This window comes from Maridesulfovibrio sp., from assembly GCF_963676065.1.
Lineage (GTDB): Bacteria > Desulfobacterota > Desulfovibrionia > Desulfovibrionales > Desulfovibrionaceae > Maridesulfovibrio.
Map to the genome: position 1 here is coordinate 1,290,001 of NZ_OY780933.1, position 57,671 is coordinate 1,347,671.

49 protein-coding genes, 1 tRNA gene and 2 rRNA genes (2 of these 52 only partly in view) are annotated in these 57,671 nt (G+C 47.9%); 17 read left to right on the forward strand and 35 right to left on the reverse strand.

The genetic code is table 11. The features are described 5' to 3' along the window. From ACKU35_RS05755 to ACKU35_RS05770, 4 genes are all read left to right on the forward strand, one after another. Window positions 1-1,752, forward strand: a 23S ribosomal RNA gene (locus ACKU35_RS05755) (it extends 1,184 nt beyond the left edge of the window). Between the two features lie 84 nt (window positions 1,753-1,836). Next, window positions 1,837-1,951 (forward strand): 5S ribosomal RNA (gene rrf, locus ACKU35_RS05760). 264 nt (window positions 1,952-2,215) lie between these two features. Then, window positions 2,216-2,794: a pentapeptide repeat-containing protein gene (locus ACKU35_RS05765; protein WP_319764004.1), complete on the forward strand. Its 579-nt coding sequence runs from the start codon at window positions 2,216-2,218 to the stop codon at window positions 2,792-2,794. A 61-nt stretch (window positions 2,795-2,855) separates the two neighbouring features. Continuing rightward, window positions 2,856-3,818, forward strand: coding sequence for an AEC family transporter (locus ACKU35_RS05770; RefSeq protein ID WP_319764006.1), 963 nt, complete (start codon window positions 2,856-2,858; stop codon window positions 3,816-3,818). Window positions 3,819-3,845: 27 nt separating this feature from the next. Here the strand turns inward: ACKU35_RS05770 and ACKU35_RS05775 are convergent, their stop codons facing one another. Next, a complete protein-coding gene (locus ACKU35_RS05775; RefSeq protein ID WP_319764008.1) occupies window positions 3,846-4,913 on the reverse strand; it encodes an HD domain-containing phosphohydrolase in 1,068 nt (355 codons plus the stop codon). Window positions 4,914-5,119: 206 nt separating this feature from the next. Here ACKU35_RS05775 and ACKU35_RS05780 point away from each other — a divergent pair, with 206 nt between their 5' ends. Beyond that, entirely contained in the window at window positions 5,120-5,305 is a 186-nt protein-coding gene (locus ACKU35_RS05780) for a hypothetical protein (RefSeq protein ID WP_319764010.1), read from the forward strand. A 47-nt stretch (window positions 5,306-5,352) separates the two neighbouring features. Here ACKU35_RS05780 and ACKU35_RS05785 read toward each other — a convergent pair whose 3' ends face one another. Both ACKU35_RS05785 and ACKU35_RS05790 read right to left on the reverse strand, forming a co-directional pair. Further along, entirely contained in the window at window positions 5,353-7,101 is a 1,749-nt protein-coding gene (locus tag ACKU35_RS05785; protein WP_319764012.1) for a chloride channel protein, read from the reverse strand. Window positions 7,102-7,122: 21 nt separating this feature from the next. Beyond that, a complete protein-coding gene (locus ACKU35_RS05790) occupies window positions 7,123-8,364 on the reverse strand; it encodes a nucleoside transporter C-terminal domain-containing protein (RefSeq protein ID WP_319764014.1) in 1,242 nt (413 codons plus the stop codon). A gap of 227 nt (window positions 8,365-8,591) precedes the next feature. Here ACKU35_RS05790 and ACKU35_RS05795 point away from each other — a divergent pair, with 227 nt between their 5' ends. Together ACKU35_RS05795 and ACKU35_RS05800 are read left to right on the forward strand one after the other, a co-directional pair. Continuing rightward, window positions 8,592-9,050 carry a chemotaxis protein CheX gene (locus ACKU35_RS05795; RefSeq protein ID WP_319764016.1) on the forward strand — a complete coding sequence of 153 codons (459 nt, stop codon included), beginning with the start codon at window positions 8,592-8,594 and terminating at the stop codon, window positions 9,048-9,050. Window positions 9,051-9,079: 29 nt separating this feature from the next. Then, complete coding sequence (locus tag ACKU35_RS05800) at window positions 9,080-10,669, forward strand: HEAT repeat domain-containing protein (RefSeq protein WP_319764018.1); 1,590 nt, start codon at window positions 9,080-9,082, stop codon at window positions 10,667-10,669. Window positions 10,670-10,723: 54 nt separating this feature from the next. On the opposite strand, the gene ACKU35_RS05805 is transcribed toward ACKU35_RS05800, so the two are convergent. Further along, window positions 10,724-11,542 (reverse strand): alpha/beta fold hydrolase, encoded by an 819-nt coding sequence (locus ACKU35_RS05805; RefSeq protein WP_319764020.1) that lies wholly within the window; start codon window positions 11,540-11,542, stop codon window positions 10,724-10,726. A 141-nt stretch (window positions 11,543-11,683) separates the two neighbouring features. Between ACKU35_RS05805 and ACKU35_RS05810 the strand changes: the two genes are divergently transcribed. Beyond that, window positions 11,684-12,721, forward strand: coding sequence for a DUF1786 domain-containing protein (locus ACKU35_RS05810; RefSeq protein ID WP_319764022.1), 1,038 nt, complete (start codon window positions 11,684-11,686; stop codon window positions 12,719-12,721). 121 nt (window positions 12,722-12,842) lie between these two features. After that, a complete protein-coding gene (locus ACKU35_RS05815; RefSeq protein ID WP_319764024.1) occupies window positions 12,843-15,002 on the forward strand; it encodes a PAS domain S-box protein in 2,160 nt (719 codons plus the stop codon). Between the two features lie 52 nt (window positions 15,003-15,054). On the opposite strand, the gene ACKU35_RS05820 is transcribed toward ACKU35_RS05815, so the two are convergent. From ACKU35_RS05820 to ACKU35_RS05855, 8 genes are all read right to left on the reverse strand, one after another. Then, window positions 15,055-15,474 carry a hypothetical protein gene (locus ACKU35_RS05820; RefSeq protein WP_319764026.1) on the reverse strand — a complete coding sequence of 140 codons (420 nt, stop codon included), beginning with the start codon at window positions 15,472-15,474 and terminating at the stop codon, window positions 15,055-15,057. Window positions 15,475-15,656: 182 nt separating this feature from the next. Beyond that, entirely contained in the window at window positions 15,657-16,175 is a 519-nt protein-coding gene (locus ACKU35_RS05825) for a DUF2269 family protein (RefSeq protein ID WP_319764028.1), read from the reverse strand. Next, the gene (locus ACKU35_RS05830) at window positions 16,172-20,302 is read right to left on the reverse strand and encodes a two-component regulator propeller domain-containing protein (protein WP_319764030.1); all 4,131 of its coding nucleotides are present in this window, start codon (window positions 20,300-20,302) and stop codon (window positions 16,172-16,174) included. The genes ACKU35_RS05825 and ACKU35_RS05830 overlap by 4 nt, the downstream gene beginning before the upstream one ends. 33 nt (window positions 20,303-20,335) lie before the next feature. Beyond that, window positions 20,336-21,535: an ornithine--oxo-acid transaminase gene (rocD, locus tag ACKU35_RS05835; RefSeq protein WP_319764031.1), complete on the reverse strand. Its 1,200-nt coding sequence runs from the start codon at window positions 21,533-21,535 to the stop codon at window positions 20,336-20,338. A gap of 191 nt (window positions 21,536-21,726) precedes the next feature. Beyond that, a complete protein-coding gene (locus ACKU35_RS05840; RefSeq protein ID WP_319764034.1) occupies window positions 21,727-22,326 on the reverse strand; it encodes a TIGR00730 family Rossman fold protein in 600 nt (199 codons plus the stop codon). A 33-nt stretch (window positions 22,327-22,359) separates the two neighbouring features. Beyond that, the gene (locus ACKU35_RS05845; protein ID WP_319764036.1) at window positions 22,360-23,214 is read right to left on the reverse strand and encodes a hypothetical protein; all 855 of its coding nucleotides are present in this window, start codon (window positions 23,212-23,214) and stop codon (window positions 22,360-22,362) included. After that, on the reverse strand, window positions 23,211-25,430 hold the full coding sequence (locus ACKU35_RS05850; RefSeq protein WP_319764038.1) for a SpoIIE family protein phosphatase: 2,220 nt from the start codon (window positions 25,428-25,430) through the stop codon (window positions 23,211-23,213). Before ACKU35_RS05850 ends, ACKU35_RS05845 begins: the two co-directional genes overlap by 4 nt. A gap of 54 nt (window positions 25,431-25,484) precedes the next feature. Then, window positions 25,485-26,168 (reverse strand): DUF554 domain-containing protein, encoded by a 684-nt coding sequence (locus tag ACKU35_RS05855; RefSeq protein WP_319764040.1) that lies wholly within the window; start codon window positions 26,166-26,168, stop codon window positions 25,485-25,487. A 191-nt stretch (window positions 26,169-26,359) separates the two neighbouring features. On the opposite strand from ACKU35_RS05855, the gene ACKU35_RS05860 reads away from it, so the two are divergent. The 3 genes from ACKU35_RS05860 (at window position 26,360) to ACKU35_RS05870 (ending at window position 28,497) form a co-directional block, all read left to right on the forward strand. After that, window positions 26,360-26,446, forward strand: a tRNA-Leu gene (locus ACKU35_RS05860). Window positions 26,447-26,808: 362 nt separating this feature from the next. After that, on the forward strand, window positions 26,809-27,426 hold the full coding sequence (locus tag ACKU35_RS05865) for a DUF4433 domain-containing protein (RefSeq protein WP_319764042.1): 618 nt from the start codon (window positions 26,809-26,811) through the stop codon (window positions 27,424-27,426). 12 nt (window positions 27,427-27,438) lie between these two features. Further along, window positions 27,439-28,497 (forward strand): macro domain-containing protein, encoded by a 1,059-nt coding sequence (locus ACKU35_RS05870; RefSeq protein ID WP_319764044.1) that lies wholly within the window; start codon window positions 27,439-27,441, stop codon window positions 28,495-28,497. A 121-nt stretch (window positions 28,498-28,618) separates the two neighbouring features. Here ACKU35_RS05870 and ACKU35_RS05875 read toward each other — a convergent pair whose 3' ends face one another. Further along, complete coding sequence (locus tag ACKU35_RS05875; protein WP_319764047.1) at window positions 28,619-29,251, reverse strand: hypothetical protein; 633 nt, start codon at window positions 29,249-29,251, stop codon at window positions 28,619-28,621. Between the two features lie 471 nt (window positions 29,252-29,722). Here ACKU35_RS05875 and ACKU35_RS05880 point away from each other — a divergent pair, with 471 nt between their 5' ends. The 5 genes from ACKU35_RS05880 to ACKU35_RS05900 all read left to right on the forward strand — a co-directional run bounded on the left by ACKU35_RS05880 (window position 29,723) and on the right by ACKU35_RS05900 (window position 33,971). Beyond that, window positions 29,723-30,550, forward strand: coding sequence for a Rha family transcriptional regulator (locus ACKU35_RS05880; RefSeq protein ID WP_319764049.1), 828 nt, complete (start codon window positions 29,723-29,725; stop codon window positions 30,548-30,550). Continuing rightward, on the forward strand, window positions 30,525-30,842 hold the full coding sequence (locus ACKU35_RS05885) for a plasmid mobilization protein (protein WP_319764051.1): 318 nt from the start codon (window positions 30,525-30,527) through the stop codon (window positions 30,840-30,842). The genes ACKU35_RS05880 and ACKU35_RS05885 overlap by 26 nt, the downstream gene beginning before the upstream one ends. Further along, window positions 30,839-32,455: a TraI/MobA(P) family conjugative relaxase gene (traI, locus tag ACKU35_RS05890; protein ID WP_319764052.1), complete on the forward strand. Its 1,617-nt coding sequence runs from the start codon at window positions 30,839-30,841 to the stop codon at window positions 32,453-32,455. Before ACKU35_RS05885 ends, traI begins: the two co-directional genes overlap by 4 nt. Before the next feature lie 36 nt (window positions 32,456-32,491). Beyond that, window positions 32,492-33,307, forward strand: coding sequence for a hypothetical protein (locus tag ACKU35_RS05895; protein ID WP_319764054.1), 816 nt, complete (start codon window positions 32,492-32,494; stop codon window positions 33,305-33,307). 388 nt (window positions 33,308-33,695) lie between these two features. Further along, a complete protein-coding gene (locus tag ACKU35_RS05900; RefSeq protein WP_319764056.1) occupies window positions 33,696-33,971 on the forward strand; it encodes a hypothetical protein in 276 nt (91 codons plus the stop codon). Between the two features lie 245 nt (window positions 33,972-34,216). On the opposite strand, the gene ACKU35_RS05905 is transcribed toward ACKU35_RS05900, so the two are convergent. The 22 genes from ACKU35_RS05905 to ACKU35_RS06010 all read right to left on the reverse strand — a co-directional run. Beyond that, window positions 34,217-34,420: a hypothetical protein gene (locus ACKU35_RS05905; protein ID WP_319764058.1), complete on the reverse strand. Its 204-nt coding sequence runs from the start codon at window positions 34,418-34,420 to the stop codon at window positions 34,217-34,219. 668 nt (window positions 34,421-35,088) lie between these two features. Further along, window positions 35,089-37,389 (reverse strand): zincin-like metallopeptidase domain-containing protein, encoded by a 2,301-nt coding sequence (locus ACKU35_RS05910; protein ID WP_319764060.1) that lies wholly within the window; start codon window positions 37,387-37,389, stop codon window positions 35,089-35,091. Between the two features lie 4 nt (window positions 37,390-37,393). Further along, a complete protein-coding gene (locus ACKU35_RS05915; protein WP_319764062.1) occupies window positions 37,394-37,606 on the reverse strand; it encodes a hypothetical protein in 213 nt (70 codons plus the stop codon). A 22-nt stretch (window positions 37,607-37,628) separates the two neighbouring features. Next, entirely contained in the window at window positions 37,629-39,791 is a 2,163-nt protein-coding gene (locus ACKU35_RS05920; protein ID WP_319764064.1) for a DNA topoisomerase, read from the reverse strand. 2 nt (window positions 39,792-39,793) lie between these two features. Next, window positions 39,794-40,471: a conjugative transfer signal peptidase TraF gene (gene traF, locus ACKU35_RS05925; protein ID WP_319764066.1), complete on the reverse strand. Its 678-nt coding sequence runs from the start codon at window positions 40,469-40,471 to the stop codon at window positions 39,794-39,796. Next, on the reverse strand, window positions 40,468-42,093 hold the full coding sequence (locus tag ACKU35_RS05930; RefSeq protein WP_319764068.1) for a hypothetical protein: 1,626 nt from the start codon (window positions 42,091-42,093) through the stop codon (window positions 40,468-40,470). The genes traF and ACKU35_RS05930 overlap by 4 nt, the downstream gene beginning before the upstream one ends. Window positions 42,094-42,235: 142 nt before the next feature. Then, window positions 42,236-42,661 (reverse strand): hypothetical protein, encoded by a 426-nt coding sequence (locus ACKU35_RS05935; protein ID WP_319764070.1) that lies wholly within the window; start codon window positions 42,659-42,661, stop codon window positions 42,236-42,238. Then, window positions 42,642-44,585, reverse strand: coding sequence for a type IV secretory system conjugative DNA transfer family protein (locus ACKU35_RS05940; RefSeq protein WP_319764071.1), 1,944 nt, complete (start codon window positions 44,583-44,585; stop codon window positions 42,642-42,644). The genes ACKU35_RS05935 and ACKU35_RS05940 overlap by 20 nt, the downstream gene beginning before the upstream one ends. Window positions 44,586-44,587: 2 nt before the next feature. Further along, complete coding sequence (locus ACKU35_RS05945) at window positions 44,588-45,811, reverse strand: TrbI/VirB10 family protein (RefSeq protein ID WP_319764073.1); 1,224 nt, start codon at window positions 45,809-45,811, stop codon at window positions 44,588-44,590. Window positions 45,812-45,820: 9 nt separating this feature from the next. Then, window positions 45,821-46,480: a tail fiber protein gene (locus ACKU35_RS05950; protein WP_319764075.1), complete on the reverse strand. Its 660-nt coding sequence runs from the start codon at window positions 46,478-46,480 to the stop codon at window positions 45,821-45,823. 11 nt (window positions 46,481-46,491) lie between these two features. Next, window positions 46,492-47,631: a shufflon system plasmid conjugative transfer pilus tip adhesin PilV gene (gene pilV / locus ACKU35_RS05955; protein WP_319764077.1), complete on the reverse strand. Its 1,140-nt coding sequence runs from the start codon at window positions 47,629-47,631 to the stop codon at window positions 46,492-46,494. A gap of 8 nt (window positions 47,632-47,639) precedes the next feature. Continuing rightward, on the reverse strand, window positions 47,640-48,077 hold the full coding sequence (gene pilM, locus ACKU35_RS05960) for a type IV pilus biogenesis protein PilM (protein ID WP_319764079.1): 438 nt from the start codon (window positions 48,075-48,077) through the stop codon (window positions 47,640-47,642). Next, window positions 48,074-49,054 carry an ATPase, T2SS/T4P/T4SS family gene (locus ACKU35_RS05965; protein ID WP_319764081.1) on the reverse strand — a complete coding sequence of 327 codons (981 nt, stop codon included), beginning with the start codon at window positions 49,052-49,054 and terminating at the stop codon, window positions 48,074-48,076. The genes pilM and ACKU35_RS05965 overlap by 4 nt, the downstream gene beginning before the upstream one ends. A gap of 12 nt (window positions 49,055-49,066) precedes the next feature. Beyond that, on the reverse strand, window positions 49,067-49,540 hold the full coding sequence (locus tag ACKU35_RS05970; protein ID WP_319764082.1) for a type 4 pilus major pilin: 474 nt from the start codon (window positions 49,538-49,540) through the stop codon (window positions 49,067-49,069). Window positions 49,541-49,550: 10 nt separating this feature from the next. Further along, complete coding sequence (locus ACKU35_RS05975; RefSeq protein ID WP_319764083.1) at window positions 49,551-50,621, reverse strand: type II secretion system F family protein; 1,071 nt, start codon at window positions 50,619-50,621, stop codon at window positions 49,551-49,553. Beyond that, window positions 50,608-52,218, reverse strand: a complete 1,611-nt coding sequence (locus ACKU35_RS05980; protein ID WP_319764084.1) for an ATPase, T2SS/T4P/T4SS family — start codon at window positions 52,216-52,218, stop codon at window positions 50,608-50,610. The genes ACKU35_RS05975 and ACKU35_RS05980 overlap by 14 nt, the downstream gene beginning before the upstream one ends. 3 nt (window positions 52,219-52,221) lie before the next feature. Continuing rightward, window positions 52,222-52,971 carry a type IV pilus biogenesis protein PilP gene (pilP, locus tag ACKU35_RS05985; protein WP_319764085.1) on the reverse strand — a complete coding sequence of 250 codons (750 nt, stop codon included), beginning with the start codon at window positions 52,969-52,971 and terminating at the stop codon, window positions 52,222-52,224. Then, the gene (pilO2, locus tag ACKU35_RS05990; RefSeq protein WP_319764086.1) at window positions 52,958-54,211 is read right to left on the reverse strand and encodes a type 4b pilus protein PilO2; all 1,254 of its coding nucleotides are present in this window, start codon (window positions 54,209-54,211) and stop codon (window positions 52,958-52,960) included. Before pilO2 ends, pilP begins: the two co-directional genes overlap by 14 nt. A gap of 2 nt (window positions 54,212-54,213) precedes the next feature. After that, on the reverse strand, window positions 54,214-55,713 hold the full coding sequence (locus ACKU35_RS05995) for a type II secretory pathway component PulD-like protein (protein WP_319764087.1): 1,500 nt from the start codon (window positions 55,711-55,713) through the stop codon (window positions 54,214-54,216). A gap of 2 nt (window positions 55,714-55,715) precedes the next feature. Next, window positions 55,716-56,444 (reverse strand): toxin co-regulated pilus biosynthesis Q family protein, encoded by a 729-nt coding sequence (locus tag ACKU35_RS06000; protein WP_319764088.1) that lies wholly within the window; start codon window positions 56,442-56,444, stop codon window positions 55,716-55,718. Beyond that, window positions 56,441-57,436 (reverse strand): P-type conjugative transfer protein TrbG, encoded by a 996-nt coding sequence (trbG, locus tag ACKU35_RS06005; protein ID WP_319764089.1) that lies wholly within the window; start codon window positions 57,434-57,436, stop codon window positions 56,441-56,443. Before trbG ends, ACKU35_RS06000 begins: the two co-directional genes overlap by 4 nt. A gap of 8 nt (window positions 57,437-57,444) precedes the next feature. Further along, on the reverse strand, window positions 57,445-57,671 hold the 3' portion of the coding sequence (locus ACKU35_RS06010) for a type IV secretion system protein (protein WP_319764090.1). 433 nt of this gene lie beyond the right edge of the window; only the last 227 of its 660 coding nucleotides appear in the window; its start codon lies off the right edge, out of view — the gene reads right to left on this strand; the stop codon is at window positions 57,445-57,447.

Genomic DNA, 57,671 nt, shown 5'->3' on the forward strand with positions numbered 1-57,671 from the left:
TGGTACCGAAGCTACGGGATGCGACTAGTTCGCATCGGTAGGAGAGCGTTCTCAGATGGGATGAAGGTGAATCGGAAGGTTTGCTGGACTAATGAGAAGTGATTATGCTGGCATGAGTAACGATAAAACAAGTGAGAAACTTGTTCGCCGTAAGACTAAGGTTTCCTGGGTAAAGCTAATCTTCCCAGGGTTAGTCGGTCCCTAAGGCGAGGCCGAAAGGCGTAGTCGATGGAAAACGGGTTAATATTCCCGTACCAGCAAATGTGTGCGATGGAGGGACGCAGTAGGATAGCTCAGCCGGCTGTTGGATATGCCGGTGTAAGCACGTAGGCTTGAGTCATAGGCAAATCCGTGACTCTTTAAGGCCGAGATGCGATGCCGTAACTTTACGTTTGAAGTGAGTGATTCCAGACTGCCTAGAAAATCTTCTAAGTTTAGCATTTGTTGACCGTACCGCAAACCAACACAGGTAGTCGGGTCGAGTAGACCAAGGCGCTTGAGAGAACTCTGGTTAAGGAACTCGGCAAAATGATCCCGTAAGTTAGCGAGAAGGGATGCTCCAGACGGTGAAGTTATTTACTCTCCGAGCTGTTTGGAGCCGCAGAGAATCGGGGGGGGCGACTGTTTACTAAAAACATAGGTCTCTGCTAAGTCGTAAGACGATGTATAGGGACTGACGCCTGCCCGGTGCTGGAAGGTTAAAAGGAGGTGTTAGACTTCGGTCGAAGCTCCGAATTGAAGCCCCAGTAAACGGCGGCCGTAACTATAACGGTCCTAAGGTAGCGAAATTCCTTGTCGGGTAAGTTCCGACCTGCACGAATGGCGTAACGATCTCCCCACTGTCTCAACCAGAGACTCAGTGAAATTGAATTACCGGTGAAAATGCCGGTTACCCGCGGTAAGACGGAAAGACCCTGTGCACCTTTACTATAGCTTGACATTGGGTTTAGGACTATCATGTGTAGGATAGGTGGGAGGCTTTGAAGCCGGCACGCTAGTGTCGGTGGAGCCAACCTTGAAATACCACCCTTGATAGTTTTGAATTCTAATCCAACGCCGTTATCCGGCTTGGAGACAGTGTCTGGTGGGTAGTTTGACTGGGGCGGTCGCCTCCCAAAAAGTAACGGAGGCTTGCAAAGGTTCCCTCAGGCTGATTGGAAACCAGCCGTTGAGTGCAAAGGCATAAGGGAGCTTGACTGTAAGAGAGACATCTCGAGCAGGAACGAAAGTTGGTCTTAGTGATCCGGTGGTCCCGCATGGAAGGGCCATCGCTCATAGGATAAAAGGTACGCCGGGGATAACAGGCTGATCGCGCCCAAGAGTTCACATCGACGGCGCGGTTTGGCACCTCGATGTCGGCTCATCACATCCTGGGGCTGAAGCAGGTCCCAAGGGTTCGGCTGTTCGCCGATTAAAGTGGTACGCGAGCTGGGTTTAAAACGTCGTGAGACAGTTTGGTCCCTATCTACCGTGGGCGTAGGATAATTGAAGAGGGTCTGTCCCTAGTACGAGAGGACCGGGGTGGACGAACCTATGGTGTTCCTGTTGTCACGCCAGTGGCATTGCAGGGTAGCTAAGTTCGGAAGGGATAACCGCTGAAAGCATCTAAGCGGGAAGCCTGCCTCAAGATAAGTTATCCCTATGCTTTAGCATCTAAAGATTCCAGGTAGACCACCTGGTTGATAGGCCGGAGGTGTAAGTGTGGCAACACATTCAGCTGACCGGTACTAATAAATCGTGCGACTTATTTTTCTTCTCTTCCCTTAACTTTAACTAAGTTAAGGTAATTCTTCTCTATTAAAACCATATATTTTGCTCATCGAAGCAAGCAAATTTGCTTGCGACCACTGAGGAGAGGTCACACCCGACCCCATTCCGAACTCGGAAGTTAAGCTCTCCATCGCCGATGATACTGCTAGGTAGCTAGTGGGAAAGTAGGTCGTCGCAAGCTTTTTTTTCAAAGCCCCCTTGTTAACTCAAGGGGGCTTTCTTGCGTCTAATGATTAAAGGGAAAAGATACAAATCCTACCGCCGCATAGTTGATCTGTCGCTTGTGGGATTTATCCTTTGAAATAGACTCGGGTGACTACATCATCTGAGCTGCGGACGAAAATATTCTGCTGAGATCAATGAAGAGCTCATGTTGCTTAGGGATTGATGTTGAAGGTGTTGAGGAGTATTGAAGAACCGAAGAATGCATATGCAGGAGTTTCCGATGAATATTGATGACTGCGAGTCGTATGAAAATGAATTCTTCGAGAATATTGATCTGAACGAGCAGGTTTTACAGGAAGTTACTTTTTATAGATGTACATTTAAGGCCGCGTCTTTGCAGTATGCAGAATTTATTGATTGCGAATTTCAGGACTGCAGATTCATTGGTTGCAATATGGCTCTTGCTGTATTCAATAATTCAAAGATCATTGATACTGAATTCAGGGATTCAAAATTGTTGGGAATAAACTGGGGCAATCTAGGGCCGGTTATTGTTGCGCAGTTTTCGAACTGTCTTATGGATAGGTGTTCCTTCAGTTCCCAGAATTTGCTCAAAGTAAAATTCAATTCCTGTTCTTTGCGTGAGGCAACAATTTCAGATTCTAAATTGGCTCGCGTAAAATTTGATGATTGCGATTTATCCGCATGCCAGTTTCATCAAAACGACCTTACTAATGCAGACTTCACAACATCCAGAAATTATTTCATGAATGCGGAAACGAATAAACTTAAAAAGGCTAAATTTTCACTGCCTGAAGCTGTTGCTTTACTTGCCAATCTGGAAATTAAGCTGATCTAGCTGCCTTTCGGCCAGATGTTTTTTTACCATTCCCTCAACATCTTAAAATGTAGATACAAAAATGCTGATATTAGTTCTTAGTGCTCTTATTCCCTTATTTCTTATGGTCATCGCCGGTGCAGCTGCTTACCGCTGGGAAATTTTACCTGAGAATACTGCGACTGTTCTGAATGGTTTTGTCTATTACTTTACCCTGCCTGCATTGCTGTTCGGATCATTGGCCACCACTCCCTTTGATGAGATTGCACAGGGGCGATTTATAGCTGGATATGTCAGTGCCATGGTTGGCACTTATTGGCTGATGTTTTTTATTTCAAAATATGTATTCAAGGGACATTTTACAGAAGACGCGATGCGGGCCGGAGCTGCATGTTTTCCAAATTCCGCATATTTAGGACTGCCGATTATGCTGTATCTTTTCGATGGTAGTCGGCAGGCATTTATCGCCACCACACTGGCAATTCTTCTACCCATATTAATCATAATTATGATGGTCGCCACTTGTGAGCTGCACCGTGCGGATAAATCTAAATCTAATTTGAAGGTCGTCGGTCAGATAGCGTTTTCTATGCTCAAGACCCCATTGATAGGTTCATTTTTCGCGGGAGGTCTTTTTTCTTTTTTCCGAATAGGGTTGCCCGATTTTTTGGCTACGGGGTTGCATCAATTCGGCATGGCCTCGGTCCCTTGCGCTTTGTTTGCCATCGGAATTTTGATTGTTCGTCAGAAGATGGAATTGAAGTTGCTCAATATAGGACTGGTAAATTTTTTCAAATTGATTCTGCATCCGTTGATGGCAGCCGGTTGTCTTCTTGCCTTCGGTGTTCAGGATCAGATGTTGTTGATGGGAATTCTGTTATCGGGCATGCCGGTGGCGGCTTTGTGTTGCGTATTGGCAGAGACTTATAACACCTGCGAAGCTGAGACTTCAGCTACAGTTCTGGCCTCAATGATATTCTACGTTCCGGCCATGTTTTTTACTCTTGTTGTTGCCGAATATTACGGTTTGCCCTTAATGAGATAGCGTAGGTTGCCCGGGCTGTGGCTAGGGCTATTGTGCTGCTTTTTGCAAAGCAATGGTCCTGAGCTGTTTCATTTTTGCTTTATCCTGCAGCAGAGCTTTCATCTCGGGATTATTGGCGATTATGAAGGAAATTAAGGAACTGGTGAGCGCGGGGTCATATTTAGTTTTACTTTCAGTCAGAATAATTGCCGCAAGTATGGGATTGAGCCCCGGCCTGTGGTAGCGGTCAGAGATCATGCCACAAAAAGCATCAGATATTGCACATACACGCGCTTCAAGTTTAACAGTATCTCCGCGACGTCCCTTGGGATAACCACTGCCGTCAATGCGTTCATGATGGTCAAAAACGCAAGTTTTAACTATTTCATCCCTGATTTCAAGTCGGTTAAGCATTTTTTCAGCAATATCTACATGCTCCTGCATGCGCATTCTTTCTTTATAGAGTAACTTTGATTTTTTGGTTACTACCGCCGGAGGAATCTGAGTCATGCCAAGATCGTGCAAAACCAGTCCCATAGCCAGCGGATTGAGATCCATTTTCTCGCCGGGCTTATACAATATTTTTAGATAAATGGATGTGCCGACAAAGAGTGTATTCACAGAATGGCAGCAAATATCGTTTTCTCTTTTGAGTGTATTAAAAAAATATGTCCACCTGTTGGGATCAACCCAGACATATTCACAGAAAATAGCCAGTACTGTTTTTAATTCTGCAAGAGTTTCTCCTATGGGGTTGGAGTAAAATGATCTTACTTTTTCCAACACTCCGTTGTAGAAAATTTCAGCTGCAGCGGTTTCATCGAGAAAATGTTCGGTCAGTAATGCTCCTAGATTTTGACTGATGTGTCCGGCAAGAGATGTGTAATCTTCTTTTGAAATGAAAAGATTACCTTCAGTGCAGTAGTCATTGACCTGTTCACGTTTTTTTTGGGAGAGTCTGGTATCTTTAGCAAAAAGAGGAATTACCCGTTGAAATTCGTCATCATGAATACACAATGAAACAGGTAGCTTACTTCCGAATGTGTTCAAGATATTGAAACTTATTTGCAGGAATTCTTCTGTTCCGGCATTCTTGGTAGCAGCGTCTCCGTTCATAACGATATTTCCTTTGCAGACAGGGTGGCCCTTTTCAAGGGGAATCTAAATTTAAACATTATTACAGGTTAGCTAAAATGTAAATATACATGTTGATTTTAGATGATAACTCCATTGTTTTAAATATACAGGTGCGTTTGGTAGGTGTATTATTTTATGTAGCATGAAGTTTGTTTTCTATTAAATATAGCGTCGGGATGGTTATTATGGCTGATAAATTGCCTCATAATTTTATGAGTGTTTCTAAAAAAGTGTTTGAAAAAGAACCGGATCTGAAACAGAAGCTTGAGAAAGTGATGGGCCGGGTGGCTGATTCGATTGTTAAAGATAAGTATGTTGATGATGAGGTTCCGGTAAACGGGAAGGATAAAAAAGAAAACGGGCAGAATTGATCTCTGCTGCGCGAGCGGATCATTTTGAAGCGGATCATGCGGAATTTTTAGAACAGGTTGTCGCGCTTTGAATATGATTTCATTTCTCCTCTGTATGCCGCGAGGATGTCTTCTTTGCTGATGAAGCCGGTAAAAGAATTGTCTTTCATGACCGGCAGGGTTCTCTTCCCGCTGCGGTTCATTATTTCCAGAATTTCGGCCGCTCCCATGTTATTGTCGATTATTGGGGCATTTCTGTCGATTGCTACTTCGCTGATATTACTTTGCTGCTGTTTCGGGTCCAGAATGGCGGAACGGGCAGATATGACATCCACCATACCCTTGAATTCCTTCGTTTCACTGTCGATTATGGGAATATGCGTCTGGCTGGTGCTGCTTAATATTTTAAGAAACTCGGTTACCGTCATCTGAGGTGATGCATGAGCCAGGTCTTGATTCACCAGTTGTTCAATATCGATATCAGCCAGAATCTTTTCATCGGTTTTGGGACGCAGCAGCAAGCCTTTTTCCACCAGATCCTTAAAGTAAAAGGAAGACGGTTCAAAGGCGTGGGTCAACATTGAGGACAGGAAAGTCACAGTCATTATGTGCATTACATCCTGATAACCGTGTGTGATTTCGAGAACCAGAAATACGCTGGTAAGAGGGGCCTGCATCACGCCGCTGACCAGTCCGGCCATGCCCAGCAGGGCGTATGAACCTTCCCCTGTGAGGATGCTTTGAGGGATGAATTGAGAAATTATCCTGTAATAAAGTGCCCCGAAGAGAGAACCTATGACCAGACAGGGGGCGAAGATGCCGCCCAGTCCGCCGCTGCCGAGCGTGAAAGATGTTGTGGCGATACGTAGTATGACCATGAGCGCGATGACGCCTATTCCAGCCGGCAGGGTCTCGTGGATTGCCATTTTGATGGAAGTATAACCTTCGCCCAATGCCAGCGGATGGAAAATCCCGATTAGACCCACCGCCAATCCTCCGGCAGCGGCTTTAATCCATGGCTTGCTGGTGAATGAGGAGCAGGCTGATCCCACGTGCCGGATAGATCGTACAAAGAAAACTGAGAGGATTGCCGCCAGCAGTGCCAGCACGATGGATGTTCCAAGATCGGTTACGCCCATAGGCGGGAACTTATCAATGAAAGGGATGACGTTACCTTCAAGGAGCCGGGAAGTCTGGGTGGCTACCACTGAAGAAATGGCAATGGGAATAAGATGGTAGGGAGTCCATTCTCCGAGTATGATTTCAACGGCAAAGATCATCCCGGTTACCGGGGCATTAAAAATTGCTGATATGGATCCAGCCGCGCCGCACCCGATCAGGGTCATGCGTGACTGGCCGCTCATCCGGCACAGCCGGGAAAGATTGGAACCCATGGCGGAACCGCTCACAACAACCGGGGCTTCCGGGCCAGCGGAACCGCCGCTGGCAATGGTCAACAGACTCGTCAGCAGGGCGCTGATTATGGATATGGGACGCAGGATTCCTTGCTTCAGTCCAACCTTGGCAATTACTTCTCCAACACCGTGCCCGCCGGATTCCTTGAAAACATTCCGGCTTAGTATAACAGCAGTAGCGGCGCCGACAGCAGGAAGCAGAAACATCCACCATTGATGGGCATTGGTTTTGCGGAGCATGGTCAGGAATTCAAGAGCCTTGTGCAGTCCCACAGAGGCCAGTGCCGAGCCTGCACCGATGACAATTGCCGCAAGGATGAGCATCGCATTGCGTGAGGGGGCCCTCTTGTGCAGGAAATGTTTCAGTTCTGCCGGGCTTATTCCATTAACCGATTTGAACATGCAATATGCTTCCTTGTTTATTTAATAAAGCAATCCTACCACAGTGCCGGTCATGCAGGTAGCTAAAGTCCCGCCTATGATTGATTTAGTTCCCAGTTCTACGATTTCATTTTTGCGTGCAGGTGCGATGCTGACAAGGCCACCGATGAGGATACCGAGGCTGCCCAGGTTGGCAAAGCCGCACATGGCATAGGTCATGATAATTGTAGAGCGGGGAGAAAGCGCTCCCTCGGGAAGTCCAGCCAGCTGTATATAAGCCATAAATTCATTAAGAATTGTCTTGGTTCCCATTAGTGATGACGCAGTGTAAGCCTCTCCGGCCGGTATACCCATGAGCCAGACCACAGGCCACATTATGAAACCAAGAATTCGTTGCAGGGTAATCGGTTCGCCTCCTGCTTCGGGCATAAAGGAAAGAATCTGGTTGGTAAGGGAGACAAGGGCAACCAGCACCAGAAGCATGGCCACGACAGAGATCAGCAGGTTTATCCCGTCCGTTGTACCTTTGACCACGGCATCCATGGAGCTGCTGGCAGTACTTTTTATGGCCAGTCCGTCTTCCCCATGATGCCCTTTTTCTTCCGGGATCATGATTCGTGAGATGAGAATCGCCGCCGGTGCGCTGATAATGGATGCGGTAAGAATGTGGCCGATGGCACCGGGAAGAATAGGATTGAGTATGGATGCGTAAAGAACCAGCACCGTGCCGGAGATTGTAGCCATGCCGCTGATCATCAGGGTCATCATTTCACTGCGGCTTAAATTGTTTATATACGGCGCAATGATTATCGGAGCCTCGACCATGCCCACGAAAATGTTGGCGGCAACTCCCAGTCCCAGCGCTCCTCCGATATCCATGGTTTTTTGCAGGACTATTGAAAAGCCGCGTACAATGACCGGGATGATTTTCCAATAAAAGAGAAGGGCCGAAAGCGCACTGACCACAAGAATAAGCGGTAGCGCCCTGAATGCGAGGGTCCAGCTTGCGCCCGGAGAATTTTCAACAAAAGGGAGCGGGCCACCGCCAAGATATCCGAATACAAAGCTTGTTCCGGCCTGAGTGGCCTTCTGGAGGGCATCAACCGCATGGTTCAGGTACAGAATAAGGTCACTGAAAAATGGTATTTTGAGCATTATCACAGCAACAGCAAATTGCAGCACCAGCCCTGTTACGATGTTCTTCAGGCTGATTTTTTTCTTATTTTCGCTGAAAAGCCATGTGATGAATATAAGGCCGAGCAGTCCACTAAAGCTCTGAATCATGTTTATCTTCCTAAATTAATATAAAATATCAGTAATAATGATATTGAGTACATGATCCTACCCAACCCTGCAACTTGGCTGGTTTTTCCAGATGATTTTAATTAAGGCTCTTGAACCTTTCTACTTTTACAGTTAGTATGTTTCAAATTGTGATCTAAGTGGGAATAGAGCATAAAATTATGGTGCTCCTGCTGCTGGAAAAAACTTCTGATGTAGGGAAAATTTATATGAATGTTGAACTTGCCAAACCGTTTATCAAGGCTGCTGTTGATGTCCTGTCAATGATGGCGATGATCACCCCTAAGCCGGGGAAGCCTTATGTGAAGAAAACTAAAACCGCTGTTGGTGATGTTACAGGGCTGGTGGGTATTACAGGTGATATGAATGGTACTATTTCTATCACTTTCACAAAAAACTGCGCAGTCACCATAGTTAAAAATATGCTGGGTGATGACATTCAGGATATTCTGCAGGATGTGCAGGATGCAGTAGGTGAGATCACCAACATGGTTTCCGGTCAGGCCCGTGCAGGTCTGGCTGAACAGGGACTTCAGTTTTCCGGCGCGACACCCTCCGTAATCATGGGGGATAACCATAGCATCACCCACATCGCCACTACGCCTATTATGGCAATCCCCTTCAGTTCCGAAGCCGGGGATTTCACCATTGAATTCTGCTTTGAATAAGATTTATTGAAAAAAAGAGAGATTAAAATATGTCTATGTTAACTGGTTTCAGGGAAAAATCTTTCTTGGACAAGATCAGTATTCTAAATGAAGTCGCCATAGCCAAAAATACGGCAGAACAGGAAGAACTGATTGAACTTTTCCAGAATCCCCTTGGAGACACATCCGTAGATTACATGGTTGTCACCGCCTTGAACGGTGTTCTCTCAGTCGATGAGCAGAAAACGGTTGATCTGCTGGACAACAATGATGGAAAGCTACGCACCCTGTGCATCAGAGTCTGCGGTGAATTCCAGTTTAAAACAGCGGTTCCCGTACTGTTACGTATGGCCGAAGATAATCCCGATGCCGACCTTATGTTTGAAATACTGAGTTCCCTGTCCAAGATAGGGGGCCCGGAAGCCCTGAATCTTTTCCGGGCCAACATCAACAACGAAGATGACCTTATTGTGGTCATGTCGATTGAAATGCTGGCCGAACTTAAGGATGAGCACTCCATCCCGGCTCTCAAAGAATTTGTGAAACGCAATGATGAAGATGACCGGTATGAAGTCTGCGATCTGACCACCTGGAAGGCTGTTGAATCCCTTGCAGTTATAGGCAGTGATGAAGCTTTGGATTTCATCGTTGCCAACCTTCATCACCGTAATCCCACTGTGCGTCGTGTGGTTACCGATTCCCTTACCTGTCTGGGCAGTACGGCTGTTCCGTATGTGACTAAAGTGATCAACCCTGATTCCGAAAAGGACGATTTAATCCTTGCGGCCAATGTGCTCGGTTTTATCGGTGATAAAAAAGGTCTCGATCCGCTCATGGATGCCATTGAAAAGCAGTACTCTACTGATTCAAGCGTCAAATACGCAATCTATGAAGCCATAGGCCGGATTGGAACTTTGAAGGCCGTGGTCAGTCTTCTCGACGGGCTGGACGATGATGACGAACTTATTTCCGTTGCGGTTATGACCGGACTTGACGAGCTCGTTAATCCGGGTGTGATCAAAAAACTGGTGGAACTTATCGGTGTGGGCGGAAGCAAGGCAGGAAAAATTTTACGGGCCATTGTTACAGCTAAGGCCGTGAATGTTTTTCAGGGGCTCTACGGTGAAGGTAAGATTGGCCGTTTCCTCATGAATGCGGTTGCCGCTTCCAAGGATTCTGAAGTCCATGAAGCCTTTAGAAGTAAGCTCCTTGAAATCGGAGGGGCGCAGGCCGAGGAAGATATAGCGCGGTTGCCAGAGACTGCGACTTTCGGAGAAAAAAGGGCTCTGGCTGTTGATGATTCCAAGTCCATGCTTGCCCTGTACCGCAGTATCCTGACCAGCGCCGGCTACGAACCGTCCATTGCTGAAAACGGGCTGGAGGCCTACTCCCATATCGAGTTGAATGAAGGCTTTGATGTGATCATTACTGATATGAATATGCCGGTCATGGATGGAATGGAATTCGTATCGAAGCTCCGTCAGACTGAAGGATATGCGGATATCCCGGTGATCATGGTCACCACTGAATCAGAGTATTCACAGCAGGACCTCGCGCGTAAAACCGGGGTGGACGATTTTATCACCAAGCCTTTTACCGCAGACCAGTTGAAGTCTAAAATAGCTGAATATGTTTCTTAAGGTTTTAATTTAGGATCAATCAAAAAGAGAAGGCTGAAACGGTCTTCTCTTTTTTTATGTTTTTTGGATGGTTCTGATTGTTTGTGTGACAATTTCGCAGACCTTACCGCTATACAGCATGGCTACATGACCAAGAGCCGGGCAGCGTATTACGGACCAGTCATCCGGGCGGGGGATAAGGTTTTTCCACGGCAGCACCAATTCATCCGTGGGTGAGACAATAGCTGTCTTGCTAATTACTTTTGGGTAACCGATTTTGTCTTCGCCTTTGAAAAGGCTGCTGTCAGGGTGCAGACTGCGGCCCAGTCTGCCGATGGCTATGGATGCCAGAATGCTTCCGCCGTAGGGTGTTCCCATGCTGATGATTCCGGCACACATTTTTTCTATTTCCGGGTCTTGCGTCGCACCGCAAGCAAGCAGACCGCCGAGGCTGTGTCCGGTGAGGATTATTTTTTTTCCTGATTTCCGGTGCAATTCTGAAATTATATCCCGTAGTTCCAGCACCAGCTCAGGATAAGATGTAGTAAAGCTGTTGTATTGCCATGTGTGCAGACCGGTAAATCCTGCCAGATTCAAACGGTAACGCATAAGTACCCACGCGGATTTGTTGTGGTAGAGTCCGTGAACCATCAGGATCGGGGTGTTATCACCGTTTTTTTTGATCAGCGGCAGGTCGCTCAGGAAGGTTAATGGTCGGGTACATATTGCCGTGAGCAGACTGAATCCCGCTGAGAGTTCGGCCTGCGTCAGTTCCATGAGGGCCTTTTTAAAACCCCGCTCGCGGATTTCTTTTTGATTGCAGAATGCAGCAAAGATGAAAAGCGGCAAAGGCAGCAGAAGTAAAATCAGAATGGCAAGAATGATGATTTTCATGGGTGGTTCCGGTTTTAGTTTCTCTGTTGGCATTTTCCAAGGGTCTGCATAAATTGCCAGCAGTTTGTTTTCAATTGACGCATATTGTTTCCACCTGCAACATAATTCTCAATCTTTATCGTTACAAATGGGAGAGCTGAAATGAAAAATACAATTTTAAGTCTGGATATCGGCAGCGGTACTCAGGATGTCTTATATTACATGAAAGGTGTTGAGATCGAAAATTGTTTCAAATTTGTTCTGCCTTCACCTGCTCGGGTAATAGGGGATAAGATTAAGAAACTTACGGAAACAGGGCGCGATATCTACCTTTCGGGCAGGAATATGGGTGGTGGTTTCGGGCGCTCCGTCTATCCGCATATGGAGGCTGGGTACAAAGTTTATGCCCATCCGCGCGCGGCTCTGGCTCTCGGGGACGATCTTACCCGGCTGGAAAAGAACGGGATTCTTCTCTCTGAGGAAAAACCTGCGGATTGCATTGAGGTTCCCCTTGCCGATTTCGACTCTGAGTGGTGGAAAGGTTTTTTTGCCGCGGCAGGACTTGAATACCCTGACTACATTACGGCTTCGGTACAGGACCATGGTTATCATCCGGGAAAAAGTAATCGTATCGGTCGGTTCAATCTCTGGAAGCATCTATTGCTGGAAAACGACGGTCGTCCGGAAAGTCTGGTCTTTGAGAACGTTCCGCAGGAATTTACGCGTATGGCCGAGTTGCAGGATAGTATAGGAGGGGGGGCTGTAAGCGATACCGGCGCAGCCGCGGTGCTGGGTGCTCTTTTTATGGATGAGATTATGGAGCACAGCCACCGTGAGGGAGTCTGCCTGATCAACGTAGGTAATAGTCATACCGTGTCGTTCCTGCTTTATAAGGGGGCGGTTTTCGGAGTTTATGAGCACCATACCGGAAATATGACTCCAGAAAAACTCTGGAATGATTCGTTACGATTTAGACAGGGCAAACTTACCTTTCAGGATGTTTTTGATGACTGGGGGCACGGCTGCCTGACTCTGAATCTTCCCGAAGAAGCGCAGGGGTTTACTCCTACTTACGTAATGGGTCCCCGTCGCTCCATGATGGACGGACTTCCTGTTGAATATCCGGCTCCCGGAGGAGATATGATGCTTGCAGGCTGTTTCGGGCTTATCAAAGGAATGGAGTTGAGTGGAGTGTTGTAATGAATATTATTGATCAATAACTTGCTCTCATGGATTAATGACGTTAATGGTGAAACGATCAGTTTATTACTTATGATGCTATAGTTCCCTTAACCTCATAGATGGAAACAATAGATTTAAGATGAAGCTGCGTATCATACTGTTTGCATGCTTGTTTGTTCTGCCCGGTTGTACGGATATCTTTGCCGAAGGTTGGCTCTCGGCTACTCTTACGGAGTTGGGAGCCGGTAATCTGGATAGAATTCTGGTCATCGGAGCGGGGATTATTATTACTGTTCTGCTGGCTTTCATTGGATTTCTTTATCTGAACATAGATAAAAGAAAGAAGGTGGAGGTAGAGTTACAGCGAGAGCGTGATCTCATGGGCAGCATCATGGAAACCAGTCCTATGGGAATTCTGGTGATGGATAAGGGCGGTAAGATTATTTTTGCCAATGATCAGGCTGCCCGTGTTCATGGTGTGGCCCGTGAGGAAATCATCGGCAAGCAGCATGATGATCCTGTCTGGCGAATTTCCGCTCATGACGGGGCTCCTTTTCCTGATGAGCGTCTGGCTTTTAACCGGGTAATGAAAATCCGCAATGCTGTGCTCGATATCCGCCATGCCATCCATTGGCAGGATGGTCGTCGGGTACTGCTTTCCATCAATGCTTCCCCCATTTTTTCCGCTGACGCTTCAATCACAAAAGTTGTGGCTACTGTTGAGGATATCACCACCCGCAAAAAGGTTGAGGAGGCCCTCAAGGAAAGTGCCTATCGTTTCCGCTCACTGGTTAAAACGGCAGAAAGCGTAATTATTCTGCTGTCTCCGGATAAAAAGATTCTTGAATTCAATCGCATGGCTGAGCATCTGTTCGGCAGAACCCGGCATGAAGTGCTGGGCCGTGACTATTATGAACTGTTTGTGCCGGAGCGGCTTTGGGCGGACCATAACCGTCAGTTTGCAACCGTGCTTTCCGGAAATTCCCTGCGCTTGCTTGAAAATTACGTGATAGCTAAGGACGGGGAAGAGCGCATTATGCAGTGGTCCCTTTCCCGTTTGCTTGATGCCAAGGGTGGAGCTTTGGGTGTCCTTGCCGTGGGGCAGGATATTACGGAACGCAAACGCAGCGAGGCTGAGCTTTGCGAAGCCCGTGATGCCGCGGAGGAAGCGAGCCGGGCCAAAAGTGAATTTCTCGCCAACATGAGTCACGAAATTCGCACTCCGATCAGTGCGATAATCGGTATGAGCGAAATGACCCTGAATACAAATCTGAGCATAGAACAGAAGGGGTATCTGGTAACGGTCAAAAAGGCTGCGGAATCACTGCTGCATATCATCAACGACATACTCGATATTTCCAAGATCGAAGCCCGTAAGATGGAGCTGCGGTCTGATGATTTCAATCTCTTTGATATGCTGGAAAAACAGCTTGCTGTGCTTAAAGTGCAGGCCGAGGAAAAAGGCATAGAATTGCGGGCCAACGTCAATGACAATGTCTCCCGTTGCTACTACGGTGATGAGTACCGGTTGGGACAGGTCATCATCAATCTCGTTGGAAACGCTATTAAATTTACTGAGAAGGGTTATGTTGAAGTTTCAGTGAACCATGTGGGTAGTTTTGCCGAGGGCGCAGTCCTTGAATTTATTGTCAAAGACACCGGGATAGGTATTTCTGATGATAAGGCGGAGAAGCTTTTTGAAAGTTTCGTGCAGCTCAATGCCGGATATTCCAAGCGTCATCCCGGAAGCGGGCTGGGGCTGGCTATCTCCCGGCAACTGGTTGAGATGATGGGTGGTCAGATTACCTTCAGCAGCAAGAAAGACTGGGGTACTGAGTTCAAATTTACCGTCAGGCTCAAGTCCAGCGTGGGTGACTGCGAAGAAAGTCCTGTTATCAAATTCGAGAGATCAGACTCAGGAGAAACCGTTCCGGCGCGTATTCTTCTGGCTGAAGACAACGCCACCAATCAGCTTTACATTGCCCATTTTCTGACCGAACAGGGATTTGAGGTGGAAACAGCGGAAAACGGTATCGAGGCGTTGAATCTTCTTGAACAGAGTGGAACCTTTGATGTGATCCTTATGGATGTGCAAATGCCTGAAATGGATGGTCTGGAAGCAACAAAAAGGATCAGGGAGCAGGGAAATGATATTCCTATCATAGCTTTGACTGCCTACGCTATGGAAGGTGACCGCGAAAAGTTTCTCAATAGCGGTATGGACGCTTACTCATCAAAACCGGTTAAAATCGACGAGCTGGTCAAAGTCATCGCCAAGCTTGTTCCCCACAAGGCATAAGGAAAAGCGGATTACCGGTAACCAGATGGTTCCACGGCAATCCGGCTGTAATTTATTGTTCGGTTCCTTTTTCTTCAATATTGCCGACGAGGTCCTTGTGCAGGATTCCGGCGATCTGTTCCTTGAAGTCCATGAGTTCTTTGTTATTGATCCCGGCAATTATGTCTTTAGCTGAGTCCACTTCATCGAAGCCTTTGTTGATGGCGCATATGAGGTGGATTCCTATTTTTTTGCCTTCAAGATCAACAGTTCCGAGTATGTTTGATTTTTTGATCTTTTTTCTTACTGCCTGCGGAAGCTGGGGGATGGCAAGCAGCATGTCGCGGGGATAGAACAAGTAGCCGAAGGAAAAATTTTCAGCGGTAAAAGCGTCATTCTGGAATCCGCTGTTGAGATCCAGGTCGCTGCCTTTTGCTGATTCCAGCATCTGCATGATGTCGGAGGCGATAGTTTCCGCGTAACCTTTGTCCATAGTTTTTTCTCCCTGATATATTCTGCAGCCGTCAGGCTGTTTGTTTGTGATGAAAATAGCCCTGCTCCAGTGGCGGGACAAAAAGAGAATCAAGCATTTGCGGCATGGTAATGTCAAGCTGATAAGGTTGTCTTACCTGCTGAAAGTATACCTGTGCTCATTTTGTGTTTTGCTTTCGTTTCTTAGCTGTCGTGCGGGGTATGATTGAATGTAAGTTTTCCCCACGGCTTGAATACGGAAACCCAGACCAGAAAGATCAGGCAGCCGAGAACCGCGAAGGCGGAGATCTCATTGAGCGATTGGCTGCGCAGGTATTCCGGGGTCTGAAGGACCAGATCCCCCGTGTTTGCGGAAAGATCGCTCATGTGCTCCAGCCACGGCATATAGAAGGCGAATCCGAAAATGATGAAGCCGAGGTTGATGATCCATTTGATGACGATCCATTTAAACTTGAAGAATCCCCATCCGTTTTTCCATGCGAACAGGAATCCGGTAAGCAGGCAACCGAGCGCTCCGGAGGTGACTACATACTGATCCACCAGCTTAAGGCAGATATCGCGCCCGAACAGGGCTTCCCCCGAGACCGGAGTAAAAAGGCAGTGCAGCAGGACCATGGAAAGTGCTCCTCCGCCCCATAGGCAGGCACTGATCATGTGCAGGACGCGTAGCCATTTTGTTTGTTTGGAGGTCAGTCTGTTCATTTTTTTAGTTTGTTATAAATTTCCAGGGATGCTTTCAGCAGGTCTTCCCTTTTTATGGGTTTGGGCATGAATTTATCGGCACCGGCGCTGATGCATTTACTTCTATAGTCTGAAGATACATGGGCCGTAAGCGCAATAATTCCAGTCCGTTTCCGGTGAGTTTCCTTTTCATGTTTTCTGAATTTTTCCAGAAAGCTGTATCCATCCATAATTGGCATTTCCATGTCAAGCAGGATTATATTAAAACTATAATTAACTGCCATTTTTAATGCCTGTTTACCGTCTGCCGCTACTGTAAGGGTCGCTCCCGTGTCTTTTAAAAAAAGCCTGATCAGTTCCTGATTGGAAAAGTTATCCTCCGCCAGCAGGATCTTCATGGCCGGAAGATGCAGTCGGTTTTCAGCCTGTACGGTGTCATCAGTATATGATGTTATGCCCAGTAATTCTATCGTATTGTGGAGTAGCAGCCGTCTTGAAACAGGCATGGGCTGGCCTCTTCCTTTGATGCTCTGGTCCAGCATGCTGCGCTCAAAAGCGGCCCCCTGCTGCAGCATCAGTACCGGAGGGAGGTCTACTCCTTCATCCTGAAGCGAGTGCAGTAGTTTCAGGCCCTGCGCATTTTCAAGTGAAAGGTCGTAAACTAGCAGTTTAAACCTGTTCTTTTGCGTGGGCGAAAGCAGCATGCGCAGGCTCTGGGCAGTGGAGCAGGGTGTTGTCGCTCCGTTGAAATATTTCAGGGTTTCGCAAAGCGAATCCAATGCAACGGGGTTGCGGGCCGCCACCAGTATTTCGGAATATTCCAGATCCGGGCGGACCGTTTCCGGCTGCTGAGAGGCGCGTGGCATGGGCAGACTAATTGTGAAGGTACTGCCTTTGCCGGGGCAACTGGAGGCTGTGAGGGTCCCACCCATGAGTTCGACCAGTTTGCGACTGATGGAGAGTCCCAGACCGGAGCCTCCGAACCTGCGGGTGGTCGAGGAATCAGCTTGTGAAAACGGTTCAAATATGGTTTCCAGCTTTTCCGGTTCAATACCTATTCCGGTATCTGAAATAGTGAAAGTTATGTTGCCGGATAAATGATCTTCACTGGAGCGGGAAACGACCATTGTCACTTCTCCTCGGCTGGTGAATTTTATCGCGTTGGAGAGGATATTGAGCAGGATCTGGCGTAAGCGGGTGGGGTCTCCCATAACAAATTCTGGAACTTCGGGCTTGAAGCGCAGAACCAGTTCTACCATGCGCGATGAAGCCGCTGTGGTTTGCAGGGATATGAGTGATTCCGTTTCATGAAGCAGGTCCATCGGAATGGATTCCAGCTTGACTCTGTTGGCTTCAATTTTTGAAAAATCGAGAATGTCGTTGATTATGGTAAGCAGGACTTCACCGGATGATTCAAAGATGTTGACGTATTCGGCCTGTTCTTCGGTTATTCCTGAATTCTTAAGTAGATCGGCAACTCCGAGTATGGAGTTGAGCGGAGTGCGTATCTCGTGGCTCATGCTGGCGAGGAATATACTCTTAGCCTCGTTTGCTTCTTCTGTTTTCAGGATAGCATTTTCAAGCTGTTTTTCGGTATCTTTGTGTTCTTCGATTTCCCGGTTGAGCTCAACGGTCCTCGCCTCTACTTCCCGGGTAAGTTGTGCCTTCTGCCTTTCAACTCTACGGGTTCGCAGGTGGATTATTAAGAACAGCAGCATAATTAAGGCTGTGAACAGCCCGAGATTGAACCACCATGTTTTCCAGAACGGTGGAATAATGCTTATTTTCAAGCTGGTTCCTATCTTATTCCACACCCCGTCGCTGTTTGATCCCCGAACCTTCAATATGTACTCACCATGATCGAAATTGGTGAATGTCGCAGTGGCTTCCGGGGCATCAATCCAATCGTCATTGAAACCTTCCAGCATGTACTGATACTTATTCATGGCGGGGTTCTGGTAATCAAGAGCGGAAAAGTTGAAGCTGAACATGGTGTCTTTCCATGAGAGGGTGACACTGTCCGATTCGGTGATGTTGCGTTCAAGCCTGGCTGGCGAATTCATGATATTCATTCCGGTAATGACCACCTGCGGTGGTATAATGTTTACCTTGATGTCGTCGGGGTTGAACATATTCAATCCCTTAAGTCCGCCGAAATACATTTTCCCGCTTTGACCTTTGTCATAGGAATTGATCCAGAATTCGATGCCTTGCAGTCCATCGGAAGGACCGAAATTCCATACTTTGCCGCTGATCGGGTCAAGGCGGGATATTCCTTTAAATGTAGAAACCCAGATATGTCCTTTGCTGTCGAGGCATAGACCCTGTATCCCGTCATTTGCGAGTCCGTTTTGTTCTGTGTAGCGGGTAAAAATGCCGCTTACGGGATCAAAACGGTTCAGCCCGGAATCTGTTCCCACCCACAGAGAACCATCCGCGGCTTCCGCAATGGGAGTAACCCGGTCATTTGAAAGTGAGTGCGGGTCTCCGTCAATATGACTGAAATGCTTGAAAGTGCCTTTCTCCCGGTCCATTAGGTCAAGCCCGGCATTGGTGCAGACCCATAAGTTGTGATTGCTGTCCTCGAAAATATTGCGGACCCTTTTATGTCCGAGGCTGGTCGGATCAGAATCAGAGTGCTTATAGTGCTTTATTTCACCGGTTTCACGGTCCAGACGGTTCAGCCCTCTTTTGCTGGTCCCGATCCAGATGTACCCCATGCTGCCTTCGTATATCCACCAGATATTGTTCTGACTAAGTGAATCGGGGTTGTGCTTGTCCCGTTTATATCTGGCGACGATTCCCTTTTTCTTGTTGATTACGAAGACGCCTTTTTTGCGCGTCCCTACCCATATAAGCCCGGAATTATCTTGAAATATACAATTTATCCGGTCACCTGATAAGTTCCACGGGGCAGGCGATTTTTTGCTGTAGCTCTGTATTTTACCGTTGCGGGGATCATAGATGTTGAGGCCGTTTTTGTATGTTCCGACCCAAAGCAATCCTTCTTTATCTTCAAGAACTGCGCTTACTTCCAGCCCGGAAAGAGTATTTTTTTTCCACGGCTTGCGGGTCAGGATTCCGAAGGCCTGCATTTTGGGGGTAAGCTTGCTTAATCCATTGGTATAAGTGGCAACCCAGATTACCCCGGAATTGTCTTCAAGGATTTTGGTGACTTTGTTACTGCCCAGACTCTGTTGGTCGAGCTGATTGTTACGGAAAAATGTGAATTTCATTTTTTCCGGAATGAGGCCGGAGGTCTGCGGGTCCCTTTTGGCTAAGCCTTCGAGTGTGGCCAGCCAGAGATTGCCGGAGCTGTCATTATATATTTCATTGATTTCCAGTGACTGGAACAAATTTTTTATTTTTCCCTTAGAGGGGGTCAGAATGGATAGCCCGCGCTTGGTTCCCACCCACAATTCATCTTTATTCTGCTGGTAAAAACAGAGCACGGTGTTGTCGCAGATGCTATTTTCGTCATCCGGATCGTGCATGAAGCTTTTGAATGTTCTATTTTTATTGTCAAAAAGGTTCAGCCCTCCGGCTGTTCCCACCCAGATGCGTCCCTGCAGGTCTTCATATATGGACCGGATTTCATTGTTGCTGATGCTGCCCGGCAGGGATGTGTGTCTGAAGAGCTTGAAATAATTTGACTTACGGTTAAAAATGTTCAGGCCATTCTGAGTCCCCACCCAGAGCTGCCCTTGGGAATCCTCAAACAAAGCGCTTACCGCTTTATTTGATATGGAATGGGCATCATCAGGATCAGGTTGAAAGCTGGTGAAGGTGTCGGTGCTGCGGTTGTAGCGGTTTAGTCCACCGCTTTTGGTCCCGACCCAAAGTGTGCCTGATCGGTCTTCGTAAAGGGTGCGTATGTTGCTGTCGGAAAGGCTGCCCTTTTCTTTTGTGTTTTTGTAGATTTTTATGTGTCTGCCGTCATAGCGGTTCAGTCCGTCATATGTTCCGAACCACAGGAAGCCTTGTGAATCCTGCACCATGCACAGAATGGAAGACTGTGACAAACCATCGCTCAAAGACAAACGATCAAACCTGAGGTTGTTTTGAAACGCCTGTGCCGGTATTATAGAAATAATGAATATTATCAGAATACCTGTGATGATGGCCGCAGATTTAGTTTTTAGAAGCATCAGTCGATCCATTTCAGAGTGTGGATGTACCCGTTAAGCGGAAAGGATGGGCTTAATCCGTTCCAAGGCCCAATCAACCTGTTCCTCGCTTATAACCAGCGGAGGAGCGAAGCGGATGATGTTGTCGTGGGTTTCTTTGCAAAGCAGCCCGGAGTCCTTAAGCTTTTCGCAGTACTGGCGCGCACCTCCGGCATTGAGTTTAAATTCTACTGCCAGCAGCAGGCCGCGGCCCCTTATCTCCCGGATTTTATCGTTCTTGATGGATTTTAAGCCGCTAAGAAATTTATCGCCCATCTTTTCAGCGTTCTGGCAAAGTTCTTCCTCAGCCAGAACCTTGAGGGCTTCCCGGGCTACTGCGCAGGCAAGAGGGTTGCCTCCAAAAGTGGAACCGTGTTCACCCGGCTTTAGCACATTGAGAATCTCGGAATTCGAAAGTACAGCGGAGACCGGATAAAATCCGCCTGAAAGAGCTTTTCCTATGAGGGTTATGTCCGCTTCTATTCCTTCGTGTTCCTCGGCAAGTATTTTACCGGTGCGTCCCAGTCCGGTCTGTATTTCATCCAGTATGAGGGTAACGTTGTTGGCGGTGCAGATCTCTCTTACTTTTTTCAGGTAACCGTCCGGAGGTATGATGACCCCGGCTTCACCCTGTATAGGCTCCACGAGAAAACCCACTGTTTCGGGAGTAATCGCTTTTTCAAGGGCTTCGTGGTCGCCGAAGGGGATAACTTTGAATCCGGATGGAAAAGGACCGAATCCACGGCGGGCGACCGGGTCGGTGGAGAATCCTACTATCGAGATTGTCCGGCCATGGAAATTATCGGCGCAGACAATTATTTCAGCACGGTTCTCAGCAACTCCCTTGATCATATACCCCCATTTTCGAACAGCTTTGATAGCGGTTTCGACTGCTTCGGCGCCGCTGTTCATGGGAAGCACTTTGTGGGAATTCGTCAGGGTGCAGAGTTCTTTGTAGAAATGGCCCAATTGATCGTTGCGGAAAGCCCTTGAAGTCAGGGTGAGCTTTTCCATTTGATCCTGCATGGCTTTTTTTATGCGTGGATGGCAGTGTCCTTGATTTACAGCGGAATATGCGGAGAGGCAATCCATGTATCTGTTGCCGTCAACATCCCAGACCCAGACTCCTTCTCCTTTCTCGATAACAACATCAAGAGGCTTGTAGTTATGCGCGCCGAATCTGTTTTCAAGTTCAATATATTCTGATTGTTTCATGGCAGGACTCTCCACTTCATAAATGGTTTGCTTTACGTATTTACAAAAATATCCTCATTTTATCCAGCTTTCTTCTATTATATTATGTAATATATTAAGTTATGTCTGGTTGGATTTGGGTGGAAAGAAAAAAAACGCCGCACGATTTTGATCATGCGGCGTCTATTTCTGTTGCTGTAGTTAAAATATATTTATTGTCTTTTCCGCTGGGTTATCTCAACTTTTTCCACCCATTTTGACCCGGAGGGCGGTTCGTAAGTTGAGAAAGACTCGATAAGCAGATCCGGTGTTTCCGCGGTGAGTAGTTTTTCCAGATGAATATCCTTCAGGAACCCTTCGTGGACCACACCATCAAGAAATGAGAGCAGTTTGTCGTAGTAGCCGTCGACGTTGAGCAGTCCGCAGGGCTTGGTGTGGAAGCCGAGCTGCGCCCATGTGAAGATCTCAAATATTTCATCCATAGTTCCTATGCCGCCGGGCATGGCGACAAAGCCGTCGGAAAGTTCGGTCATGAGCGCCTTGCGTTCATGCATGGAATCCGCGACATGAAGTTCAGTCAGCCCTGTGTGGGCAATTTCAATCTTGTAGAGACTTTCCGGGATTACCCCGATGACCTTGCCTCCGGCATCCAGAGCACTCTGGGCGAGAATCCCCATCAGCCCTGTACGTGAACCTCCGTAAACAGTGGTCAGACCACGCCCTGCAAGTTCCTGCCCCATTTTACGGGCTGCCTGTGCGTATTTGGGATCGTTGCCGGGATTGGCGCCGAGGAAAACGCATATGCTTTTCATTATAAATATCTCCTTTGATCCGGATGACGGAAATTATGATTTCGGTTCGGTCCGGCAAAATGAATTATAGGCTAAGGTCAAAATGATTGCGAAGCCTGCCGAGGCAACTCCAAGTCCGGCATTGTAAAAGGGCGGAGCCGCGAGCGCAAGCCTGATTAAAAGAGTGACCAGAGCGAATCCTGAGTTTCTGAAAACCGCATGGAATGACGGGAGAAATCTTTGGGAAATGAGTACCAGCAGGATGTCGCTGAAAATAAGTATGGTGTAGAAGGTACTGAAAAAATCAAATCTATGCAGCCCCTTGGCAGAGCAGTATGCGAGGTATGCGCTGAGGCCGATGAAGAATCCGAGTAATATCAGGGATACCAGTTTTTTGGAGGCTATATAGCGGAATTTGAAGGAAGGTTTCAGCTTGGGCAGCGGTTTTTGTATACGGTAGTATATTCCCAGCAGCACAAATACCACAAAGGCGCCGAGTCCGTCCGAAAGAATCTGGTAGAGAGGGATCATATTATCTGTGAAAGTTATCGGCTCTGGAAAATTGATAAGTTCCTTGAAGGAGTTTCGGATAAGGATCAGGCAAAGGATTTCCAGCTGCTTGCCTACTGATTTGGAAAGCGAGCAGGGCAGTACGAAAATAAAGCTGATAACTTCCAGTACGAGGACCAGAGTGAATGCAATTCCCACAGCCGCATAGTGGCTGCTGGGTGTTTTGGCGGCTATGCTGGCCGGAAGCAGCCCCTGCCTGCCCAGTTCTATACCCAGCAGGGCAGCTAAAAAGCATGCGATGAGCACCCCCGCAACAGTCCGTTGCGTTTTTTCATTTTCCCAGAATGCATGCAGGGGATCAAAGGCATAAGTTGCCATTTCATAAATAGAGTATCTCATATAAATTTAACCACTATGACCGTACAGTCGTCTTCCAGCGGGAAACCTTTACGATAAGCAGCCACCTCAATGAGGATCATATCCGCTATATCCTGAGCCTTTTTATGGCTGTTTTCGCTGATCAGTTGTTGCAAGCGTTCCTTGCCGAATTGTTTGCCCGAAGGATCGTGCGCTTCCCAGATACCGTCGGTGTAAATTGTAAGTATCTGTCCCTGTTTCATGGGCGTTTCATATTCCCGGAACATATAATTTTCATCAACGCCTAAAGCCAGCCCTTCACCCATCAGTTGGTCAAAGGTATCGGTTTCCGGGGAATACACTAATCCGGGATCATGTCCGGCTCTTATCCAGTTCAGGGTTCGTGCTTCGGAATTGCAGATTCCGGCGAACATGGTCATGAAGTGTCCGGTCTGGGCACAGTCATTAGTGATCATCCGGTTTACTTCCATGGTAGTTTCCACCAGCGATTTCCCCCGGCCGGAAAAGGCGCGCATATATGCCCGTGCGCTGGTCATGAGCAGGGCTGCGCTGACTCCGTGTCCCGAGACATCGCCCACTGCCATGGCAAAAGTTCTCGGTCCGCAGGTGGAACATCCCAGAAAATCATAGTAATCACCGCCGGTTTTTTCGGAGAAGGTGCAGCGCGCTCCTATGTCAACGCCTTCAACTTCCGGAGTGGATTGCGGGAAAAGTGATTGCTGGGCCTCATCTGCCAGTGAAAGTGCTTGTCTTATGCGGGAATGCTCACGCAGTTGCGGAACCATATGGTTGAAGTTCTCCGCAAGATCACCGAGTTCATCTTTTGACTGGAAGTCCGCACGGGCATCCCAATCACCTTTACCAACTTTGATCATCGCCTCAGACAGCCTGCGTATGGGGGTAGACAGGCTTTGGGAGACAAAATAAGCCACAACAATAATGGCTAGGATTACCGCCAGCGCAATTATAGATGTTCCTTCATACTGGTTGGCTATGCTTTCCCGGACGTATTGCTCTGCTTCATCCGCCTCGGCGGTGAATTCGCGAACCGGGGTGACTATAAGTATTGAGATGTCCTTGTTTACCGGACTGTACGTCCACAGGGAGGGCGTCCCCCGGTAGTTCATCTGCAATACACCTGATTTTTTATTTTCGACATCCTGAATCAGGGTTTTGAATTCAGGATTATCAGAAGTCAGCCATTCCTGTTTTGAGGGAGCCTGCCAAAACCTGCCGTGCATGGAAGGAATAACTGATTTTATAGCTTCTTCACCTGTTTTACCAACTACGAGCAAAGCGTTTTGATGCGCTTCATCCCGGTGAAGAGTCGATATAATCATGGCTTTGGCTATTCCTGCATCGGCAGAAAACAGCGCTTTATTCAGGCTTTCCCCAATGGGAATTACAAGCGACACAGCACCTATGAATTGGCCCTTGTCTCCGTAAAGGGGAGCTGTAAGCCTGTTGCAGAGAGTCTTGGTCGCCGCATCCGAGAATGGCAGGGTCCAGAACGGCGAGTCCTTTTTTTTGGCTTCCTCATACCAGATATGCGTACGGGGATCGTATCTGCTGGGAAAAGAGTCGTGGGCCGGATAAGTGACAACCAGACCGTTTTCCAGAATGATCTCCTGCCATAAGGCCAGGCTTTTCAGGGCCGCGGCACAGGTCTTGAAATCATCCAGCAAAGGCGCAAGGCGAATAATTCCGTCCATGGCATCCTGCCGGGATAATCCTTCCGGAAGCCAGAAGGATAAGTGGTCCGGTGAAATAGGCAGGTCGATAAGATCACCGCGCTTTATATCGCCCAGAGGATGATGGCGAGCCATTTTACTGCCCATGCCCCCACGCATCAAAGCTACTTTCTTATAACCGGGGGCGGTTATAAGTTTCGGTATGTTACGGCTGCCCTGCGGACTGGTTATAAACGGTTTTTCTTTAAGGGCTGGGACATCGTCATAGTTCAGGCGTAACTCCGCTTCACCTTGTATGCTCTTCAGTGTGGTATGGAAGAGCCTGTTCTCAAGGTTGATCATAATCGCAGCACTTCTTGCCTGCTCTGCAAGGTTCAGTGTCGCCCGTTCAAGCAGTGTTATTCTGGTCTGGCTCTGCAGATCAGACCCCAGCTCCTTAAGGGATTTCATCCCGTGGGTTTTGAGCACGAACAGCGGAACGAGGGAAAAGATTAATAATACGATCAGTATTTTCCAGCGGAGTTTCATGGATACATTAAAACCCATCCCCGGCGTTTATTCAATCACGAATTGTATCTGGCAGCAGCTTTTTGCATGAGACTAATTGAATGCAGCCGTGAGTGCTATAACTACCCCCAGTGAGGGCAGTAGGTTTGCGAGGTTGATTCGCTTAATATCAAGTATGGTCAGGCAGATGCCTATGATGAGCAGTCCCCCGCAGGCGGTAAGCTGGTTGATGATCAGCGGGGAAAACCAGTCCTGAAAAGAACCTGCGAAAAGGGTTAACGCGCCTTGGTAAATGATAACGGGAATGAAGGAAAAGAGCACGCCTATTCCGTAAGAAGAAGCAAGGGCGATGGAAGCGAATCCGTCGAGCATGGCCTTGGTGAACAGAATAGTTGTATCACCTTTGACTCCTTCTTCAAATGATCCGATAATGGCCATGGCGCCGATGCAGAAAATAAGAGAAGAGGTGATCATGCCGTCAATGAATCTAGTGTCTTTGGAACCGACTCTCTTCTTCAGCCACCCGGCCCCGCGCTCAAAAAGAGTATCCAGTCTCAGCAGTTCTCCAAGGATTCCGCCTATGAGCAGACTGAAGATGACAACCAGAATGTCCTCAACCTTCAAGGCCATCTGGATACCAATGAGAAGAATCCCCAGCCCAAGCGCCTGAAAAATAATTTCCCGGATACGTTCAGGAAATCTACTGTGCAGAAGAATGCCGATAATGGAACCGCCGATGATGGCCGCGCCGTTAACAAGTGAACCGATGGGAATCATAAGGATCTCTTTTTTGAATTGGTGAAAGATAATCCAACTAGCACCAGTCCCTGACGTTTACAATAGACGAAAGTCTGGTTTGCACCGGTTTGAGGTTAAATGGTCCTCTAAAATCCGGTAAAAAGAGCCTCGTTTGACAATTTCATCTTGACAGTGTGAAAGTCATCTAATATTAACAATCCCTCACGCATGCCGGGATGGCGGAATTGGTAGACGCAGCGGACTCAAAATCCGCCGGGTTCACGCCCTTGCGAGTTCGAGTCTCGCTCCCGGTACCAGATATTACAAGGACTTACAGCTTTATGGTTGTAAGTCCTTTTTTGTGGGGTGGTTTTCTATCCCACTTTTATCCCACTTTTGAGGTGGTAAATCGCATTTTTTCTTTGCTGGTGGACGGCTGTTTTGTACTCTAGCCCCCTCCCATTTATTCCAAATACCTTCAAGAAGTTCGGTTGTGAGTCTTTTAAAATGGGATATACAAATGCTGATCTCGATGATAATAGAGGGAATGTTTGGTCTATTTTGTCTTTTACTTGACTGAGTTGCAGAATTGAAAAGCGTCTGAAGAACTTATGTTAGTCCAGAGACACAGGCTTTCTCCAGTTGACCTTAATCAAGGCGCATATATAATGAGGCTAGAATGACTTGGATATTTCACTTTACGCACTATAAGAACCTAGAATCGATATTGAATACAGGTGGTTTGAAGTGCGATTCAGAAATGGTTAATAAAGATCATGCCATCGTAGGGAACAGGGATATCAAAACTCGTCGCTTTTTTAAAAATGTGACGGTCCCTCCGAACGGTGTCGTCGCCGACTATGTCCCTTTTTATTTTGCACCTCGGTCTCCCATGCTCTATTCAATTCATAGAGGAAATGTTCCTCAGTGCGATTACGGTCAAAATGAAGTTGTTTATTTGTGCACTAAAGTTGAAGATGTTGTTTCTAAAGCTGAGTGCTGTTTCACTGATAGGAATGCGGCATTGACTTTCGCTTCTTTTTATAAAGACACAAATCAGCTTCAAGATGTGGTCGATATGCCATTGATGCGTGAAAGGATGTGGAACAACACTCCTGATGACCTAGACCGCATGGAGCGTCGGATGGCTGAGTTTTTAGTCCATCGTTTTTTTCTGTGGGAATTAGTTCAGTTTATTGGAGTGGCTAGTGTGGAAGTGAAAAATTACGTTGATGGACTGCTTCAAAATAGTGGTCAAAACGTTACCACGGAAGTCAAAGCCAATTGGTATTATTAGAAGAGGTATGCGATGATTATTTTGACAGAAGGCAATTTGCTGAAGTCTGATGCTGAAGCCTTAGTGAACACAGTAAACACTGTGGGAGTTATGGGTAAAGGAATCGCGTTGCAATTCAAAAAAGCATTCCCCGAAAACTATGAACTGTATGCGAAAGCATGTAAAAAAGACAAAGTTGTTCCGGGAACAATGTTTGTAACTAAAAGCACTGATTTAATTGATCCTAAGTACATAATCAATTTTCCAACCAAGAAGCATTGGAGAGGGAAGAGTAAGATTGAGTATGTAGAGGAAGGTTTAAACGATCTTATTAAGGTTGTGCAAGACAAGCATATAAAATCAATTGCCATACCCCCGTTGGGGTGTGGGCTTGGGGGGTTATCTTGGGAGACCGTTCGCTTATTAATTGAAGGGGCTTTTGCTTCTTTACCTGATGTAGATGTTTTTCTTTATCCCCCTAAGGGGACTCCTTGCGCGAAGTCCATGCCAAACAGAACAGCTAAACCCAAAATGACCCCTGGAAGACGGTCATTGCTTGGTGTTCTTTCTCACTACGCTTCAATGCGATTCGATCCTGAGTTTACACTGATTGAAACCCAAAAGCTTTGTTACTTCTTACAACTTGCGGGCCAGCCTCTCAGGTTGAATTTCGTCAAATGGTTCTATGGTCCATATGCAACGAACTTAAAGCATGTGATAAACTCACTTGACGGGCATTATTTAACTGGATGGGGTGCAGGGGATGAAAGACCTCTCGTTAAGCTCCAACTCGTAAATTCAATGCAGAGTAAAATAAATGATGGTTTAAAAAAGGATCAAGAACTTTCGGATCGGATTGAAAGAGTCCTTGATTTAGTGGAAGGTTTTGATTCTCCTTATGGCCTAGAATTGTTGGGAACCGTTCATTGGGTAATTACTCAGGAGCTTGAATGTAAAGTTGATCCTGAAAAGATTTTTGGATCGATTAGCAATTGGACTGATAGAAAAAGCAGGATGTTTCAACGTTCTCATATTGACCTTGCAATTGAACGTCTAGAATCCAAAGGCTGGCTTCAGGATTGTCCGATTTGATTGTTTCGATTTTAGAGCCAAATGTTAGTTTTCGGTAGCTTTTTTACCATATCAATCTCAAGTTGTTTGTTTTGAGCACTTGGTCTTGATTGTTCCTGTATAATTGCTTGGATCTGAAATATTAGAACCCTGCGTCCAGCTCTACCTCCTTGAGCTTGATCCCTTTGCCTTCATGCTCATCATTATAATCGTCCATAAATACTTCAAGCAGGCTATTTAGCAGTTGGACCATACTTTCCCCGCCTTCGGAATGAAGTTCAGCATATAAGTATAGCTCAGCTCCTTCCACAGATGGGCAAGAGTCCGACATAAGCTTGCACTGAGATATGACCTCAGAGCAGTGCCGTTGTATTACTTCAGATGTTGCGAGAACAAGCGCGGCCCCAACATGCTGCCCTTTATACACATCAGCAACATATATTTTGTCCAGAAGGCAGCCCACCCTGATTGATTTATCAAATTCGAAATACTGAATGAGTATGGAAAACTGAGTGAACCCTATTGGGATTTTGTTGCCCAAGGATTGAGCCGCATAAAGTATGTATGGATGGTTTGCTAGAATTATGCTGCCGGCTTCTTCGTAATGACTTGCGCCTGAAGATATTTTTTTAGTTTCATCAAACTGGGCTAACGGTGTCTCGCTATGTAGCTTATCTAAATTTTGACCTGAAAAATAGTCTGCCCCGCTGTAAACATTGATATGCGGTTTGTTTAGAAATTCATCTTCCCTTTCCGAATCCAGCCAAGAACACATTTCGTCATGACATGCTTCGTATATTAAATTGTCCGAATTATCGCTGGATAGGGATGGAAAATTCAGTGTCGGAAATGGTGAAACGTATTTAGAATTCATTCTGAAAGTTTAAGGTTTAATATCGTAATAATCAACGGCTGTTTTATCCTTCCATTTCTTCCATTCTGAATTTTGAGACCGGTTTTTAGGTTATCATAGGTTACTTTTGGTTATTATCGGTTACTATCTGTTATTATAGGATATTTTTCAAAATGGGTTCCGATATAACGGAAAATCTCATATAATCTCCCGGAGTCCGAAGGCAGGACAGGTAAGGTAGGCCCACTTTTTCAAAGTGGTCGACCTTACGTCCTGCTCAGCCATGGGGCTGAGGTTGGCTTATTCGCCTTCGGCTCAACGCATGTTGCTGTAAAATTCGGACGTCCTGAATTTTGCGCTGACATAAACTGCAAATTATATGGAGTATGTGAGATGAGTAAAAAAGATAGTGAAAACAAGGAAATGCAAGTTGTTGTGGAGTTGGTAATGGAAAACAACCAGCCGATGGTTTCATCAGTGATGGTAGCTGAGCGTTTTGAAAAACAGCACAAGGATGTTTTAAAAGCTATCCGTAATCTTGAAATTCCAGATGAATTTAGCGAGCGCAATTTTGCGCCCACATCAATTGACGTTGCCCAGCCTAATGGCGGAACACGAAAAGAACGATCCTTCAACATGACCCGTGACGGCTTCTCCCTCCTCGCCATGGGGTTTACCGGCAAGAAGGCTATGGAGTGGAAAATCAAGTTTCTTGAAGCCTTCAATGCGATGGAGGCCAAGCTGACTATTCCGCCGGTAGAGGGAAAGATTCAGTACAAAAAATCAACGCCGGAAGCCGTAAAGTCATTTGAGGGTGTCGCGCGCTACTGGTGCTTTTTGGAAGGGATCAGCTGGGAGCAGGGCAAAAGGCAGATTGAAGGGGCAATCCGGGTTCCTGATATTTATGAAATGGATGCGTTGGCCATGAGCAGTGCATGGACATATCTCAGGATGTGCATGCGCATTGTCCCGCCTAAAATGCGTGGTAAGGATATATGTTCGAAAGACGAATTGTCTCCGGTCAACGGGTTGCTTGATTACTGGGCTTATTGCGGCCAGTCCACTCGTGACGAGCTGCTTGCAAATTTGTGTGGAGACATGTGCATTGAATCACTGGAGTGTCTGCCTAAATCCTATGTGCCTCATGCAGTAAGTCTTATCTGGGAAGGCATTAACCATGAATCCGGTAAGACAAATGCCCTCAAAGAAGCAAGTCATTAAAGCCTACGTTTCCGATGAGGAATATGGGCAGATCAGCGCGACCGCACAGCAGTGCAGTTTGTCGCTGTCTGCTTTTGCGAAAGCCGTTTGTCTGGGACATGAAATCAAAAGTCGTATTGATCAGCAGGCCCGTCTGGAGCTTCTGAAGCTCAACGCAGATCAGGGCCGTCTGGGCGGCTTGCTCAAGATGTGGATTCTTGATGATGATAAGCACCGCACGGATGTAGAAGCTTTGCTGGAAGATCTCCGTCGGCTTCAGAAAGAAATAGTTCAGAAGGTTCGGACAATATGATTAGCCGCAGGATTTCTTGCAAGCCCCAGAACGACAATTATCGGCGGTTGGCCGATTACATTGCCGATGCCAAGCACAAGGGTGAAAAGACCTTGATGTCCTGGTGCGCCGGCTGCTGGGCGGGTGAGGATTACGAGCTGGCGATTCAGGAAGTCCTCGATACTCAGGATCTGAATCAGCGTACTCGCAAGGAAAAGACCTATCATTTGATAGTTTCCTTCAGGCCGGAGGATGAATCCGTCCTCACGGAGAAGGATTTCAAAGAGATCGAGCAAGAGTTCTCCAAGGCCTTGGGCTTTGAAGAGCACCAGCGGCATTGTGGCGTTCACAAGAATACCAACAACATTCATATGCACATCGCATATAATATGATCCATCCGGAGAAGTTGACCCGCTACGAGCCTTACCGTGATTTTTATAAGCGCGATCGGTTGCACCGTGAGCTAGAGCAGAAGTTCGCTCTGAAGTTCGATAACGGCAGGAAGAAGTATCAGGAGCCGAAGCGCAGCAATGACCGGGCAGCCACTTATGAAGCTCATTCCGGCCAGCAGTCCTTTGATTCGTATGTGAAGGAACGCAAGGATTTTATCTTAAAGTCTCTGGATAAAGCGCAGGACTGGCATGAATTCCATATGTCTCTTGCTGAGATCGGGATTGAAGTCCGGCTGCGCGGGAATGGTTGCAGCATCAAGGACCGCCATTCCAAGACGGCCATCAAGGCCAGTCGGCTTGATCGGAATTTTACCAAGTCCAAACTTGAGGCCCAGCTTGGCCTCTATCAGTTACCCAAGGGGATTGTGGTCAGCGAGAAGGATAGGTACGTCGCCCGACCGCTGCATAAGCATCAGGGTGATCTTTATGCTGAATACCGTGCCGCTGTTACCGGCAGGAAAAAGGCTTACGAGGTTCTGCGTGAAGAGCAGGATGGTCGTTGGAAGCAGACCAGCTCTTATTGGGATGGCAAGATTAAGGCTCTTAAGAAAGATAAAAAACTCAGGATCAAAGACCGCAGCCGCTTGATTGCTCTCGCTGCCGACAGAAAGACAGAAGCTATCGAAGCTCTCAAAAAGGAAATGTCCGGAAAGCGCGCGGAGCTGCGTCAGCAGACCCCGTTTAACCGATGGAATGATTTTTTGAAATGGAAGGCCGAGAGTGGTGATGAAATAGCCCTGAAGGTCTTGCGGTCGAAGAAGGAGCCGATCCACAGCAATCCTCCACCTGTGTTTGATACCCCAGAATCAAAAGTATCCGACCTGAAGCTCAAACAGAGTCGGTTCAGAACTGATTCCAGTTTGTCCTGGAAGGATAAGCGCAGGCTTTTATCCATTTCCAAGATGCTACAGTTGCAGGCCGAAGAGGCCAAACGCATGGATGATCCGAGAAAGCGTAATCTGGATCAAATGACCTGGCGCGTTGATTCCTCCGGAAACGTGCTCTACACTTTGAAGAATGGTTCCATGGTCAAAGATAATGGTGATAAGATTTTCTTCAGTGTGAATGACCCTGGAGCGGTGCAGGTCGCGCAGGGATTTGCGCGGATGATGTTTGGGCGGAATGTGAAGGTTTCTAGGAATGAGATTGGACGCAATAAACAGAAAATCAGTCGAGCCTAGCAACGGGTTTATTTAATTCAATATTGGAGGACTACTATGAGCAACGCTTTTGTAGATGATAGAGAATATTTTTTTTTAGGCCCATACTTTCGGGAAGATGTGCATGCTATAACGAATTTAGACAGTCAGGCTAGGCATTTTGTCTCCAGTCATGCATATGTTTCAGGGGCGACTATGATTTGTCTAGATGGGAAGGACGTGCCAGTCGTTGGTGATTTAGATGAGATTAAGACAGATAAATATGCTGTATATTCTATAGATACTGCTTTGTTTAGGATGCTTGATTATGTAAAAACATGCTCGGATAAATACTATTCTAGTAATATAAAAAAACAATTAACAAAATCATTTGGTTATCGTGATGGATTTATAAATAGTATTCTTCTTGAAAATTCAGGGCAAAGTTCTCTTATCCCACTTGATCCAACAGATATGTTGTGGTTACTTTGTGAGCATTATGATGATAGTGTTAGGGATGAATTGAAAACACTATATTCATCTGATAAGAAAGCCTACTTTGACTCCGCCTATTGGCAGATTTTGCGTATCCATATCGCATATAGTTATAATTGCCATTATGAAGGTTGTAATAATTCTGCCAATACAATGCACCACTTAACATACGACATTGTTGGTGAGGAGCACTTACATATTGGCGAGAAACTAGTTCCTTTGTGCCGGACATGTCATTTTGAAAAAATTCATAATGGAACAAAAAATAAAGATTATCGCGCTGAGGCAAATAAAGAAGAAGTGAATAATTATCTAGCTAGGAACAAAGTTTTGGGGCCTAGATTTATCAGGTATTCAGAGCTTATTGCTAGGCAATATTACGAAGCTAGAGGTCTCTAGTTGTAAGAGTTATAGTTCTGTTCAATGCTTCGCAGGAATCCCCCCTCAGAGTTTCCTGCTACATCGCAATTCCCTTGCCCTTTGCATTCCCAATGCCGAGGGCTTTTTTCTGTAATTTCATGTATGCCTCATTGGCGACTTTGAGATTGGTCTTGCGCTGGCGGAGGATGTTTTATTCTTCGTGGGAGCCGTCAGTCTTGAGGCGGTTGGTTCAGTTAGTGACAAGATAAGGTGATATTTATTATCTTAGCCAAGTATAAGTATCCACTCCTATTGACCTCACGTATCTATAGTCCTACGATATCAAACGTCTGAATATTAATCCTTGTTAAGGATGTGGTATGTCTTGTTTTTTGGTGATGTAGCCTTACTGTCAAAAGGAGTTAATGTGGCTTACGTAGAATGTAAAGAATGTGGTCATAAAGAAGAGGCTAATAAGCAATTCTTTTTAAAAGTAATAGGTGGGACTTTCGTTGGTGGTGGATTTTGGGCTTGGGTTTCCTATTTTTTTGCAGGGACAGGGTTTGCCTTATATATTTGTATTGCAATAGTAACGGGCGGTGTCGCTTTAATGATGTTTGCTGATGCGATCACAAAATGGTTAGCGGAGAGATATGATTGCCCTAGTTGTGGCAAACGATCTTGGCGTTTGATAAAGGATTAGTCTTGTAAATTGTTCTATAAATATAATTGTTTACATTTGTGAAGGATTCCTTTCAGTGAATTTTTTCTTATATATTCTTTTTTCGTCTGGTGTTTTATAAGTCTTTGGAAAAGCGCATAGTCAAAAGTGATTGTTTTCTTAAAAATATCTTTGTTATCGCACGTTACAAATAACTGCATCTTTTTTTTGAAGTTATTATCTATTTCATGATAACTTTGTGTGTGCAAAATAATGAGCCTGTTGTATTAATCAGTTAATCTACCAAGTATATTTAAATACTTTTCTAAATCTGTTGTCCATGCAACTGCTAAATGATTTTTACGTATAGATCCATTATCCTCCATTGCTGTACGAAGGTGTGCAACTTTAACCTTCTTTTGTTTATTCTTGTAGTTGCTTAAGTACACTTTTCCGGGTCTAATTGTTTTGCCTCTTTCTGTAATAATCATTATGCCTTCGAAGTAACATCCTCCGGTATCTTGCTTAATCGTAACAGTTTTAGTTTTTCCTCTAATTGTCGCACTTATTTTACTTTTCTTTTTTCCTGCTCTTGAGACTACAACACCACAATTAAAAGTTTTTTTAACGTTTTTTTTCTTCTTCTGAGGTGCTTTTTTTCAAGACTAGCTATCTCACACTTGACACTTGCTCTTTCGTCCTGATCACCCCTCAAAGACTGTTGAATCGAGCTTCTAGTTAACTCGTGTAAGTCACCTTTAAGATCTCTTTTATGTATATTTATCCTACGCCCCAGTTCATTATCACGGCGTCTTAGAAATTTTATCCTTGCCTCTTTTGACTGCATCCTACACCCCTGAGTATCAATATCATATGTGCATTGACCATAAAAATTATCTATCTCTAGGTCAACATGACAAAATGAAATAACCGCTTCCTCCAACCTAGATTACATGCCCAGCCAAAGGATAATAATTGTTTCTCCACCATCCCTAATACGGGAGAAACGAAATGGTCATTTTCTGTATTTAACCAGTTCCTGAAATACTCTTTAAAATAGGTAAGAATAACGAATCAAAGAATAAGTATGTCGAAATAAGTAAACAAGCTAAAATGATGAACCTAACTTAAGCGGCCCCCCTCAGACCCGCTTGTTAATTTACATTGCCATAGCCAGCGGCAGTGCTCCTGCCTTCATGGATTTTGCCATTTTGATGGTTTGGGAGAGCTGTTTCTGCACTTCGCCGATTCCGCGCGATTTGTGCAGATCATTGAAGTCGGAGAGGCCTTGCTCTTTTTCGGCTTCATTGAACTTGGGCGTTGCCATCAGACCGCCTACAGCCTTGGCTGCTGCTGCGGCTTTTTCAACCCCGACATTTTTTTCAAGGTGATGATCGTTGTCACTGACCAGCACTATGGAACTTTTTGGGTATTTGGCCTTTAGAGCCTTGGCGACCGGCTCAAGATTGGAAGCATCAAAAGCCACGACTGTGGGCATGTTGCTTGCCATATGTGCGCTGGCCGCTGTGGCGTAACCCTCGGCAACGAGGATTGGCCCGCCTTTGGCTATGTTTTCGCCGGGATCAATGGTGTGGAACATTCCTGCCTTCAGGCCGCCTTTTTCAAAGAGCTTGCCTTCCGGGGTGATGGTTTGCAGGGTGTGGATATGACCGTTCACATCGCGACCGGGCACAAGCAGATCTCCGCGCTCGTTGACCTTGACCCCGTAGCTTGGAACACCTTTTTTCGCGAGATATGCCTGCTGCTGGGTGGCCCATTTGGCGTTGGTCCACTTGGCAAAGGAGCGTTTTGAGGCCTTTTCGCGCTGCTCGGCGAGGGCCTTCTCACGCTCAATCCTTTTCTGGGCAGCCTGTGCTTTGAGCTGGGCCTTTTCTTCGGCGGTGAGTTCAAGGCCGTCAGCTTTCCAATTCATTTTCAGGCCGGTCTTGTGATTCTGTATAAATCCAGCCGGGCGGGCATCAAGAAATCCTTTGTATGCTCCGTCTCTTGCATTGGGCTTGCCGTCGATGACCGGCACGCGCTGGAGCGTTCCGTCCATGATCGGTTGCTGGCCCTGAAGATCAAGTCCGGCATCATGCAGGGCTTTGGCGAATTCTTGCATCGCATTTGTCTGCGGAGCATTGACCTTTTCCTTGGGCAGCCATCTGGCAAGGGGGGTAAGGTCTGTCCCGGTGGGAGCAAACCATAGCTTTTCGGATTTATCCCAGCATGCGCCGAGTTTTTTGGCCTGCCATTTTTCCCGGTAGGGGACATTGAGATAGGTTTTCTCTGTGGCAAGCTGGGGCTCTTGCGGTTTTCCTTTTTGTTGTGCTGCGGCTTTGTTTTCCGGTAGCCATGCAGCGAATTTTTGCAGGTCGGCTCCTTCAGGGGCGAACCACATCTTTTGCTTTTTATCCCACTTGGCTCCGAGTTGCTTGGCTTCGTCTTTTTCAGAGAAAGGAACTTTAAGCCATGTTTTTCCGTTCTCCGGAACTCCGTATTTTGCTTCGCGCTGCTCCAGTTTTTCCTTGTCCGGACTGGAAACCGTCATGCCTTGCTCCTTGGTTGTTTCCATGCTGAGTTCCTTTTCAAAACCGAGGGTGTAGTCCTTTATTTTTTCCGCACTCTGGCAGGCGCGGACGATCTCAAAAGGATCTTCCTTCAGAACTTTGACCCAGCTTTTCACGTAACTGGCATGTTGTTCCGGATTATGACTGATGCCTAGTTCCGCGCTAGTCATCCAGCTTGCGATTTCGGCGCGCAGTTCTTCCTTGGCGTAAATCTCCGAGCCGAAAGGACCGAATTCTCGGTCCAGCCGTGATTCATGCCCGGTCCAGTGTCCCAGCTCGTGCAGGGCAGTGCTGTAATATTTGTCGGGACTGTCAAAGGCCGCGTGCGGAGGAAGGTGGATTTCATCAGACGAAGGTCTGTAGAATGCCCGGTCGCGCTGATCGTGGGATATGCTTGCACCGGAATTTTCCAGAATGGCTTCAGCTCGATCATCCGGATTCCAAGATATCTCCCGGCCATCCCATTCAGGAATCCCGTCAATCTGGCTGGCGTGGAAGACATTGAAGAAGCGTTTAACCGGCTTATCTCGTTCAACTCGTACAGTTTTTACGTTTCCATCCTCATCGCGTTCTGGTTTGCCATCCTTATCCTTAACAACGTTTATTGCTGACCATTGCCAAAAAACAAGCGTCTGAGACTTCGCTCCTTTGCGAACCTGCCAGCCTTTTGATTCAGCCTGTTTGTAGGTCATGAATCTAGGATCATTTAGTTCATCAGAACTAAGCATGACTTGGTTGAATCCCCGGTAGGCATTTCCTGTTACCGGGTTGAAAGCCGGCTGGAATTCACCAGCTTTCCATGGTCTTTGCCAGGGCGCGGTTCCTTTTTCCAGTTTATCGATGATTTTATCAGCAAAACGTTGATAGTAATGCGTTTTATCCTTAGCCATGTGCTCATTCCTCCGGTTCTGTGTCTTCAGGATCAAAGGGATCGAATGATGCGTCCTCTGCCTCTTCCGCTGTTAGCGCATCTTCCTCAAAAGCCCCCATGTGGTCGGCGAGTTCCGGGTCGACTTCCATGGCCGCACCGGGATTTTCTTCCAGTTCTTTGGTGAGCTGGTCGGCCTGCTCATTCAGGTGTGCTTTGATTTCATCGTTCTCGGGCATGTTTTCTCCTTTTGTTTCTTGGTTAGTTTTCAAGTTTCGGTTTTCCTCTCTCATCAAAGCAGCGGAATTTACACTCTGGAAATCCGCTGCAACTCCACCAGAACAACCCTTTGCGTTTGGCAGGCCTGCGGATCAGACCTTTGCCGCAATCCGGGCATTTGTGTTCTTTGGATGCTTCCAGTTTTTTGGCTGGTTTGGTCTTGAGATCCGGCTTGCCGGCTTTGTTGGGAAAGGTTGCGTTGCAATCGGGATAGTTGGAGCAGCCCCAGAATTTACCCTTTGGTCCTTTGCGGGGCTTCAGGAATCCGGTTTTGCATTTGGGGCATTGAACGGCGTTGCTCTTGATATTTATGCCTTCGCGTTTGACGCGGGCGATCTCTAGAGCAACGGAATCGTCCACCTCCTCGATGAGCTGGAGATAATTTAATTCGCCGGCTTCGATCTGTTTTTGCTTCTCGTGCCAGAGGGCGGTCATGTCCGGTTTGACTGCGAATTCCGGCAGGGCGTCATGGAATTCCCGGCCCAGCTCGGTGCTGATTACTTTCTTGCTTTTCTCCGCCACAAAGCCACGCCTGAAGAGCGTTTCAATGTGCGAGTCGCGTGTGGCCGGGGTGCCGATTCCGCCGGACTCGTCCTGCTTGTCGCTATCCTTATCCATGAACAGCTTTTTGATTTCAGGGTCAGTCACATACTTTGCGACCGAAGTGAGATCCTTAAGCAGACTTTTCATTGTGTAGCGTGCCGGGGGCTTGGTGAATGACTTCACTGATTCGGCGGATTCTACGGTGCCGGAATCATTCTGCTGGAGCTTGTGCAGTTCAGGCTGCTTCTCGGATTTTTCGTAATCTTTGAGATATTGCTCATCCAGCAGCCGCCAGCCCGGTGAGTTGTTCAGCCTGCCTTCAGCCTTGAATTTGTGGCCGGCTATTTCCAGTTCCATTTTTGTGGCCATAAATTCTGCCGGGGGATAAAACTGAGCAATATAGAGCTTCACGATCAGCTCATAAATGCGCCGTTCGTCCTGCGTGAGTTTGTCCAGCTGTGGCACATTCATGGTCGGGATGATGGCATGATGCGCCGTGACTTTCTTGGAGTTGAAAGCCTTGGACTTGAGGTTTGGAGCGGCGTATTCGGCCATGTCTCCAAAAGCCGGAGTCAGGGCCTGTAACAGCTCCGGTGCTTCAGCGTGCCGCTCATCATTGAGGTGACGGCAATCACTGCGGTTATAAGTGATCGCCTTATGTTGGTCGCGCAGCCGCTGGGTGATCTCCAGCACCTTTTTCGGCTTGTAGTTCCAGAGTCCGGCTGCATCGGCCTGCAAGGCCAGCAGGTTGTAGGGCAGGGGAGGATCATTTTTGCGCTCGGAAGTTTGCACGTAAAGAACCGTGGCCAATTTGCCCTGAACTTCGTTGGCAATCTTTTTGCCAAAGACCGCATCAGCGATCCGGCCTTTCTCATCCACCGGAGCATCATCGGCGGGAATGTATTCGGCCTCCACCAACTGGTTCGGTATATCAATCTGTGCTTTGACAGTATGATAAGCCTGTTTTTCGTGTCCTTCATGGGCGCGGTCACGGGCAACCACAAGACCGAGGATAGGAGTCTGGACTCGGCCAACTGAAAGCACGCCCTGATAGCCTTTTTTCTGGGCCAGCGTAGAATAGCAGCGAGTCAGATTGTAACCATACCGCTGATCACAAACCGCACGGGCCAGCGCGGACATGGACAGCCCATGGTACTTGCTGTTGTTATCCATGTGCTCAAGAGCTTTAAGAATTGCGGAACCGTTGTTGTCGTTGATCAGCAACCTTTTGGTCGGTTTTTCCAGTAGACCTGCAAACTCGATAACTTCATCGACCAGTCGCTGACCTTCCGGGTCCGGGTCGCCGGCATTGACCAGCTCGTCGGCCTGATGAGCCAGCTCGATAATTTTTTTGAGATGGTCGACATGCTTGCTTTCCGGGGCATAGGTAACCGGCCATTTCATGGGCAGAGTATTTAGATCCCAGAGCTTGTAACGCTCGTCGTGCTCTTCCGGATCAGTCAACCGCAGCACATGACCCCAGAGCCAGGTGATTCGGTCGCCGTTTACGTGAAAGGCTGCTCCGGTCGGCCTATCAGGTCCGCCCAGAGCTTGCGATATGGCTAAGGCCACATCTCGTTTTTCCGCGATGAATAGACGCATGGTTATTTCTTTGCCTCCGCTACGTTTGGTAATTCGTTCGGTGCATGAGTCCAGTAGTGGCAATTAGGGTAGCTACTGCATATCCACCGAGAGTTGTGTTCTATTGTAGGTAATAAATGGATTAAATTGCTTCCACACTTGGGACAGGAGTATTTCGTGATGGTTTTATCCTCCGAGTTAAAGGTTAAAACAGGTACTACCCTCCGCACCTGATCCATGTTCACCAACCCGAAATAACGGCCATCAAAGCTGTTTTCGTTGTAGGTGGACAGGGCCAGACCTTTGGCAGAGGGGATAACAGTGGAATTCAGGAAAATTGGAAGCCTGCGGCCGTGCTTATCTCTGGATCTCGCTTGTGTGTTCGGGAGCAGGTCGGAATTAATGCATACTCCTTCTGCGGAGATTTCAATGGAATCTCCGGGAAGGCCGGCTAATGTCTTGAGCAGCGGTCTGTTACCGTTTAGGCCCAGATAGTGACGCTCAAGGGAAATTTGGAAATAGGGATTGTCTTTAGCGAGACTGAAGGTGATCAGATCTCCCCGATCAGGTTTGCCGGGTACGATCTGGTAAAGTCCATGGGGCATGGAATCGGTAAAATTGACCCGAAAGCCCAACCCATGCAGCAGGTAGACGACTCCCAGCGCATGGAGAAAGAAAAGAGTCAGCAGCATTTTTTTCATGCTGCACCCTTGTAGATGTTTTTGGTCCAGTAGGATTTACGCCAAGCACGTTTTGTTGTTTCAGTGCTGAGGCGTTGAGAACAGCGCGCATCAATTTCTTCGAGTTCTTCAGAGGTCTTTCCGGCAAGCCATGATTCAAATTTTTCATCATTAGCAGCCTGTTCAGCTTCCTTGGATTTCTTTTTGTCCAACTCCTGCAATTCACGAATGACAGCTTTTTCTTTCTTGGCATTGGCAAGGGCCTGTTCATTTGGAGTCAGAAAACCTACGGGCCTGCGCCATGTACCTTTGCTTTTCAGCGTTGCAAAGAGGTAGTTGCAGGGGCCTTTGCGCGCTTCTGGGAAAGTGTCGTGTCCCAGTTCCCATTCAGCGGCATGCAGGGAATTTTCGATATCGAGGATTGTTTCATCGAATGAAAGCCGGTGCTGAATAATCTGGCGGATCTGATCCGGACCAAATCGTTCATCATGGAGTCGGGGCCAAAGGATTTGAAATTCGTCTGTGCTGATTGAAAGCAGCCTGTGCGCCCAACGTTCTTCTTCATTCTCTTCAGAACCAGATAGATTTTTTATCTGTCTATCTAATAGTACCGGGTTTTGATATCGATCAGCATTGGTATCAGGCTGCGGAACTGAATTGCTTTTAGCCCTTGATTGGCGAGGGGTAAGCCCCTGTTTGTCAGCTAAAATAGCATTGGTAACAGGATACCGATCATGTTTGGTATCAGGATCGGTATCATTGCGGTCATGATACCGGTCATGTTCGGTAACACCGGGCTGATACCGATCAGCATTGGTAACAGCCTGAGCGGGTAAAGCTTGAACCAGCTCCTTCATACGTTTCATGGGACCGCTGTTCAGCTTGAGGATGATACCGAAACGCGGGCCGCGCTGGTGCGTTCTTTTGGTGTAAATGCCAGCTTCATGTCCGTGCTTGATGACCCGCCGTGCTGTTACTTCGCTGCAAGCTGCATCTCTGGCAATAGATTGAATTACAAGGGATATCTCGTCTTGTTCAGTCTGCTCGGCAATTGATGCGATGATACCGAACACGCGCTTGCCCTGATCGGATAAGCGGGAAAAGAGCGCATCAGTCTGGTCGGATAAATTTAATGAATGGCAGGTTGTTTTAATAGTTTGGTCATGCCTGTTACCAAAGTTGATTTGATAGCGGTCAGCATTGGTAACACCCTGCTTCTGATACCGATCATGATTGGTATCAAGCAGCAATCCGTATTCCTGCTTGTAAAGGCTCAGGAAGAACTCGCAGCGTTCTTTATATAAGGTAATGATGCTGCCATGCCTGCGTCCTGCCTGATGATCAGTGCGCTTGAAAAGTCCGGTCTTTTCTCCTTTAGGAAGACTGCGCAGGACACTCAATTTACTGCATTTAACACTGTGTTGCAGACTTGAAACCACAAAAGGAAACGGCTCATTCATAGTCGGCGCAGACTGGATGAGGGCGGCAAGAATCCTTTTGCCGGTCACGGAAAGACGGTTATAGAATCCGGCAATATCACGGCGCATAAGCTTCTTCAGATGATCGGTATCAGCAGGGACCTGATACTGATCATCGCAGTTACCAGAGTCGTATTTATCGTATTTGTGTGCCGTTGCAGTCATAAAACAAGTCCTTAAAAATAAGGTGCTGTTGAAAATTTTAGCTTTAAGAGTCCGAAAATCAGGGAGTTCTTCCTAAATAAAATTATTGTCTTGAGAGCGGACATGAAAAAGCTTGCTCATGTCCGAGTTGATTTGAATCCCGTTACAACATTGCTTTGAGCGGGTAGGGCGCATATCTTCTCCTTTCAGTGAGATCAGTTGAAATAAGATCGCCTGCGCTGATCCCTTCAGGCATGACGCAGAGATCGTCACAGCCGGGGCAGCGCACCTGTTTCCCCATTTGCATGGAGCGGTGTTTGCCCGGTTCTTTGCATTCTCCGAACATGGGCTTCAGGAGCGGAATAGGTCCCTGCTCAATATTCACCAGGGCGCGCCCGGAAACTTGTTCTGGAGGCAAAAACATGTATGGAACACGGCCATCTCCGTGGCAGACCGGGCAGTCGGGACGGCCTGTCTTTCTGGTTCCATTAGCGGCCATCCATGCAGCGCAGGACGGACAGGTCCGGCAGGCTTCACGCGGGAAACGCACCGGGAGCAGTGTTTCAATTTCAGTATTCTTCATCTTCATAAACAGTGTCCTCTTCCAGCTCTTCCATCTCAGCATCCAAGTCTATTGCCGGCTCATTAGGAGCTGGCGTTTCTTCGATCTGCTCGTTGAGTTTGTCGGATTTTTCCGGGGCCGGAATTTTCGACCGTTCAAGGAATTCAGGATCAAGAAAGAAAAGGATCTGTTTGCCGTAGATGGGAGCGAAGCCGGCAGGGAATATGAGCATGTCTCCGGCCTTGATGATTTTGCCGTTGCGATCCTTTTCTGCACCGGGAAGCCGCATGCATTCATCGGGAGTGAGCAGGGCGCGCTTGGCTTCGGAAATACTGATGTTGGCCCTGTTCATGTGTCCGCTGCGGGTTCCTGAAAGTGAGGTCTTTTTCTGGATGATAGTGGTTTCACCACACATCTTTGAAAGGATCTGCGCAGTTTCGATCTTGTTCGGCGCGTAAGCGATGCGTAGGTGGCAGTTGCTCATTATGGATTCATCTTTTCCGTAGGCAGATTGGAGCTGGGCGAGATCCTGCACGATGATGTAGGACTTGATCCCATAGCCGGCCATAAATGCCAGAGCGCGTTCAAATATTTCCATCTTGCCCAGTGAGGTAAACTCATCAAGCATGAGTAATAGGCGGTACTTGTAATTGGCTTTAACCTCACCGGCGGAAAATTCCATTTCTTCCGTCAGGCGGCGCAGGACTATGTTCAGGATCAATCGAACCAGCGGCCGCAAGCGGTCGATGTCAGAAGGGCGGATAACCAGATAGAGTGAAACGGGCTGCTCGGAATTCATGAGATCTGCGATGCGGAAATCGCAACCGGAAGTAGCCCAGTTGACTACTGGATCACGGTAAAGGGCCATGTTTGCAACGGCAGTGGATACGACTCCGGAAAGTTCGGCATCGGCCTTATTAAGCATTTCGCGGGCAGCAGCGGCAATAAATTTTCTGATGGCGATTTTTGCTTCTTCGCTCATGGAATCGCCGAAAAGAGTTTGAAGATCTGCCACATGGTCGTTAGTCAGCATTTCTTCAAATAGTTCGGACATATCCCGGTCTTCATCGGCAAGCATGAGTGAAAGGTCATTCAGTGTGGCATGGCGACCTTCATTGATTTGAAAATGAATCAGGCAATGCAGTATAGCTCCTCCAAAAAATCCAAATGCCGCTTTATTCCAGTAGTCCTTGAGGCCTTTACCATCAGGGTCAACGATCATGCTGGCTATGTTCTGGGCATCAGGTATGGCATATGGTCCTCCCAGCCGGATCTCGGCAAGAGGATTGTAATGAGCTGAACCGTTCGTGGTATCAGTGGGGTCAAATTTCATGACCTTATGGCCTTGAGCTTTTCGCCAGCCGGAGGTTAAAGCCCAGTTTTCTCCTTTGATATCGAGAATGATGGAGCTTTCACCCCATGAAAGCAGGGTTGGTAGCACCAGACCAACCCCTTTACCTGATCTGGTAGGCGCAAAGGCCATGATATGTTCCGGTCCGCTATGGCGCAGGTAGTGGAGGACTTTCTTATTTTGCCAACCGCCGACATAGACCCCTGATCCGCCCAGCAGGCCGGCATTCTTAATTTCTTTTTTCTCGGCCCAGTGTGCTGTCCCATGAATATCTTCGACTGCCTTTATCTTTCTCATGGTTGCAACAATGACAAATAGAGCTACAAGTTGTGGAAAAACAAAGATCATTTCAGCTTCTGAAGTTACAGCATCAAGCAGTTTGTGCGGGGCCAGTTTCGGGAGCCAAACTAAGATCATCCACGGCCAGTAGAATTGTTTATACGCAGTCGGTCCCAATGCTTTGTGATATCCGTATAGCTCTGCTGTGTTCTGTGTTGCGTAGCCCATAGCAATCAGGGCCAGTAAAATCGTGAAGATCAGGTATAGCAAACCAGTCTTCGTCTTTTTCTTTTTCGTTCCAAGTCCATATTCATTATTCATCTTTAGCTCCTGTACGGCTTGTAAGGACGGGCAAAAACGATGTCCTTGGTAACGACCATGTTGAAACGCTTGCCGGGTGCAGTGCTGATGGCAGGTTTGATGCTCATGTTGTTCTGCAAAAGTGAAAGTGTGGACTGACCGAGCTGGCTGGAGAGAGCTGAGCCTAGTTCATCCTGCAGGCTGGGATTTTCGCGGGAGGAAGATCCTTTGTTGAAGGAGTCCACTGCAAAAGCCATGGTTCCGCTGATTAGGCTCATGATGGCTGAAGAACCGAAGATTCGCAGATAGTGGTTGTCCACGTCTCCGGTATAACCGGCGTATCCGCCGACATCGGTTCCGGGCATGATTCCGAGGGTGATGGACGAGCCGTCCGGGAAAATGATTCGGTTCCACGCAACAAGTACCCGTGTCTGTCCGGCAGCGACTCTGGAATCATAAAGGCCGATCATGCGGGAGCCTTGCGGGATGAGCATGTATTGACCGGTGGCGGTGTCGTATATGTTCTGACTGACCTGTCCGATTATCTGCCCGGGAAGGTCCGAATTAATGCCGGTGATCATGATTCCGGGAATGACAGAACCCGTTTTCAGCTCGAATCGTTTACCGGGAACCCGTTCAAAAGGTAGCTGCCAGGAACCGTCCTTGGCAGCGCGGGTACTGAGAAAGTCTTCCTTGTCCCTGCGGTCGTCATTTTCGGTAGGAGTTGCTGCGGATAGATCAGGAACAGTTAAAGGATGACGGGAACGCACATCTTCAATTGTTCTCTGTACGATCTTGTTGTCTTGATTTGTAGGCATGGAAGCTTGAACCTTGAGTGGAGCAGCAAGGGCCGCTTTCATGCGCTCAAGTTTGAAAGTCCGTAGGTCCTGAAGTTCTTTAAGTCTTTGCTTTTCAGTTTCTGAAGGTTCTTGAGGACGAACCACCGTAACCAGCGGTTTTTCTTGCTGGGTTTGCGGTAATTTTTCTTCTTTCTTCTCTTCAGGGTCAGGAAGGGAAAGTCCAGCGGATCTATCCGGACTCTGAACCGTCTGTTTCATATCCTTCTCAGAAATGGGAGAGACAAGACTTTCCGTAGTCCCTTTGGTCTTGGAGGTGGAGCTTTGGACGGCATAGATCAGGACAATAACCAGTAGAACGCCCACCGCAATTCCAACGTAAAGGATGCGGCTGTCCAGCTTGGTTACTTTTACTTTGGGCCGTGCAAGGCTGTTAGGAGAATCTGACATGATCGGTTCCTACTCAGCCTTGATGATATACATGAGGGCTACGTTGCGGGGGCGATTTTCGTCTGCGGTTCCTGTCTGAGTGGAGGTCCCAGTTCCAGTCCCAGAAAAAGGGATATTAACGATTTTTGCCCATTGCGCTGACATCGGAGATAAAAAATCTCCCGATCTTCGTCCTATTGTTGGACCAGAGGACCCAGGAGAAGAAGAACCACCAACGGTTCCATATGCCTGACCATTTCCCGAAAAGTTAAGCGTAGTTTGGTGCGAATGTTTCTCCATTGCATCATCCTGTGCGCTGCCCAGTGTCCGACCAGCATCGACACCGCGACCACTGTCCAGCCCTCGGATGAATTCACCGCGTAGATCAGGAACATTTGCGCCGACTACGGCAGCAAGTTCAGGGTATCCTGCTGTTGATTGGCCGTTACATTCAAGCCAGCCATCAGGAACAGAACTCCCCCTATATGGGATGACTCCGCCTATGGGGGTGTCGCTAGCGGCACGCGCTTGAACTGCAACAGAAGTAGGGTTGAAGCTGGTTGCATCTCCAGCAAAGGCGTTTGGGGCATAATTAAGGGCAATCAGTATTGCTGCCAGTAATCCGATGCAGGCGGAAACTGCTATGATAAGAGTTCTGAATGACATTGGTCTTTTTTCTTTTGTCTTCATGATATTCTCCTTTAGTTACAGGTGGTCAGCACCATTACTCTGCCGTATCCGGAGGGAGGGGATACCCATGAGTCGGTTACGTCTTTGATGCGCAGATGAACGCGCCAGTTGTCGCCTTCATCCGTTGCCCATGACTGGACAGCTACAAAGGCCTGCGACTGTGCTCCCTCGGCAAAGACTGCCGGGGCCACGAAGATTTGCGGTACTGAAGTAACGCCCGGAGGGCAGGTCGGTTTGGGTATGAGTTCACCGTCTGTGGCGTAGGTCGCATCTTTGAAAAGCTGGGAGTTGCCGGTGTCGGCAAGGATCTGCGGCTCACCTTCACGGCAGATGTAAAGGCCGACTGCAGGATCAAAAAAGATGCGGCCTTTTTTTTCCGGATCTCCGCAAAAGCCGGTAGCATCGATGTCTGCGATGGTGTGTTCGTCGAACTGAATTTCTTTTACGTTCTCAATCGCGTGGTCGGTCATATCCAACTCAGTAGACATTTCGTTCAGCTCAGGATGTCCGGGAACTTCCACGCGGTAGAGAAAATCCTGGCTGAGATCTCCTTCACGCAGGAAAGCGCGTCCGCCGATATGGCCGGGACTTGGAACGGGAATGTTTGTCCCGGCAAGGTTGACCGTCCATCCTCCGTAAGAACCGCGCAGCTCGGTTGAAGTCTGGCCGGGAAGATCTCCGGTGGGAATGTAACCACCAGCACCGCCGACCATGGCCGCAGCTGATGGAGCTGAAGCTGTAGCGAAGCTTTTGTCATTTGCGGCTGTGCGTCCGCCATAAGTCAGGACGACAACCTGCAAATCATCCGTGTTCGGTTCGAGCACATAGATTCCGTATCGCTGACCCCAGCCGTTTAAGTCTTGGAATCCTGAAGGCAGGAAGTTCCCGGAACGAAGCTGGGCCATAGTCACAGTTGTGGCACTGCTGGCCGTGGAAGAGCTGACCAGATTCGCGTAATGTTCCTTGGCGTAATCGGAAGCCGAATCAAGTACAGCAGCAAGATGGCTGCTGACATTCTTTTCGTTCACGTACTGGAATCCCCGATCCATCATGTCCGAAAGCATGGGGGACATCAGGGCAAGGATGAGCAATGCAGCGATCGCATCCACCATGCCCATTCCGGCCTGCTTATTTTTAGGGTTAATTTTCATCTTTGCTCCTATGGGATGATCACGCTGACGATGTTGCCGTTAGGTATGAATGCAGGCAGGGCTATGCCGATTCCATGGGCGTTAACCAGTGATCCATTGCGCTTGATTCCTACTGCATAGGAATTCATGAACAGCGTCATAATTTCCGCTGCTTCGCCTTCTTTGATTGGCCCCCAGACGTATAAGTTCCCGCCGTCCGGTCGGTTGGTCCATGCACGCATGGATTTCCAACCGGACGGCAGGTCAAGGAGTGACAAGGGAATGGGGATTCCTGTAAAAGCGTTGGGGCGGGCTATGGCAAACTCATTCACTGCGTTGCGGTAGACGCCGAAATTAACGGCTACTGCTCGCGCCTGTGGCTCATTCATATGAGTATTGATGAGCGTTTCCGGCGTGACCATTGCCAGCACGCCAAGCAGGGTGAAGAGTGCTGCGAGAGTCTTCATATGGAATCAATCCCCATGAACTGAATTGTGTTTTCCTGTTCACGCATTTCTTCCTGCAGCCCGATCATTTCGTTGTTTTTGATCTTGGCGCGCAGGCCAGCGTATTTTTCATTAAATGGAACCAGCAGGAATTGGGGAACTTTGAGGATTTTCTTACCGTCCTCATTCTGATCCAATTGTTGATGCACAACCGCAAGCAGCCCCTGGGCAAGGTTCTGGCTGGCAATATCTCCGTCTATTTCACGAGCCATGGTTACCAGTCGTTCAAGGGCGGTTACGAGGTCAAAACCGTGCATGGTGGCGATGACAATCTGCTTGTCTGAACCAAGGCAGACCCGCAGGGCTTCACTTGCTGCGTGTTTACTGCGGATCTCTCCGATGTAGATGATGTTAGGGGAGGCGAAACGGTGCGACCGTTCAATGCCTTCAGCCAGATCTTCTTCGCGTTCGATTTCGGCCTGAAAGCAGAAACCGTAGTCACCATGTTTTCCGTCAAGAGGCATTTCTGCGGGGTTTTCAAAACTGACTCCATGACCGCCAAGGGTGGCAAGACGGGTCGCCACCAGAGAGGACGCGCTGAAGGTTTTGCCGGAGGCCTGCGCGCCAGTAAAAAGCACCAGACCTTTACTCTGCTTTTCTGAGAGAAGCCATTTGGCAATGGCATCAGGCATGCCGATTTTGTTAAAGTTTTCAACCTCCTCCTGAATACGGCGCAGAAAGAAGACCTTGCCGCTTCCCCAATCCACGCCTTCATATAAGGCGACCCGGTAACCAATCTCTTCATGCTTGACCCGGAAAGTGTGTCGTCCACTCTCTTCATGGACTTTAAGGACTTCTCTATGAAGGATGCTTATTTCCTTCTTTATTTCGTCCTCACAGGGAACAAGTTTCTGGCCGCATGAGTCGCAACCTTTCATGAAAGCCTCCCCGCTCTCATGAAGAATTAAATCTGTGAATGATACACTTTTGAGTTCCATTTAAAGCCTCTGTTAGTTGGAGGTGAAGACTATGGTGTTGCTGTCCTGAAGATTGTCGTTGATTGCTGAGATCACACTAGATTCCAGATCTATTTCAACTCCATTTATAGAAAGAGCTTCCCATGATCCTGATCTTGCTAATTTTACACAGGCATACTTCGGAATATCGTTTTGTGTGATAACGAAGGTTGTCGGATCGGCTCCGGCGGCAAGGGTTACTATTCCGTTCCATACGTTGCGGACATCTCCGTTGCTTTTGAGCATTTCGTCTGGGACAATTTCATTATTGACTGCAACTGCGGTAGTCAGTCCTGTAAAATCAGGCTCTCCCTTGTAGAGGTTCTTTGCATCAAGGCGAAAAGTTGAAAGGTTCTGTACGGCTCTATTGATTTTGTCGCTTTCAATTGCTTTTTTCGTCATGAGTATTGAGCCTCCAACAACGAGAATGGCGATGAGCAGGCAGCTGAGTGTTTCAAGTAAGGTCATTTTTTTCTCCTTAATAAGCTATGGTTTGACCGAGTTGTTGATAGATGGATGAAAGAGCCAAAACTATATTTGACACAATTGCAGTCATGGAAATGATGCAAAAATAGCTAATAATTATAGCCTGTTTTTCTACTTTCTCGATTCCCTCATCGAGCATTTCTTCGGCAATGAGGTGCAGCTGGCTATCGAAGTTCGGAAGACGTGAGTAGATGCGCAGGTCCTCAATGATTTCTGTGGTCGGGAACTGGTATCCTGAATCGTCCAGTGCCTGCCCAAGTCCTTTACCAAGATTGAGCTGAGCCTTTACGGACTGAAGTCGCTCTTTGAGCCACGGGCTGGTTCCTGGAGTGGACAGCATTTCATTAATGGCTTGTGAAAGCTGGATTCCCGATTTCATCAAAGTAGAAAGGGTGAATAGCCAGAGGCTGCCGATGATTAGCCGGTAGAACGACCATGGAGGGGCGGAATCAAAACGCACGCGGATTTTTCCGGTCCATATTTTGATGGTTGCCAGCGAGAACAGGAAGGCCATGATGATTCCGGCAAAGAGAACTGTTCCTGCCGTGGAATCAATAAAACAAGTTACGCTATAGAGAGTTTTTGCTCCGCTTTCCCAGTGTTCAGGGTTGGACAGTTGAGCAAATTTGGGCATGGCGAATCTAGATATAACCAATAGCAAGACAATTAATCCGCATACCCAGAGTGTGGGTTTAAGTAATGCCTTACGCATGGAGCTGACGATTTTCATCCGGGCCTGAATTAAGCGCACGGCAAGATCAAGGGCTTCATAGAGCTTTCCGGAGTTAACTCCACTGTTGATGAGCATGACTTCTTCAGCGGGAACGAATCCGTGCATGGCTTCATCCAGCTTGCTGCCGGAATCCAGTCGAGCGGAGACTTCAGTCAACACACGGGCCAAAGGGCTACGATGTTTGGCGTATCTTTCTTGTAGTTCGGAAACACTGTCTACCGCGCTAACTCCGTGACGGGTCAGGGCAGACAGCTTTCTGTAAAAGCGGATGCGTACCGAATCACCGAAGAATAGCTTGGCAATGATTGTGGTCAAATCAGGCTGTTGCATTGGGCTGCTCCACTTTTTTTGATCCGGCCAGCTCGTCCAAGTCGGAAGCCGAGAGATTGAAGTCGTCAAAGGCCTTGGCGTAGTTCAGCGGAACTCCAAGACGTAGCTCAGTAAGGTATGGATCAATAACTCCCTGCTCGATGAGTTCAATGGCATGGCTGACAAAGGTCTGACCGTTCTGTTCGTGCCGCCAGTGTTTGTAAGCGGCTTCCATGTTTCCTGCGCGGATATTACGTAGGATCACATGGTCAGTGGTGACGATTTCAGAGGCTACGGTCTGGCCGATAATTCCCATGCCGGCACACTCTTTACATCCTTCACCACGGATATGGACGTTCTTGTCACCCATTTTATCCACTGCGCGCATCAAGCGGTTCAGTACCGGCTGCGGAAGACTTTTGCGGCGCAGCTCGTTGTCCTGATCCAGTTTTGTGATCTCTAAAATCGGCTGTTTGCAGTGCGGACAGAGCACCGGCACAAGCCGCTGGTGGTGCAGCCCGGAGAGAACCGTATGGTCGCAGAGGTATTCCAGTGGATCGGGATAGTGGGCCGCACGCAGCAGGGAAACCATTCGAGGAATAATTCCTAAAGCGGAGTTTGCGTGGACGGTTGACCAGACACCATGACCGGTTTGGGCTGCATCAAGTCCGGCAGAAGCTGCTTCGGGGTACCGGATCTCGCCGATCATAATTACATCGGGGTCAGAACGCATAGCACCGGCGATGGCGTTACGATAGGCTGCGCCTCGGTTATCGTCCTGATCATTGGTGCTGACCCGGACCTGTTTGACCCGTTCCAGCGGATATTCCGGCGGATCTTCAATGGCGAGGAAGTTCTTTTCCGGGTGATCCTCGGCCATGCTTTCCATGATGTGCTTGAGTGCGGTTGATTTACCGTGTCCGGTAGGACCGGAAAGTAGAGTAAGTCCTGAACGCTGGGTTAGAAACTGGAAGCGGCGGATGTGTCGTTCTGAATAGCCGAGAGTAGCAAGCCGTTGTTCAAGGCTACCCTTTGCGGTAGTGCGGTCGTAGAGTAGACGCAGGGCCATGAATGTCCCAATGCCATTATCAGCCATGGAGCATTCAAGCGGCTCGGTATGCATACGGATGGAATGCACTTCAGCTGGAAGCCAGTCGCTGCTGACTATTCTGCCATCCTGCCTTTCCTTGGCAATGAACGTCGTATCCGCGCTGTTGGACATGGTTTGATACATGGCCGTGATGACCTTGCGGCCAGTTTCGCCCATGAGTTCACGGTGGTTTTGCAACATTCCCAGCTTGCGGAGCTGAATGGATGCAAAGGGACCGTAATCACCGATATGAATGTCAGAGGCTCCTTCATTGAAGGCGTCTGCAATGATTTCAATGGCGAGATCCTGAATATCACTTTTGGTTTCAGCGCGTACAAAGTGCTTCTTGCGCAGCTTCTGGAATTCTTCAGGTTTGAGCCTTTCGCTTTCCTTAAATCCCTTTCGTGCGGCGTAGCTCAAGAAGGACATCAGGGTTGCATCATCTTCCACTTCTGATGAGATGATAATTTTGCCTTCCAGAAACAGGACTCGTTCCTGAAGGCTTACGGGAATTTCAGTTTCAGTCATCATTTACTCCTTGAACTTCAAGGCAATGTTCTTGCCGCTAGAGCGGACCAGAACTTTATTGGGGGTTATGGATATGACCTTGCCGGGACCGGCATTGCTGCCGACCCGCACAGTCTCGATTCCTGCGGAGCTGGAAAGGGTAGCGGAAAGCCTGCCGTCCACACCTTGGATGGAAACAATCTTGGGCCATGTGGGACGGTGTTTTTTCTTGGTTGTGGATTTTGAACTTAATGGTTCGGTTGGAGTCGGGACTGGAGCGGTCAGCTCAAGCAGTTTTTTGTTTTCTTTGGCGAGCGCCACCTGAAGCTTTTTGTACGCAATCAGACTGCGCAAATAGTTAGCATCGCCAAGACTTACCGCAGGTCTAGCAAAGGTGGGAGTGGGCTGAACGGCTTGTTCTATTGCTTCAGGTTTAGTTGTTTGTTCCTGTTCAGCGGTTGCGTTTTCAGCTGATGCTGAAGCTTCCTGTGGTTGAGCTTCGCCCGTACTGTTCGAGCCGGTCATGAAAGCAGGTATAATCGTGGCATTTGCGACGATGGAATTAGCGGTCGCGTTTGTTGCGTTGGCCTGTGTCATGGCTGAGGTTGCATTAGCCGGGGTCGTGGCATTGGCTGCATTGGTAGCGTTGACTGTATCCACATCAATCAGGAGTTCTCCTTCCGGATTCAGGTTGGCCAAGTCTTCAGCAAAGCCCTGATTACTGGAGAAGACCCCAACGAGAATGATCAGAAAAAGCAGGCTAATAACTCGCATAAATCTGGCCCTCCAAGGTGCATTGGTTGTTGGTGAAGTCGATCTTTGAAAGGACCAGACAAGGTATGGAATCCATTGCAGTGAATAGCGCGTCCTCGATCGTTACCCCGACCGGGAGAGCAGAAAGTTTCCACTCTCCTTTGACCCAAGGAGCTGTGACGGCAACGGCTTTTTTGAGGATCTTGTTATCCAGCTTCTTGGTTTCCGGAGTCTGCCAAGTGAGGTTCAGCCTGGCTCCGAGATTGCGGGTCAATTCATAAAGCCTTGCAGTTGCGTCGCCTTTTTTGATGAGGTCTTGTTCGGGGCGGTGCTCAGCTTCGGGGTAATCAATGCTCAGGTCGGCCAGCTCAGGCTTTGAGCCAAGGGTGGAATTGATTTTGTCAATGGTCGGTCGATTGGTGAAATCCGCTCCTTCCTGATGCAGCCAGGCCATATAGATTCCGTTTGCATCACGCACTATGGAACTCAGTTTCCAGCCTAATGTGTAAGGTTCGGAATTACGAACAGTGCGCAGGAAATCATGAGCAAATGTCGACGGCAGGGGAGTCTCCTTCCAAACCATGGCAAAGAGTTGTTCCGGATCTTTTTGAACTGTTTTTTGTTTTTGCAGTTCCTTCTGGCGGGCTTCATGGGCCAGCCTGCGTTGTTCTGCTTCACGCAGATCCTGCTGGTACCCATTCCACATATACCAGCCTGCACAGGCTGTAAGAATGAATACCACTCCAATGATGAGCTTCAGATTGGAGTGCTCCGGGTGGAGCGGTTGAACCCGTTCAGAAGCTTTAAGCAGCCCTTCAAAATGGGATAGGGATTCATCCACTGACTCGCAGATGTATTCATTGTCCTTGTTCCAGCTGGACATGGATTTCAGACTGGCAAGGTGAGCCTTTGCTTCCGCGCGGGAGCTGAAGAACTGATCGCCTTCAGCAACAATTGTTTTCTTGCTGACTGCGCAGACCCACCAGAGATCGTCGGCAAGATAGAACATGCCGATCCAAGTGTCGGTGGATCTCTCCACCAGCGCACAGGCCAGAGAGGGCAGCCGTTTGATTTTGTCTCCTTCGCAGGAACCAAGGCCATACTGTTGCTTGCGGGGAACAAGGCAATTGTATTTGCGATCCTTGAAGTCTTCGGCGACAGAGCGAGCCTTTGCAAAGAGCTGCTTCTTTCCTTTGCCGTCGAGTATCTGCCACCAGAAGCCGATGGCGTATTCTTTCTTTTTAATTTTGATACTGCGCATGGTTATACCCCGGCACTTTCCATCTCAATTGTGATCATGATTAGGGATTTGCCGTATTTTTGGCTGTGTCCACCTGCGCTGATTCCGATCCCTTTAGATTGCTGGTCGGTTTCCTGTTCAAAACCGGCAAGAACCAAGGTCTGACCGCATTTCATTTTGACCCGCTGGCTGAAGCTGCGGGTAGATACCTGCGGTAGCTGAATGGTCAGATCACCGGAGGTGAACTCCTCCATGGAATCAAGGGAGGAAAGGGTGATGTTGTATTGCAGGATGGCTTTCCGGTTGTTCATGATGTGCGGGATCACAGTCATGGAAAAGCCGGTGGAAACTTCACCCGGTGTCAGCTCGGAGGTCTGCATGGAATTTTCCGTGGTGGTGGAGCTGATTCCGGCAAGATAGGTGTCGCGCTTGACCACCTGAACGGGTAGGGCCTGATTGTTCATGACAATCCCGGAACCGGAAGTAAGCAGGGTGGTACGGCCGCGCTGCTTCAGAGCACGGAGCATAAGCTTGGTATCTTTCCAGTTACCGTCCAGAATTGCGGCGGTCAGAGTCCCGGCACCGGAAATTGTGCTGTAAGGCTGGCCACCGAGCATGCTGAAGCTGGATTGTCCGGCTTTAAGAACGGATTCAATATCAAAGCCGACATCAGCGTTACGATTTATTTCTAAAGCCCAGACTTTTACGGCCAAGGCAACCTGCCTGCCCATCTTGGTGTTCAGGGATTTGATGTATCTGCCTACTCTGTGCAGGACTGGGGCGGTGTCGGTAACCGTGACCATGCCGGCTGCTTCATTGACAACAACCTTGCCGTCTTTGGAAAGCATTGCTTCAATGGATTTTTCGGTGTCTTTCCAGACATCTCCTTCAAAGCTGGCTTTGTTGGTCTGGGCTGTCTGGCTGACACTGTCCGAGGTCCTTGTGGTCTGGCCAACTCCTTCCATACTGCTGGAATCGCCGGAGCTGCCAGAAGTCTGGGATTTGTTGGTAATGGTCGATTCGTATTTGATATTGCCCGGAGCAACTGCAAGGTTAAAAGACTTGGTTTGCAAACGCGCAATTTCAACCTTTCCGCTTTGCTGGTCATATTCCCAGCCCATGCCGAAATATTCACACATGGTGTTCAGCAGATTGGAAAGATTGCCATCATAATTGATGCGCATGCGCTTCTGTTTTTCTTTGCCGGTGGCTTCTTCGGCTTCAACCTCAATGTGCAGCGGTACAAGTTCGTTGATCCACTTGGCGATCTGGGAAGCGGTTCCGATCCTGTTGGTCAGGGTCACGCGCCGGTTGAAGATCGAAGGAAGCCTGTTGTCGTCCAGCTCTACCGGAATGGCTCCAAGGTATGGAGCATGGACAATAGAAACAGTTTTTTTGCTGCTGGCCGCTCTCATGGAAGCTGCACGGCTTTTCACCGAGCGTTCCTGTTGGGAAGACTGGAGCGGAGCGCAACTGCACAGGGTAAAAGAAAAGATGAGTATGAGTAGCAATATGCGTTTCATGCTTAATCCTCGCTGACAACAATGTGTTTGTTTTTTTGGTAAAGGGTCACGCGCAGGGAATTTCCGTTTGCGTGCATCCGAGAGAAGAGGCGTTTGATTGCCCGTGGAAATGTGTCTCTGAAGGTGGCGTGGGATTGCATTTCAAAGTCGTGATTTGCTTTCCAGACCAGCGTGTATTCGGCGCGACCGGCCCAGCGTTTGAGCTGGTCACGAAGACCACCGGGAACGATCGACCAGTTTTCGTTAAGAGGTGATTCAACCTGCTCGGCATCACCGCCGACAAATTCAAAGAATGCCGGGGTCTGGGTAAGTAGACCGGATTTTTCAAATCCTTCAAAAGTCAGGTTGTAGACCTGCCCGAAGGACCAGCCGTCTGAAGAACCGAGGTACAGATAATAGAGTGTGCTGTTAGTGATGGAATCGAAGACCATATTCATATCCAGCACATTGTGATCAGTTGTTTTAGGACTGAACTGGAAACCCTGTTCACGCAGGTTAGCTTCAAATTTCCAGCCGCAGGGATTGTCGGAAACAGTCAGGTGCAGCACGGTGCGGCCCGGAGGATAATGGGCGGCAACCTTGAGCGCTGCTTCCTCAACGATGGAGTCAACTTCGTGCTCTTCATACATTGGCGCGGCCTGTTCAACCACTTCGACCTGTTTGGTTGCTGCACGCCAAGCATTGCAGCCGGTGGGGAAGATCAGCAGGATGATCAGAATCAGGATTCTCATTTGGTCACCTCAATTCTGGTTATTTCCACTTTGGCCTGATCCATTCCGGTTCCGGCCACGAGGATTGCTTTTTCAAAGATCTCATCAACGATCATGGCGTTGCCCTTGACCCGGTAATTGACGATCGCTTCCTGCCCGGCCTTTTCTACCAGCAGCACCGGAATTTCAGTCTGGGTAGAAGTCCTCGGCAACTGAATAAAAGTGCGGATTCCGTCGTTGTATACGCGCATAGGCTTCCAGCTCGCATCATCACCGCTGATGGTGTAGCTGAAGTCCAAAGCGGAAAGATCCACGTTTTTTCCTTCGATCTGGGTGGTGTCCCAGATGTCTTTTTTCTTTTTGCGCTTCAGGCTGGCCTTGAGGACTTTCTGCTGATCTTCCGGATAGATGAAAGAAACATATGGATTGTAGTCCTTGCGCCGGGAGACAAGCTTTAGATGGTAAACTCTGCGGTCGGTGGTGATTACGGCAGTTGTTACGAGTCCGGCATCAAGTGGCTTGATTATGATGTGGGTTGCTTCTCGGCCTGGTGTTCCGGATTGTCCTACAACGACCATCCAGCGCGCGGTGTCGCCGACAATTACATCATTGACGTTTTCACCGGGCTGAAGCTCCAGATCAGAAGTCATGAGCGGGGAACAGATGATGGTTGGCATGGTTGCGCCGAAGACGTAAACAACCTTGCCATTGCTCTGCATGACCGGATTAATTTTGCGGTTGATCCATTCTTTGGAAAGCTTGAGGGCTTCCCATTCTTTGCTATTAAGACGAACGTTTGTTTTAGAGATGTAGTCCGGCTGCGCTATTGCGGTCGTCAAATAAGACTGATTTTTTGCTACTTCAGCACTGTTTTTAGGTGGTGAAGGCTGTGCAAATACCGTGTTCATCAATCCCTGTTCAGAATTTTGCTGTCCAGCTTGCTGCTGATTAGACGCAGCCCAGCAGGAACAGGCGATTAGAACAAAGAATAAGGTAAAAATGAGATACTTCATTTCTGCTCCTATTGTTCAAGAAGTTTTGCCCATGACAGCTCGGTGATATAGACACCGGCAGGGTTGCGGATGATCTGGCTGTCAGTTGTAGGGGAAGATATGCGAACTTTTACGGTCGCTTCATATTTGGTGCTGGAGATGGCGACACCGGAATGGTTGCGCACTGTTTCCAGCCATTCTATACGCCAGCTTTCGGAGCTGACCGGGAGAGGAATGCCCTTGATATCAACCTCAA

Coding starts and splice junctions, on each gene's coding strand:
- ACKU35_RS05765 (WP_319764004.1), top strand. CDS start 2,216: ATGAATATTGATGACTGCGAGTCGTATGAAAATGAATTCTTCGAGAAT.
- ACKU35_RS05770 (WP_319764006.1), top strand. CDS start 2,856: ATGCTGATATTAGTTCTTAGTGCTCTTATTCCCTTATTTCTTATGGTC.
- ACKU35_RS05775 (WP_319764008.1), bottom strand. CDS start 4,913: ATGAACGGAGACGCTGCTACCAAGAATGCCGGAACAGAAGAATTCCTG.
- ACKU35_RS05780 (WP_319764010.1), top strand. CDS start 5,120: ATGGCTGATAAATTGCCTCATAATTTTATGAGTGTTTCTAAAAAAGTG.
- ACKU35_RS05785 (WP_319764012.1), bottom strand. CDS start 7,101: ATGTTCAAATCGGTTAATGGAATAAGCCCGGCAGAACTGAAACATTTC.
- ACKU35_RS05790 (WP_319764014.1), bottom strand. CDS start 8,364: ATGATTCAGAGCTTTAGTGGACTGCTCGGCCTTATATTCATCACATGG.
- ACKU35_RS05795 (WP_319764016.1), top strand. CDS start 8,592: ATGAATGTTGAACTTGCCAAACCGTTTATCAAGGCTGCTGTTGATGTC.
- ACKU35_RS05800 (WP_319764018.1), top strand. CDS start 9,080: ATGTCTATGTTAACTGGTTTCAGGGAAAAATCTTTCTTGGACAAGATC.
- ACKU35_RS05805 (WP_319764020.1), bottom strand. CDS start 11,542: ATGAAAATCATCATTCTTGCCATTCTGATTTTACTTCTGCTGCCTTTG.
- ACKU35_RS05810 (WP_319764022.1), top strand. CDS start 11,684: ATGAAAAATACAATTTTAAGTCTGGATATCGGCAGCGGTACTCAGGAT.
- ACKU35_RS05815 (WP_319764024.1), top strand. CDS start 12,843: ATGAAGCTGCGTATCATACTGTTTGCATGCTTGTTTGTTCTGCCCGGT.
- ACKU35_RS05820 (WP_319764026.1), bottom strand. CDS start 15,474: ATGGACAAAGGTTACGCGGAAACTATCGCCTCCGACATCATGCAGATG.
- ACKU35_RS05825 (WP_319764028.1), bottom strand. CDS start 16,175: ATGAACAGACTGACCTCCAAACAAACAAAATGGCTACGCGTCCTGCAC.
- ACKU35_RS05830 (WP_319764030.1), bottom strand. CDS start 20,302: ATGCTTCTAAAAACTAAATCTGCGGCCATCATCACAGGTATTCTGATA.
- rocD (WP_319764031.1), bottom strand. CDS start 21,535: ATGAAACAATCAGAATATATTGAACTTGAAAACAGATTCGGCGCGCAT.
- ACKU35_RS05840 (WP_319764034.1), bottom strand. CDS start 22,326: ATGAAAAGCATATGCGTTTTCCTCGGCGCCAATCCCGGCAACGATCCC.
- ACKU35_RS05845 (WP_319764036.1), bottom strand. CDS start 23,214: ATGAGATACTCTATTTATGAAATGGCAACTTATGCCTTTGATCCCCTG.
- ACKU35_RS05850 (WP_319764038.1), bottom strand. CDS start 25,430: ATGGGTTTTAATGTATCCATGAAACTCCGCTGGAAAATACTGATCGTA.
- ACKU35_RS05855 (WP_319764040.1), bottom strand. CDS start 26,168: ATGATTCCCATCGGTTCACTTGTTAACGGCGCGGCCATCATCGGCGGT.
- ACKU35_RS05865 (WP_319764042.1), top strand. CDS start 26,809: ATGACTTGGATATTTCACTTTACGCACTATAAGAACCTAGAATCGATA.
- ACKU35_RS05870 (WP_319764044.1), top strand. CDS start 27,439: ATGATTATTTTGACAGAAGGCAATTTGCTGAAGTCTGATGCTGAAGCC.
- ACKU35_RS05875 (WP_319764047.1), bottom strand. CDS start 29,251: ATGTGTTCTTGGCTGGATTCGGAAAGGGAAGATGAATTTCTAAACAAA.
- ACKU35_RS05880 (WP_319764049.1), top strand. CDS start 29,723: ATGAGTAAAAAAGATAGTGAAAACAAGGAAATGCAAGTTGTTGTGGAG.
- ACKU35_RS05885 (WP_319764051.1), top strand. CDS start 30,525: ATGCCCTCAAAGAAGCAAGTCATTAAAGCCTACGTTTCCGATGAGGAA.
- traI (WP_319764052.1), top strand. CDS start 30,839: ATGATTAGCCGCAGGATTTCTTGCAAGCCCCAGAACGACAATTATCGG.
- ACKU35_RS05895 (WP_319764054.1), top strand. CDS start 32,492: ATGAGCAACGCTTTTGTAGATGATAGAGAATATTTTTTTTTAGGCCCA.
- ACKU35_RS05905 (WP_319764058.1), bottom strand. CDS start 34,420: ATGATTATTACAGAAAGAGGCAAAACAATTAGACCCGGAAAAGTGTAC.
- ACKU35_RS05910 (WP_319764060.1), bottom strand. CDS start 37,389: ATGGCTAAGGATAAAACGCATTACTATCAACGTTTTGCTGATAAAATC.
- ACKU35_RS05915 (WP_319764062.1), bottom strand. CDS start 37,606: ATGCCCGAGAACGATGAAATCAAAGCACACCTGAATGAGCAGGCCGAC.
- ACKU35_RS05920 (WP_319764064.1), bottom strand. CDS start 39,791: ATGCGTCTATTCATCGCGGAAAAACGAGATGTGGCCTTAGCCATATCG.
- traF (WP_319764066.1), bottom strand. CDS start 40,471: ATGAAAAAAATGCTGCTGACTCTTTTCTTTCTCCATGCGCTGGGAGTC.
- ACKU35_RS05930 (WP_319764068.1), bottom strand. CDS start 42,093: ATGACTGCAACGGCACACAAATACGATAAATACGACTCTGGTAACTGC.
- ACKU35_RS05935 (WP_319764070.1), bottom strand. CDS start 42,661: ATGAAGATGAAGAATACTGAAATTGAAACACTGCTCCCGGTGCGTTTC.
- ACKU35_RS05940 (WP_319764071.1), bottom strand. CDS start 44,585: ATGAATAATGAATATGGACTTGGAACGAAAAAGAAAAAGACGAAGACT.
- ACKU35_RS05945 (WP_319764073.1), bottom strand. CDS start 45,811: ATGTCAGATTCTCCTAACAGCCTTGCACGGCCCAAAGTAAAAGTAACC.
- ACKU35_RS05950 (WP_319764075.1), bottom strand. CDS start 46,480: ATGAAGACAAAAGAAAAAAGACCAATGTCATTCAGAACTCTTATCATA.
- pilV (WP_319764077.1), bottom strand. CDS start 47,631: ATGAAAATTAACCCTAAAAATAAGCAGGCCGGAATGGGCATGGTGGAT.
- pilM (WP_319764079.1), bottom strand. CDS start 48,077: ATGAAGACTCTCGCAGCACTCTTCACCCTGCTTGGCGTGCTGGCAATG.
- ACKU35_RS05965 (WP_319764081.1), bottom strand. CDS start 49,054: ATGGAACTCAAAAGTGTATCATTCACAGATTTAATTCTTCATGAGAGC.
- ACKU35_RS05970 (WP_319764082.1), bottom strand. CDS start 49,540: ATGACCTTACTTGAAACACTCAGCTGCCTGCTCATCGCCATTCTCGTT.
- ACKU35_RS05975 (WP_319764083.1), bottom strand. CDS start 50,621: ATGCAACAGCCTGATTTGACCACAATCATTGCCAAGCTATTCTTCGGT.
- ACKU35_RS05980 (WP_319764084.1), bottom strand. CDS start 52,218: ATGACTGAAACTGAAATTCCCGTAAGCCTTCAGGAACGAGTCCTGTTT.
- pilP (WP_319764085.1), bottom strand. CDS start 52,971: ATGCGAGTTATTAGCCTGCTTTTTCTGATCATTCTCGTTGGGGTCTTC.
- pilO2 (WP_319764086.1), bottom strand. CDS start 54,211: ATGCGCAGTATCAAAATTAAAAAGAAAGAATACGCCATCGGCTTCTGG.
- ACKU35_RS05995 (WP_319764087.1), bottom strand. CDS start 55,713: ATGAAACGCATATTGCTACTCATACTCATCTTTTCTTTTACCCTGTGC.
- ACKU35_RS06000 (WP_319764088.1), bottom strand. CDS start 56,444: ATGAGAATCCTGATTCTGATCATCCTGCTGATCTTCCCCACCGGCTGC.
- trbG (WP_319764089.1), bottom strand. CDS start 57,436: ATGAAGTATCTCATTTTTACCTTATTCTTTGTTCTAATCGCCTGTTCC.